At 69.2% G+C, this 56,440-nt stretch carries 53 protein-coding genes and 1 rRNA gene (1 of these 54 cut by a window edge); 29 read left to right on the plus strand and 25 right to left on the minus strand.

Annotation, left to right across the window (positions count from 1 at the left end; genetic code table 11):
- Positions 1-103: ribosomal RNA gene (gene rrf, locus DNK52_RS14090) — 5S ribosomal RNA — on the plus strand; the annotation flags it as partial.
- A gap of 63 nt (positions 104-166) precedes the next feature.
- Here rrf and DNK52_RS14095 read toward each other — a convergent pair.
- The 3 genes from DNK52_RS14095 to DNK52_RS14105 form a co-directional block, all read right to left on the minus strand.
- On the minus strand, positions 167-1,837 hold the full coding sequence (locus DNK52_RS14095) for a phospho-sugar mutase (protein WP_110241680.1): 1,671 nt from the start codon (positions 1,835-1,837) through the stop codon (positions 167-169).
- A gap of 94 nt (positions 1,838-1,931) precedes the next feature.
- Positions 1,932-2,429 carry a thiol peroxidase gene (gene tpx, locus DNK52_RS14100; protein WP_110241681.1) on the minus strand — a complete coding sequence of 166 codons (498 nt, stop codon included), beginning with the start codon at positions 2,427-2,429 and terminating at the stop codon, positions 1,932-1,934.
- 82 nt (positions 2,430-2,511) lie between these two features.
- The gene (locus tag DNK52_RS14105; RefSeq protein WP_110241682.1) at positions 2,512-3,177 is read right to left on the minus strand and encodes a biliverdin-producing heme oxygenase; all 666 of its coding nucleotides are present in this window, start codon (positions 3,175-3,177) and stop codon (positions 2,512-2,514) included.
- A 121-nt stretch (positions 3,178-3,298) separates the two neighbouring features.
- Here DNK52_RS14105 and DNK52_RS14110 point away from each other — a divergent pair, with 121 nt between their 5' ends.
- Genes DNK52_RS14110 through DNK52_RS14135 form a run of 6 tightly spaced genes read left to right on the plus strand, consistent with a single transcriptional unit; the run spans position 3,299 to position 10,540 of the window.
- Positions 3,299-4,405, plus strand: coding sequence for a heme/hemin ABC transporter substrate-binding protein (locus DNK52_RS14110; RefSeq protein WP_110241683.1), 1,107 nt, complete (start codon positions 3,299-3,301; stop codon positions 4,403-4,405).
- Positions 4,402-5,463 (plus strand): FecCD family ABC transporter permease, encoded by a 1,062-nt coding sequence (locus tag DNK52_RS14115; protein ID WP_110241684.1) that lies wholly within the window; start codon positions 4,402-4,404, stop codon positions 5,461-5,463. The genes DNK52_RS14110 and DNK52_RS14115 overlap by 4 nt, the downstream gene beginning before the upstream one ends.
- Positions 5,463-6,311, plus strand: a complete 849-nt coding sequence (locus DNK52_RS14120; RefSeq protein WP_110241886.1) for a heme ABC transporter ATP-binding protein — start codon at positions 5,463-5,465, stop codon at positions 6,309-6,311. The genes DNK52_RS14115 and DNK52_RS14120 overlap by 1 nt, the downstream gene beginning before the upstream one ends.
- Positions 6,293-7,456 carry a hypothetical protein gene (locus tag DNK52_RS14125; RefSeq protein ID WP_110241685.1) on the plus strand — a complete coding sequence of 388 codons (1,164 nt, stop codon included), beginning with the start codon at positions 6,293-6,295 and terminating at the stop codon, positions 7,454-7,456. The genes DNK52_RS14120 and DNK52_RS14125 overlap by 19 nt, the downstream gene beginning before the upstream one ends.
- Positions 7,443-8,783 carry a hypothetical protein gene (locus tag DNK52_RS14130; RefSeq protein ID WP_110241686.1) on the plus strand — a complete coding sequence of 447 codons (1,341 nt, stop codon included), beginning with the start codon at positions 7,443-7,445 and terminating at the stop codon, positions 8,781-8,783. The genes DNK52_RS14125 and DNK52_RS14130 overlap by 14 nt, the downstream gene beginning before the upstream one ends.
- Before the next feature lie 20 nt (positions 8,784-8,803).
- Positions 8,804-10,540 carry an Ig-like domain repeat protein gene (locus tag DNK52_RS14135; RefSeq protein WP_110241687.1) on the plus strand — a complete coding sequence of 579 codons (1,737 nt, stop codon included), beginning with the start codon at positions 8,804-8,806 and terminating at the stop codon, positions 10,538-10,540.
- A gap of 99 nt (positions 10,541-10,639) precedes the next feature.
- On the opposite strand, the gene DNK52_RS14140 is transcribed toward DNK52_RS14135, so the two are convergent.
- Both DNK52_RS14140 and DNK52_RS14145 read right to left on the minus strand, forming a co-directional pair.
- Positions 10,640-11,437 carry an NAD-dependent epimerase/dehydratase family protein gene (locus DNK52_RS14140; RefSeq protein ID WP_110241688.1) on the minus strand — a complete coding sequence of 266 codons (798 nt, stop codon included), beginning with the start codon at positions 11,435-11,437 and terminating at the stop codon, positions 10,640-10,642.
- Between the two features lie 16 nt (positions 11,438-11,453).
- Positions 11,454-12,254, minus strand: a complete 801-nt coding sequence (locus DNK52_RS14145; protein ID WP_110241689.1) for a purine-nucleoside phosphorylase — start codon at positions 12,252-12,254, stop codon at positions 11,454-11,456.
- Positions 12,255-12,311: 57 nt separating this feature from the next.
- Here DNK52_RS14145 and DNK52_RS14150 point away from each other — a divergent pair, with 57 nt between their 5' ends.
- Positions 12,312-13,421, plus strand: coding sequence for an FUSC family protein (locus DNK52_RS14150; RefSeq protein WP_162598790.1), 1,110 nt, complete (start codon positions 12,312-12,314; stop codon positions 13,419-13,421).
- Between the two features lie 24 nt (positions 13,422-13,445).
- On the opposite strand, the gene DNK52_RS14155 is transcribed toward DNK52_RS14150, so the two are convergent.
- Positions 13,446-13,898, minus strand: a complete 453-nt coding sequence (locus DNK52_RS14155; RefSeq protein ID WP_110241691.1) for a gamma-glutamylcyclotransferase family protein — start codon at positions 13,896-13,898, stop codon at positions 13,446-13,448.
- A gap of 62 nt (positions 13,899-13,960) precedes the next feature.
- On the opposite strand from DNK52_RS14155, the gene lpdA reads away from it, so the two are divergent.
- The gene (lpdA, locus tag DNK52_RS14160) at positions 13,961-15,367 is read left to right on the plus strand and encodes a dihydrolipoyl dehydrogenase (protein ID WP_204163560.1); all 1,407 of its coding nucleotides are present in this window, start codon (positions 13,961-13,963) and stop codon (positions 15,365-15,367) included.
- A 32-nt stretch (positions 15,368-15,399) separates the two neighbouring features.
- On the plus strand, positions 15,400-16,809 hold the full coding sequence (locus tag DNK52_RS14165; RefSeq protein WP_110241693.1) for an NAD(P)H-quinone dehydrogenase: 1,410 nt from the start codon (positions 15,400-15,402) through the stop codon (positions 16,807-16,809).
- Here the strand turns inward: DNK52_RS14165 and DNK52_RS14170 are convergent.
- A complete protein-coding gene (locus DNK52_RS14170) occupies positions 16,806-17,078 on the minus strand; it encodes an acyl-CoA carboxylase biotin carboxyl carrier protein subunit (RefSeq protein ID WP_110241694.1) in 273 nt (90 codons plus the stop codon). The two genes, DNK52_RS14165 and DNK52_RS14170, sit on opposite strands and share 4 nt — an antisense overlap.
- Before the next feature lie 151 nt (positions 17,079-17,229).
- Between DNK52_RS14170 and DNK52_RS16485 the strand changes: the two genes are divergently transcribed.
- Positions 17,230-18,465, plus strand: a complete 1,236-nt coding sequence (locus DNK52_RS16485; protein ID WP_110241695.1) for a SpoIID/LytB domain-containing protein — start codon at positions 17,230-17,232, stop codon at positions 18,463-18,465.
- Positions 18,466-18,527: 62 nt separating this feature from the next.
- On the opposite strand, the gene DNK52_RS14180 is transcribed toward DNK52_RS16485, so the two are convergent.
- From DNK52_RS14180 to DNK52_RS14210, 7 genes are all read right to left on the minus strand, one after another.
- Positions 18,528-20,246: an FAD-binding dehydrogenase gene (locus tag DNK52_RS14180; RefSeq protein ID WP_110241696.1), complete on the minus strand. Its 1,719-nt coding sequence runs from the start codon at positions 20,244-20,246 to the stop codon at positions 18,528-18,530.
- Positions 20,246-20,875, minus strand: coding sequence for a TetR/AcrR family transcriptional regulator (locus DNK52_RS14185; protein ID WP_110241697.1), 630 nt, complete (start codon positions 20,873-20,875; stop codon positions 20,246-20,248). The genes DNK52_RS14180 and DNK52_RS14185 overlap by 1 nt, the downstream gene beginning before the upstream one ends.
- A 106-nt stretch (positions 20,876-20,981) precedes the next feature.
- Positions 20,982-22,766: an acetyl/propionyl/methylcrotonyl-CoA carboxylase subunit alpha gene (locus DNK52_RS14190; protein WP_110241698.1), complete on the minus strand. Its 1,785-nt coding sequence runs from the start codon at positions 22,764-22,766 to the stop codon at positions 20,982-20,984.
- Positions 22,767-22,779: 13 nt separating this feature from the next.
- The gene (locus tag DNK52_RS14195; RefSeq protein WP_110241699.1) at positions 22,780-25,602 is read right to left on the minus strand and encodes an AMP-binding protein; all 2,823 of its coding nucleotides are present in this window, start codon (positions 25,600-25,602) and stop codon (positions 22,780-22,782) included.
- 119 nt (positions 25,603-25,721) lie between these two features.
- Positions 25,722-26,780: an ABC transporter ATP-binding protein gene (locus tag DNK52_RS14200; RefSeq protein WP_110241700.1), complete on the minus strand. Its 1,059-nt coding sequence runs from the start codon at positions 26,778-26,780 to the stop codon at positions 25,722-25,724.
- The gene (locus tag DNK52_RS14205) at positions 26,777-28,279 is read right to left on the minus strand and encodes an ABC transporter permease (RefSeq protein ID WP_204163561.1); all 1,503 of its coding nucleotides are present in this window, start codon (positions 28,277-28,279) and stop codon (positions 26,777-26,779) included. The genes DNK52_RS14200 and DNK52_RS14205 overlap by 4 nt, the downstream gene beginning before the upstream one ends.
- Before the next feature lie 14 nt (positions 28,280-28,293).
- A complete protein-coding gene (locus DNK52_RS14210) occupies positions 28,294-29,295 on the minus strand; it encodes an iron ABC transporter substrate-binding protein (protein ID WP_110241702.1) in 1,002 nt (333 codons plus the stop codon).
- Positions 29,296-29,436: 141 nt separating this feature from the next.
- Between DNK52_RS14210 and DNK52_RS14215 the strand changes: the two genes are divergently transcribed.
- Positions 29,437-30,654, plus strand: coding sequence for an acyl-CoA dehydrogenase family protein (locus DNK52_RS14215; RefSeq protein WP_110241703.1), 1,218 nt, complete (start codon positions 29,437-29,439; stop codon positions 30,652-30,654).
- A gap of 27 nt (positions 30,655-30,681) precedes the next feature.
- Complete coding sequence (locus DNK52_RS14220; RefSeq protein WP_110241704.1) at positions 30,682-31,164, plus strand: GtrA family protein; 483 nt, start codon at positions 30,682-30,684, stop codon at positions 31,162-31,164.
- Between the two features lie 8 nt (positions 31,165-31,172).
- Here DNK52_RS14220 and DNK52_RS14225 read toward each other — a convergent pair whose 3' ends face one another.
- From DNK52_RS14225 to DNK52_RS14240, 4 genes are read right to left on the minus strand one after another with little or no spacing between them, the layout of a single operon-like run.
- Positions 31,173-31,796 carry a Maf family protein gene (locus DNK52_RS14225; RefSeq protein ID WP_110241705.1) on the minus strand — a complete coding sequence of 208 codons (624 nt, stop codon included), beginning with the start codon at positions 31,794-31,796 and terminating at the stop codon, positions 31,173-31,175.
- The gene (locus tag DNK52_RS14230) at positions 31,793-33,475 is read right to left on the minus strand and encodes a DUF885 domain-containing protein (RefSeq protein ID WP_110241706.1); all 1,683 of its coding nucleotides are present in this window, start codon (positions 33,473-33,475) and stop codon (positions 31,793-31,795) included. The genes DNK52_RS14225 and DNK52_RS14230 overlap by 4 nt, the downstream gene beginning before the upstream one ends.
- 37 nt (positions 33,476-33,512) lie before the next feature.
- Entirely contained in the window at positions 33,513-33,797 is a 285-nt protein-coding gene (locus tag DNK52_RS14235) for an acyl-CoA carboxylase subunit epsilon (RefSeq protein ID WP_204163562.1), read from the minus strand.
- Positions 33,794-35,401: an acyl-CoA carboxylase subunit beta gene (locus DNK52_RS14240; RefSeq protein WP_239455647.1), complete on the minus strand. Its 1,608-nt coding sequence runs from the start codon at positions 35,399-35,401 to the stop codon at positions 33,794-33,796. The genes DNK52_RS14235 and DNK52_RS14240 overlap by 4 nt, the downstream gene beginning before the upstream one ends.
- 113 nt (positions 35,402-35,514) lie before the next feature.
- Between DNK52_RS14240 and DNK52_RS14245 the strand changes: the two genes are divergently transcribed.
- The 6 genes from DNK52_RS14245 to purE all read left to right on the plus strand — a co-directional run bounded on the left by DNK52_RS14245 (position 35,515) and on the right by purE (position 39,875).
- Positions 35,515-36,303, plus strand: a complete 789-nt coding sequence (locus DNK52_RS14245) for a biotin--[acetyl-CoA-carboxylase] ligase (RefSeq protein WP_110241708.1) — start codon at positions 35,515-35,517, stop codon at positions 36,301-36,303.
- Between the two features lie 12 nt (positions 36,304-36,315).
- Positions 36,316-36,840 carry a PH domain-containing protein gene (locus DNK52_RS14250; protein ID WP_110241709.1) on the plus strand — a complete coding sequence of 175 codons (525 nt, stop codon included), beginning with the start codon at positions 36,316-36,318 and terminating at the stop codon, positions 36,838-36,840.
- On the plus strand, positions 36,830-37,801 hold the full coding sequence (locus tag DNK52_RS14255) for an adenylate/guanylate cyclase domain-containing protein (RefSeq protein ID WP_110241710.1): 972 nt from the start codon (positions 36,830-36,832) through the stop codon (positions 37,799-37,801). Before DNK52_RS14250 ends, DNK52_RS14255 begins: the two co-directional genes overlap by 11 nt.
- Positions 37,802-37,884: 83 nt before the next feature.
- Positions 37,885-38,187 carry a winged helix-turn-helix domain-containing protein gene (locus tag DNK52_RS14260; protein ID WP_110241711.1) on the plus strand — a complete coding sequence of 101 codons (303 nt, stop codon included), beginning with the start codon at positions 37,885-37,887 and terminating at the stop codon, positions 38,185-38,187.
- Positions 38,188-38,197: 10 nt separating this feature from the next.
- Positions 38,198-39,355: a 5-(carboxyamino)imidazole ribonucleotide synthase gene (locus tag DNK52_RS14265; RefSeq protein ID WP_110241712.1), complete on the plus strand. Its 1,158-nt coding sequence runs from the start codon at positions 38,198-38,200 to the stop codon at positions 39,353-39,355.
- Positions 39,348-39,875 carry a 5-(carboxyamino)imidazole ribonucleotide mutase gene (gene purE / locus DNK52_RS14270; protein ID WP_275426158.1) on the plus strand — a complete coding sequence of 176 codons (528 nt, stop codon included), beginning with the start codon at positions 39,348-39,350 and terminating at the stop codon, positions 39,873-39,875. The genes DNK52_RS14265 and purE overlap by 8 nt, the downstream gene beginning before the upstream one ends.
- An 85-nt stretch (positions 39,876-39,960) precedes the next feature.
- Here purE and DNK52_RS14275 read toward each other — a convergent pair whose 3' ends face one another.
- From DNK52_RS14275 to DNK52_RS14290, 4 genes are all read right to left on the minus strand, one after another.
- Positions 39,961-40,563 (minus strand): hypothetical protein, encoded by a 603-nt coding sequence (locus tag DNK52_RS14275; protein ID WP_162598791.1) that lies wholly within the window; start codon positions 40,561-40,563, stop codon positions 39,961-39,963.
- A 164-nt stretch (positions 40,564-40,727) separates the two neighbouring features.
- Positions 40,728-41,159 (minus strand): alternative ribosome rescue aminoacyl-tRNA hydrolase ArfB, encoded by a 432-nt coding sequence (gene arfB / locus DNK52_RS14280; protein WP_204163563.1) that lies wholly within the window; start codon positions 41,157-41,159, stop codon positions 40,728-40,730.
- A gap of 40 nt (positions 41,160-41,199) precedes the next feature.
- Positions 41,200-41,988 (minus strand): alpha/beta hydrolase, encoded by a 789-nt coding sequence (locus DNK52_RS14285; RefSeq protein ID WP_110241714.1) that lies wholly within the window; start codon positions 41,986-41,988, stop codon positions 41,200-41,202.
- A gap of 1 nt (position 41,989) precedes the next feature.
- Positions 41,990-42,403: a CoA-binding protein gene (locus tag DNK52_RS14290; protein ID WP_110241715.1), complete on the minus strand. Its 414-nt coding sequence runs from the start codon at positions 42,401-42,403 to the stop codon at positions 41,990-41,992.
- 110 nt (positions 42,404-42,513) lie between these two features.
- Here DNK52_RS14290 and DNK52_RS14295 point away from each other — a divergent pair, with 110 nt between their 5' ends.
- Positions 42,514-43,692 (plus strand): acyl-CoA dehydrogenase family protein, encoded by a 1,179-nt coding sequence (locus DNK52_RS14295; RefSeq protein ID WP_110241716.1) that lies wholly within the window; start codon positions 42,514-42,516, stop codon positions 43,690-43,692.
- A 93-nt stretch (positions 43,693-43,785) separates the two neighbouring features.
- Here DNK52_RS14295 and DNK52_RS14300 read toward each other — a convergent pair whose 3' ends face one another.
- Entirely contained in the window at positions 43,786-44,256 is a 471-nt protein-coding gene (locus DNK52_RS14300; RefSeq protein WP_110241717.1) for a pyridoxamine 5'-phosphate oxidase family protein, read from the minus strand.
- Between the two features lie 295 nt (positions 44,257-44,551).
- On the opposite strand from DNK52_RS14300, the gene DNK52_RS14305 reads away from it, so the two are divergent.
- From DNK52_RS14305 to DNK52_RS14325, 5 genes are all read left to right on the plus strand, one after another.
- Positions 44,552-45,964 (plus strand): hemolysin family protein, encoded by a 1,413-nt coding sequence (locus DNK52_RS14305; protein WP_110241718.1) that lies wholly within the window; start codon positions 44,552-44,554, stop codon positions 45,962-45,964.
- Positions 45,964-46,974: a CNNM domain-containing protein gene (locus tag DNK52_RS14310; RefSeq protein WP_110241719.1), complete on the plus strand. Its 1,011-nt coding sequence runs from the start codon at positions 45,964-45,966 to the stop codon at positions 46,972-46,974. The genes DNK52_RS14305 and DNK52_RS14310 overlap by 1 nt, the downstream gene beginning before the upstream one ends.
- 130 nt (positions 46,975-47,104) lie before the next feature.
- Positions 47,105-47,860 (plus strand): hypothetical protein, encoded by a 756-nt coding sequence (locus DNK52_RS14315; RefSeq protein WP_162598792.1) that lies wholly within the window; start codon positions 47,105-47,107, stop codon positions 47,858-47,860.
- 91 nt (positions 47,861-47,951) lie between these two features.
- Positions 47,952-48,536 carry a copper chaperone PCu(A)C gene (locus DNK52_RS14320; protein WP_239455648.1) on the plus strand — a complete coding sequence of 195 codons (585 nt, stop codon included), beginning with the start codon at positions 47,952-47,954 and terminating at the stop codon, positions 48,534-48,536.
- A complete protein-coding gene (locus tag DNK52_RS14325) occupies positions 48,536-49,792 on the plus strand; it encodes a Dyp-type peroxidase (RefSeq protein WP_110241721.1) in 1,257 nt (418 codons plus the stop codon). Before DNK52_RS14320 ends, DNK52_RS14325 begins: the two co-directional genes overlap by 1 nt.
- 29 nt (positions 49,793-49,821) lie before the next feature.
- On the opposite strand, the gene DNK52_RS14330 is transcribed toward DNK52_RS14325, so the two are convergent.
- Together DNK52_RS14330 and DNK52_RS14335 are read right to left on the minus strand one after the other, a co-directional pair.
- Positions 49,822-50,760, minus strand: a complete 939-nt coding sequence (locus DNK52_RS14330) for a crotonase/enoyl-CoA hydratase family protein (RefSeq protein WP_239455650.1) — start codon at positions 50,758-50,760, stop codon at positions 49,822-49,824.
- Positions 50,757-51,968 (minus strand): LCP family protein, encoded by a 1,212-nt coding sequence (locus DNK52_RS14335; RefSeq protein WP_110241722.1) that lies wholly within the window; start codon positions 51,966-51,968, stop codon positions 50,757-50,759. Before DNK52_RS14335 ends, DNK52_RS14330 begins: the two co-directional genes overlap by 4 nt.
- Before the next feature lie 240 nt (positions 51,969-52,208).
- On the opposite strand from DNK52_RS14335, the gene DNK52_RS14340 reads away from it, so the two are divergent.
- The 4 genes from DNK52_RS14340 to glf all read left to right on the plus strand — a co-directional run.
- Positions 52,209-53,576, plus strand: a complete 1,368-nt coding sequence (locus tag DNK52_RS14340) for an LCP family protein (protein ID WP_239455659.1) — start codon at positions 52,209-52,211, stop codon at positions 53,574-53,576.
- A 79-nt stretch (positions 53,577-53,655) separates the two neighbouring features.
- Positions 53,656-54,603 (plus strand): glycosyltransferase family 2 protein, encoded by a 948-nt coding sequence (locus tag DNK52_RS14345; RefSeq protein ID WP_239455660.1) that lies wholly within the window; start codon positions 53,656-53,658, stop codon positions 54,601-54,603.
- Positions 54,600-55,517, plus strand: a complete 918-nt coding sequence (locus DNK52_RS14350) for a glycosyltransferase family 2 protein (protein ID WP_110241725.1) — start codon at positions 54,600-54,602, stop codon at positions 55,515-55,517. Before DNK52_RS14345 ends, DNK52_RS14350 begins: the two co-directional genes overlap by 4 nt.
- Before the next feature lie 41 nt (positions 55,518-55,558).
- On the plus strand, positions 55,559-56,440 hold the 5' portion of the coding sequence (gene glf, locus DNK52_RS14355) for a UDP-galactopyranose mutase (protein WP_239455668.1). Its footprint extends 324 nt past the window's final position; only the first 882 of its 1,206 coding nucleotides appear in the window; it begins with the start codon at positions 55,559-55,561; the stop codon falls past the right edge of the window.

Below are 56,440 nucleotides of genomic sequence, written 5' to 3' on the forward strand. Positions count from 1 at the left end.
CGAAAGGGAAACACCCGGTCCCATCCCGAACCCGGAAGTTAAGCCTTTCAGCGCCGATGGTACTGCGATGGAGACGTCGTGGGAGAGTAGGACGCCGCCGGACCTACTTTGAAGAAGAGGCACCACACACAGTGTGGTGCCTCTTCTGCATTTCAGCCTGCAGTCATCAGCCTCCAGTCACTTGCCTGAGGTCCGCCTTGATGGCGTCGAGACGGCCCGCTGCGGCAATGCGGGCGGCGTCGACCCCGTCCTCGGGGTCCACCGGTGTGACGACCTCGAGATAGCACTTGAGCTTGGGTTCCGTGCCACTCGGTCGAACGATCACGTGCGCTCCCTCCGCCAAGGTGTAGCGCAGCCCATCAGTGGGGGGCAGGTCCCCGCGGGGCCGGGATAGGTCCTCGATCTCCTCGACCGAAAGACCGCCCAGGGCGGTGGGGGGAGACGTACGCAGGGCTGCCATCGCGGACCTGATCGCCGTGGGGGCCTCGAAGCGTACGGAGAGTTGGTCGGTCGCGTGGTGTCCGTGTGCCAGGGCCAGGTCGTCCAGCAGGTCGCGGAGCGTCCGGTCCCGAGCCTTGGCGTCGGCCGCGATGCTGCACAACAGCAGGAGTGCTGACACTCCGTCCTTGTCCCGCACGTGGGCGGGGTCGACGCAGTACCCGAGTGCCTCTTCGTAGCCATAGACCAGGTCATCCACGCGACTGATCCACTTGAATCCCGTGAGCGTCCTGGCACTCGGTTGACCGGCAGCTGCCGCCATCTTGGACAGGAGTGACGAGGAGACGATGGAGGTGGCGTACGTTCCTTGCACCCCGTTCGCGAGCAGGTGCTGGGCCAGGAGCGCCCCGACCTCGTCGCCGCGCAGCATCTGCCAACCATGGGGGCCGGCGACGGCAGCGGCGCAGCGGTCCGCGTCGGGGTCGTTGGCGACCACGAGATCGGCCCCGCACTCCATCGCCAACTGCATCGCGAGGTCGAGTGCTCCCGGCTCCTCCGGGTTGGGGAACCGTACGGTGGGAAAGTCGGGGTCGGGCGCGAACTGGGCCTGGACGACGTGGGGTGGGGTGAAGCCAGCGTCCTCGAGCACGCGCAGGACGGTCTCGCCGCCGACGCCGTGGAGCGGTGTGTAGACAACGGAGAGTTCCCGGGAACCCGCTGCAGCGACGGCGACCACCGCGCTCAGGTAGCGCTCGATCACCGCTTCTGGCACGAACTCCGCGGTTGTCGCCCGTGGGATCGCCGTGAGCGCTCCGACGTCAGCGATCCTCGCGGCGATCTCGCGGTCGGTGGGGGCGGCGATCTGGCTCCCGTCGCGCAGGTACACCTTGTAGCCGTTGTCGCCCGCCGGGTTGTGGCTTGCCGTCACCATCACGCCAGCCACGGCCGCCAGGTCGCGGACCGCGTACGCCAGCAGGGGAGTGGGGAGCGGGCGTGGCATCAGCAGCGCCCGAAGCCCGGCGCCCGCGACGACCTCGGCGGTGTCCTGGGCAAAGGTGTGGGAGTGGTGCCGGGCGTCGTAACCGATGACGACGATGTCGTGTGCCCCTGCCCCGGCGCCCTGCAGGTGCGCGACCAACCCAGCAGCTGCACGCTGGACGACGGAGCGGTTCATCCGGTGGGGTCCGGCCCCCATGGCCCCGCGCAGTCCGGCGGTGCCGAACTCGAGCGGGCCACCGAAGCGGTCGGTCAGTTCAGCGGTGGCGTCCGGGTCGCCCGCCCTGGCCGCGACCAGGAGGGCGTCCAGTTCTGACCGCGTGCCTTCGTCGGGGTCCTCGTCGCGCCATCGTCCGGCGCGGTCGAGCAGGTCGTCGTGACAGGGCTCTGCGCCTTGGTCCATGCAGGCACCGTATCGCCGGAAGCTCTCCAGAGGCGGAAATGCACTCGAGGCCGGCCCCGGTGGGGCCGACCTCGAGGCGAGTGGTGGTGGGGGATCAGCCGAGCGCAGCCAGGGCGGCGTCATAGTCGGGCTCGGTGGTGATCTCGTCGACGAGCTGGACGTACGTCACCGTGCCGTCGGTGTCGACGACGATGACCGAGCGAGCGAGCAGTCCCGCCATCGGGCCGTCCGTCATGGTGACGCCGTACGTCTGACCGAAGTCGGAACGGAAGGCCGAGCCGACCACGACGTTGTCGATGCCTTCGGCTCCACAGAAGCGGGCCTGGGCGAACGGCAGGTCGGCCGAGACGTTGAGCACGACGGTGTTGTCGAGGTCGCCCGCGACCTCGTTGAACCTGCGCACGCTCTCGGCGCAGATGCCTGTGTCGACGCTCGGGAAGATGTTGAGCACGACGCGCTTGCCGGTCTGGTCGGCGTCGGTCAGGTCCGAGAGACCGGCACCGACGAGCTGGTAGGCCGGGGCCTGTGAGCCGACGGCCGGCAGGTCGCCGACGGTGTGGACGGGGTTGCCCTTGAATGCAGTGATAGCCATGGCCACATCCTTGCAGCCCCGTGGTCGGGTGTCAGGGTCACTCTCCCGACACCAGCTTCGCCAAGGTCAGCGCCGGTAAGGGTCAGCGTCGGTAGGCGGCCAAGTCCTGTCCCAGCTCCTGGAAGACGGCCTGATTGTGGCGGAAAGCTGTGAGGACCTCGTCGACGGCGCCAGCACGCTGGCCCTCGTCGAGCGGCAGCCCGTCGAGGCGAGCGCGGTAGTCGTCCTTGTAGAGCTTCGCCTTGATGTCCGCGAAGTGGTACATCGCCAGACCTGCACCGTCGAGGGCGAAGGTGCGTTCGAGAATGCGACCGATGGCCAACCCGCCGGAGAGATCACCCAGGTACCGGGTGTAGTGGTGAGCCACCAGTCGCTCCGGGGCCTCGGCGGCAGCTGCGTGGATGCGCGCGGCGTACGCGGTGGCGGCCTCGTGCTTGCAGAGGTTCTCCTCCGGCGCACCGGTACTGAGCGCCTCGATGTCGGCCTCGATGCAGCCGAGACGCTCCAGAGCCGGGTCGTGCATGGCCGCGACCAGCGGTTCGGCGGCGTACCGGCGTGCCACTTCCTCCAGCGCCGCGTACACCAGACGCAGCGACTTGAGGTAGCTGACGTAGCCCGCCAGATTGACCTTCCCCTTCATCAGGTCATCGATGAAGGTGCTGGCCTCGGTCTCGCGGTGCAACTCCAGAGAGCCCTGCTTGAAGGCGGTCGACAGAGGAACTTCGGTGGCGGTTTCAGTGATGCTCATTGGCTGCTCTCGGGGAAAGGACGGGATTGTTTAGGTAACCCTAACTCATGTTAGCCTTACCTAACTAGGTACTCAGTGTACATCCTATATCTCTCTCGCCGCGCGCAGGTTTGGAGCTTCAATGTCAGGGTCACGCCCCGTCCGGGTCGGTGCTGTGGTGCTCCTTGGTGCGCTGGCGATCGCGGGATGTGGGGCCGCCGGCCCGGGAATCGAACGTGGTGACCCAGTTGAAGGTGTCGCTGCCCCCGCCATCTCCGCGGTGACCCCCGCCAAGGATCCGCGCGCCTGGCAGGGCGTTGTCAGCCCGACGATCGACGACGACACGATCGACGCGGTGGCCACCGAGCCGACCCCGCAACTGCCTGCCACGTTGAAGGACGCGCAGGGGACTGTGGTCACGGTCAGTGATGTCTCGCGCGTGCTCGCGCTCGACCTGCACGGCACTCTCTCGCGCACGGTCCACGAGCTGGGCATGGGGAAGAGTCTGGTCGGCCGCGACCTCTCCACCCAGTTCGAACCGGCGGTCGACCTGCCCCTCGTCACGGGGCAGGGGCACAGTCTCACCGCCGAGGCGATCCTCGAGCTGGATCCGACCCTGATCATCACCGACAGCTCGCTCGGCCCGTGGGACGTGGTCCTGCAGATGCGCGAAGCCGGGATCCCCGTCGTGGTCGTCAACTCCGACCGCAACCTCGACAACGTCTCTGAACTCACCGAGATGACTGCAGCTGCCATGGGTGTGCCCGAGGCAGGTGTTCTCCTTGCCGAGCGGACCCAGAGGGAGATCGACGCCGTCCGCGCCGACATCGCCGAGGTGGCGCCCGCCGACGAGAACGCCCGGTTGCGCACGATCTTCCTCTACGTACGCGGCAGTGCGGGCGTCTACTACATGTTCGGCAAGGGCTCCGGTGCGGACGACCTGATCGACTCCGTAGGGGCCTACGACGTCGCCGACGAGATCGGCTGGGCAGGGATGCGTCCGGTGACCGCGGAGGGTCTGATCGCGGCCTCTCCCGAACTCGTCGTGATGATGACCGGCGGCCTCGAGTCCACCGGGGGTGTCGAGGGCCTCCTGGAGAAGCTGCCGGCCCTGGCCAACACCCCCGCCGGTCGCAACGAACGCTTCGTCGCTGTCGACGACTCCTTGGTCCTGGGCTACGGCCCGAACACGGCCGAGGTGCTGAACGCCCTGGCGGTGGCGGTGCACGCACCACAGGAGTTGCAGTGAGTGTGACCCTGCCGCTGCCGGCCACCAGTTCCAATCGACGGATCGTCCTCGGCGTCCTCGGCGTCCTGTTGCTGGGCTCCGCCCTCCTTGCCGCAGGCACCGGTCAGTTGCACATCCCGGCCAGCGAGGTCATCGGCTCGGTGATGCACAAGGTCGGGATCGGCTGGGGCACGTTGCCCAGTCACCCCCAGGGCGACGCGACCCTGTGGCAGGTGCGTTTTCCCAGGCTCGTGATGGCTGCCCTGGTCGGTGCTGCCCTCGGCACGGCGGGCGCCGTCATGCAGGGCGTCTTCGGCAACCCGCTCGCCGAGCCTGGCGTGGTCGGGGTCTCCTCGGGTGCTGCGGTGGCCGCGGCCGCCGTGATCGTCTTCGACTGGGCGTTCGTGGGTCAGTGGACGATCGCGCTGGCCGCCTTCGTCGGGGGACTGGTCACCACGTTCGCCGTCTACCTGCTCTCCCGCGACGCGGGGCGTACGGAGGTGGTCACGCTGGTCCTCACCGGCGTTGCCGTCAACGCGATGGCTGGGGCTGCGCTCGCCTTTCTGATGTTCGCCGGCGACACCCAGGCACGCGAGGAGATCGTCTTCTGGCAGATGGGCAGCCTCAACGGCGCCCGCACCGAGCAGGTGTGGGTCACCCTGCCGATCGCCGCGGTGGGGATCGTGGGCGCGACCCTGATCGCCCGCAAGCTCGACCTCTTGGCCCTGGGTGACAAGGCTGCGCGCCATGTGGGTGTCGACGTCGAGAGGTTGCGGGTCGTGGCGATCGTGGTGGTCGCTGTGCTCACTGCCGCGGCGGTCGCCTTCGCCGGGGTCATTGCCTTCGTGGGCCTGATCATCCCGCACCTGATGCGGATCATCGTGGGCCCGGGACACCGCGCCCTGGTGCCTGCGAGCGCCCTCGGCGGTGCCCTGCTGCTCGTGCTCGCAGACCTGTGGGCGCGTACGGCCATCGCCTACGCGGACCTGCCGATCGGGATGCTGACCTCCCTGGTCGGTGGCCCCATCTTCTTCTGGCTGCTGCGCCAGGCCCGGCGCAACGCAGGTGGGTGGGCGTGATGACCTCGAAGGACAGCGCCCCCGCACCCGCCCTGCGCGCGCAAGGGGTCTCGTACGCGATCGGCGACGCCCAGATCCTGCGCGAGGTCGATCTGGACGTCCGTCACGGTGAAGTGGTGGCGCTGGTCGGACCCAACGGTGCCGGCAAGTCCACGCTGCTCTCCGTCCTGGCCGGCGACGTGGAGCCGGACGCCGGGGTCGTGGAGCTGGACGGTGTGCAGTTGCACGGACAGCGCCCGGAGGCGCTGGCTCGCCAGCGAGCGGTCCTGCTGCAGCGCCAGGGGCTGGCCTTCGGTTTCAGGGTGCGTGAAGTCGTGGAGATGGGACGGTCAGTGTGGCGTCGGGACGAGCGCGCCGTGCTGGACGAGAAGGTGATCGAGGAGTCGATGGAGATCGCCGACGTGTCGCACCTGGCCGCCCGAGTGGTCCCGACGCTGTCCGGTGGTGAGCAGGCCCGTGTCTCGTTCGCGCGACTGCTGGCCCAGGACGTCGAGATCCACCTCCTCGACGAGCCCACCGCCGCGCTCGACATCAAGCACCAGGAGGCGGTGCTGAGTCAGGCGCGCGACAGCGCCCGGCGCGGTGCGGCGGTCGTGGTCGTGCTCCACGACCTGAGCCTCGCCGCTGCCTACTCCGACCGCGTCTGCGTGCTCGCCGGGGGGCAGGTGCGGGCGACCGGTACGCCCGACGAGGTGTTGACCGGCGAGCTGCTGAGCGAGGTCTACGAGCACCCGGTCGAGGTCCTCAACCACGCCGGCACCCTGCTCGTGGTCCCAGTGCGTCGTGGAGTGCGCAGCGGAGTGCTCAGTCGAGAGACGAAGGAGTCGTCATGTCCGGTCCTGCACTGAGCGCCCGGGTGGCGGCGCTGGTCGTGCTCGCATCCGCAGCCCTCACCGGAATGGCCGCAGGGCCGGCCCAGGCTGCGGGGGGCGTCACGGTCGACGCCGCCGGGCAGGGTGCGGTCATCGACTCGACCTACTCGACCGAGCTTCGCGTACGTGGCTCCGGTTTCCAGTCGATCAAGGGAGGTCACGGCGGTGTCTACGTCTGGTTCGGCACCGTCAACGGCAAGTGGCAACCCAGCAAGGGCGGTCAGTCGGGGGTGAACTACGTCTACGTGCCGGACAAGGAATCGAAGGACAACGCTGGCTTCCAGCGGTACGTGGCCTTCCCCGGGTCCTCGACGGCGTCGGCCGCGAACGGCGGTGTGATGAGCGGCAAGGGCGCGTGGGAGGTACGACTGATGGTGCCCGGTCCTGAGTTCGAGGCCGTGGGGCGCAACGGTGAGATCACTCGGGTCGACTGCCGCAAGGTGACGTGCGGGGTCATCACCATCGGCGCGCACGGCGTGAAGAACGCCAACAACGAGACCTTCACCCCGGTTGAGCTCGGCGACCTCTCGGAGACCGGCGCCGTGGAGAAGCCCGACACCTCTGGGACCAGGGGTTCCGGGGCAGGTGGGGCGGGGGCAGCCGTGCCCCGAACAGATGCAGCTCCGGCAGGCTCCGGGGTCACCGAGTCCGGTTCCGGTGACCGGACTGGGGTCGAGCGGGGTGCGACGGGTCCCAGGGCGGCGAAGAAGGGTCCGGCGGAGCTGAGCGTCGACCATGCAGCCGCGTTCGTCGGCCGCGCGATGTCCTTCGCGGTCACCGGCCTCACGCCCGGGGAACAGTTCACCGCCGTGCTCGACGACGGACTCGCTGCTGCCGGTCCCTTCGTCGCCGGCGATGACGGGGGCGCCAGCGGCCTGATCGGCCTCCCTGCCTCGACCGAGCCGGGGACCCACGAGCTGCGCCTCTACGGTGCGAGCAAGGAGGTCTCGATGAAGTTCGGGGTCGCGGCAGATCCCGGGCTCGAGACGGTCAGCGTGCGGGAGTCCGACGAGCAGCAGGTCGCGGCCTTGGTCTTTGCCGTCGTCGCGGCCGTGATCTTCTTGAGCGCGCTCTTCGTGACGATTCGACGGACCAGGAGGGGGCGTCGTGCGCGGGCGTGAGTGGAGAGCCGTCCTGGCTTCCCTCGTCCTGGCCTCCCTCGTCCTGGCCTCCGCCGGGGTGTGCACCGTGGCGCTGGGAGCCGCGGCTGTCCCCGCAGTGGTCGCCCAGACAGGAACCCCAGCTCCGTCGCCCAGCGAAGCGCCGCAGGAGTCCGGAGTCCGGAGGGTTGATGACGCCGTCTTCGCCTGGTCGATCAGTCAGCAGAGCAACGCGCAGTCGCACAACCCGCTGACGAACAACTTCCTCTCCGCAGGCGCAGCCGACCCCGGTCGTGGCGGCATGGTCCTGTCCAGTCGCAGGTGGTCCGCACAGACGGACCACGTGGAGATCCAGAAGGTCGACGCTGCGGGGACCTGGCGGCAGGCGACCTGGGAAGGGCTCGGGACCGACGCCAACGGCACCCCCATCGGCCTCTACGGCCCGTTCAGCGGTCACCGCGTACGGATCACGCACGGCAGCGGGACCCTGGACCCTGGGAACGACGACGCCACCGTGCAGTGGCGAGGGACCTTCACGGTCGTCTACTACGGAGGCAACACCGTCTTCACCCTCACGGACCCGAAGCTCACCGTCACAGGTGGGGTCGGTCGCCTCACCGCCACCGGTGGCGGCTGGGCCTCGGACAGGTTCGACCCCACGGTCTGGGAAGCGGTCGAGCCTCGAGAAGTGCCGGTCGTCGAACTGCGTGACGTCGACGTCACCGAGACCGGGCTCGAGGTCACCCCCGGTTACCGGGGTGTGCCGGTGACGGGTCCAGAGAGCCAGGTGCGTTCTGGAGCTGACTGGGGCTCCTTCCCGCAGGAGTTCGTGAGCTTTCTCGAACCGATGGGGGCTTCACAGTTCTGGTACTCCACGGGTCTCCAGTCCGACTGGACCAAGCTGCCGCAGCCGATTGCCGTGGGATGGCAGGGCGCTGAGCCCGAGAGCCCGCGGTCCACGACCCCCGCGCCCACCCAGACCCCGCAGAACCCGGTCAAGACGGCGCCACCCGTTTCGACGGCTCGGCCGACGCCGGCGCCGAGCAGCACGTCCGCTCCTCCTCCTTCGAAGCAACCGGACGTGCCGGTCCTCGCCCGCGCGGACTCTGCGCAGCCCCCACCCGCGCCCTCGTCGGGGAACCTGCCGCCCGGCGGCGGCTCGGACGAGCTCCTGGGTCAGGCTGCCTCCCCCCTCCAGGTCTCGTCCGTGGCGTCCGAAGCGGCCCCGCCGGCCACACCCCAGACCCTCTCCACCGCGTGGGCCGTGGGTGGTGCGCTGCTCCTCGCGGCCGCGCTTCTCCTGCTGGTGCCCACTGCTCCTCGTCGCCCCCGCCCTGACCGTCTCTGATCCATCTTGAAAGGAAACACATGAAGTCGCTCCTGCGCACCACCACCCGGGGCATCGCCGCCGGTGTGGCGGGTGTCCTCGTTGCTGGCACGGCGGCACTCGTCGCCGCTCCGGCCCAAGCCGCACCCGTCACCGGGGACCTCCAGTGGAATGTCTCCCAGCAGTTCGTCGAGCACTTGTTCTTCAGCAAGATGGGCCCCATGCCCGCCGCACCGACCGGCACCGTCTCCGGTGGGGCGACCCACACGGCGGGCGACCTGAGCACGGGCGCGGATGACTTCTTCACCTTCTCGGCCAGCGACGCCGTGGTGGCCGCCGACGGCACGGTCACGACCTCCTTCACCGGTTCGGTGCGGGGAGCCTTCGTGGCGGCGGGAGCCGAGCAGTACTCGGTGACCGTGGCGAACCCGGTGGTCGTGCTCGAGGCCGACGGTGACGGCGCCATCCGGGCAACCGTCTCCGGCTCCGTGGGCACGGACACCCCCACACCTGCCGCTGAGGTGACGGTTGCTCGCTTCACGGCAGCCACGACTGCTGATGGCGTCACCTCCGCCGTCCCGAACTGGGAGGGAGTGCTGGCAGCAGGCTCGGCCGAGGCAACTCGCCTGGGCATCACCAACCCGGCCCACCTCACCGGCGGAAAGTCCTTCCACCCTGACTTCCTCGGTGCGCTGGCCCCCGGCACCCTCGCCCACTTCCACAATTCGTCGGCGACTGCCGCGCAGGACCACAAGCGACCCGGCTCGTTCTCGTTCGCGGCTGACGAGGTGCTCGTCCCGACGATCGCCGCGACGGTCCTGCTCGAGGACCACGAGAAGGGCCTCAGCATCAAGGCCGAGGGCAGCGGCTTCACCGCCGTCACCAACCCGGGCGACGCCGGCGTCTACGTGGCGCTCGTCAAGGCGGGCACCACGATCGACTTCTCCGACCGCGCCTCCATGGGTGCCATCCCCGCGGTCGACTACGTCGTCCCCGGTCGTTTCCAGGGCGACCGCTTCGTGTCGGTGCTCAACGCACCCACCGAGAAGCTCGAGACGGGTGCCGACTACGTCATCGTCACCTGGCAGGCGCACACCCACTCGAACAGCACCCAGGACACCACCACCCCGGTGACCATTGACTGGTCGAAGTTCGTGGCGGGCACCCCCGCGAAGGTCGCTGCCAAGGCCGCGCTCCAGGTCACCAGGAAGGCGACGCTGAAGAAGACCGGCACGGCGACCGTGATCCTCACGGGTACCACCGCCAAGCCAACCGGCGACGTCACCGTCACCACCAAGGCTCCGGGCCTCTCCGGGACCGCGAAGAAGACGGTCAAGATCTCCAACGGCCGTGCGGTCGTCACCCTTCCCAGGGCGAAGAAGGGTGGCCGCTACACCGTCACCGCCACCTATGCCGGCGACACCCTCCACCAGGGCGCCGCTGAGCAGACCAAGAGCTTCGTCGTGAAGGCTGCCGCGAAGAGCACCGTGAAGGTCACCAGGAAGGCGACCACGAAGCGTGCGGGCAAGGCCCGCATCACCGTCACGGGCAAGACCACCGCCGGTGTCGCCAAGGCCCGCGGCAAGGTCAAGGTCACGATCCAGGCCCCGGGCAAGAAGGTCGTCAAGCGGACCGTCAAGCTCGCGAAGAGCGGCAAGGTCGTCGTCAAGCTGCCGAAGGCGGGCAAGAAGGGGACGTACCGGATCACCGTGAAGTACGTGGGCGACAAGAACTACACCGCCGCCAAGAAGAAGTCGGTTCGCCACAAGGTCCGCTGACCTCGAAGTGGATCGGCTGACCTGACTCGGTCGGCCCACGCAGCAGGGTCGGTGTCGTGAGGGCACCGGCCCTGCTGCCATGTCCGGGCGTATCCCCTGTCAGGGGGTGTCGAGAGCAGGTCGGTGGAACTGTTCCGTCGCGAACGGGCCACCGACGTACGCCCCCTCGATCTCGTCCTCGACGCGGCGGGGCAGCTGGTCCTCGTACGCCGCGGCGTCGTCCTGGGGTTCGTACCCCAGGGTCCGGCCCGGCTCCAGGTCCCACCAGGCGTCGCGGTTGGCGGAGATGCCGTACAGCACGGCGAAGCCCGGCGCCGGGGTCTCGAGGGCGGCAACGACCATGCGTACGCAGTCGGCGGGGGAGAGCCAGGTGGCCAGGTGGCGGCGGGTGAGTGGCTCGGGAAGGAACGAGCCGATCCGGCACGCGACCGCGTCGAGGCCGTGACGGTCGGCGTACAGACTCATCACTGCCTCCGCTGCGACCTTCCCGACCCCGTAGAAGGTGTCGGGTCGCGGGCGAGTGTCGACCCCGACGAGGTCGGCCCGTGGCGTACGCCCCACTGCGTGGTTGCTGGAGGCGTACACGAAGCGGGTCACCCGGTGCGTGACCATCGCGTCCAGCAAGGCAGCGGTGGTGACGACGTGGGAGGTCAGCGAACCGGGCAGGTCCAACTCGTCGGGGTGCCCGGCCAGGTGGACGACCGCGTCCAGGGGCTGCGCGGCGAAGACCGCCTCCACGGCATCGGGATCGGTGCAGTCGCCGAGGTGCCAGGGCACGTCCACCCCGTCGGGAGGTGAGGCCAGGTCGAAGCCCACCACCTCGTGACCAGCAGCGCTGAGCGACTCCACCACGACGCGCCCGATCGTGCCTGCAGCACCGCTGATGAGGATCTTCATGATCCAGATCCTAGGGTCAGATCCGGGGGAGGACCGCGCCGAGCAGCGCACCCATCCTGGTCGCCGCCGCATCGCCGGCCGCCAGGACTTCGTCGTGACCCAGCGGGGAGCCGCTGATGCCGGCCGCCAGGTTGGTGACCAGACTGATGCCGAGCACCTCCATGCCTGCCTGGCGGGCTGCGATCGCCTCCAGGGCCGTGGACATGCCGACCAGATGACCGCCGAGGGCGCGCACCATCGCGATCTCGGCGGGAGTCTCGTAGTGGGGACCGGGGAACTGCGCGTAGACGCCCTCGTCGAGCGTCGCGTCGACGTCGCGGCACATCGCGCGCAGTCGGGCGCTGTAGAGGTCCGTCAGGTCGATGAAGTCGGCTCCCTCGACGGGTGAGGTCGCGGTCAGGTTGAGGTGGTCACTGATCAGGACCGGGGTGCCGGGGGCCCACGACTCGCGGATGCCGCCGGCCCCGTTGGTCAGCACGACCGCGCGGCACCCGGCGGCGGCCGCGGTGCGGATCGGGTGGACGACGGAACGCACGCCCCGGCCCTCGTACAGGTGAGTGCGGAAGCAGAAGGCCAGCACTTGGGCCCCACCCACCTCGAGCGACAGGATGCTGCCCGCGTGGCCGGCGACCCCGGCCGCGGAGAAGCCGGGGAGTTCGGTGGCATTGACCTCGGCAACCCGCACACCCAACGATTCGATGGCCGGCAACCAGCCGGAGCCCAGCACCAGCGCGATGTCGTGGGACTCCACCCCGGTCCGGCGCCTGAGCTCGCTGGCGGCCCGCTCGGCCAGGTCGAACGGATTGCTCTCGGTCATGGGTGAACCCTAGGGCCGGTCGTTGCACCGAGTTGCCCCCTGGCGAAGGATGGGCGCGTGAGCGCCGACCGATTCAGAGCCAAGTTGCCGAACGTGAGCGATCGAATCACCGTCGTCGATCGCCTCCGGGTGGTGCGCAAGCGCTGGCGACTGCTCCTGCGGCTGGCCGGCGCGACCTCGGCCTCCTTCGCGATCGCCACCTACATCTTCGGCCACGAGCAGGCGTTCTTCGCACCCATCGCGGCGGTGATCGTGCTCCTGGCCGGGGTGGGGTTGCGCCAACGCATGCTCTTCGAACTGATCCTGGGGGTCGCGGTCGGCGTCCTGGTCGGCGAGTTGTTGATCCTCGGCATCGGTCGGGGCGTGTGGCAGCTGGCGTTGATCGTCGTGATCACCACGATCACGGCCAGCTTCGCCGGGCTCAAGGGCGTCGCGCTCACCCAGGCAGCGAACTCCGGGGTTCTGCTCGCCACCGTCATCCCGGTGGCGGGCGCAGCGAACCCAGCGGTCACCCGGTTCATCGACGCGTTGGTGGGGGGACTGTGCGCCGTGGCGATGATCCTGCTGCTGCCCCGCAACCCGACCCGGGACATCGCCCTGGAGGTGCGTCCGCTCCTGGTCGATCTGCAGGCGGTGCTGCGGGACGTGGCGCGAGCGATGCGTACGTCCGACCCGGCGCTCGCCCATGCGAGCCTGACCCGGGCCCGCGGGTTGCAGAATCAGATCAACTCCGCGATGAACACCGCCGCCAATGTCCGGGAGGTGGCGGTGATGTCACCGGTCCGCTGGCGACAACGCCCCGAGGTGGAGCGCTACGCCGGGGTCCTCACCGACGTGGACAACGCGATCCGCGACGCCCGTGTCCTGGCCCGGCGGGTCTCGACCATGATGCGTCTGGGGGAGCAACCCGGGGAGCAACTGACCTCTGCGGTCGAGCAGCTCGCTCACGGCATCGGCGTGTTCCAGGACGGGTTGGCCCAGCCGTCCGAGCGAGCCCACGGCGAGGAGGCGCTCATCGAGTCGGTGCGCATGGCGATGGAGGCACTGACCGGGGAGATGACGCTGAACCGGGCCGCGGTCGCCGCCCAGATCCGGTCGCTGGCGGCCGACATGCTCTTCGCCAGCGGGATGACGCGCGACGAGTTGGACGTACGCCTGCGTTTCTGACCCTCTGGCGCCCGCGGGGTCGGCTCAGTGGCCGATCGACCTGCAGGGTCGCCCGCGCAGCTGGGTCAGGTAGTCGCTGGGCGCACCGGCGGCCTCGGCGGAGTCCGCCAGGACACCCAGATTCAGGGCGCTCGGCAGACCCCCCTCGTACGCGTCGAGCACGTAGGTCCAGGCCAGGACCTCGCCGGAGAGCGCAGCGACCCGCACCCGGGTCTTGAGGTAGAGACCGGTGTCGGCGCCCTCCCAGGCATCGAGGGCGCTCACGTCCTCGTCGGTGAGGTCGTACAACGCCACGAAGACCTGGTCGATGGGGTCCTGCACGATCGTGACCAGGGCTCCGTCCCAGCCGTGCTCCTCGCCGCCGAAGGTGAGGCGCCAGCCGGTGAGCCATCCGGTGCTGTGCAAGGGGGAGTGGGGGCAGCGCTCGCCCATGCGTCGAGGGTCCAGGTTCGTCCCGTAGGCGGCGTAGAGCGTCACAGAACCAGAGGGTAACGACTCCGGATGGGAAGTTGGTGGGCGCAGGGCCTAAACTCGGTCTCGTGACTGACTCCGCGACTCACTTTGACGTTGTTGTCCTCGGCGCCGGCCCCGGCGGGTACGTCGCCGCGATCCGCGCCTCCCAGCTCGGCAAGAAGGTCGCCGTGGTGGAGAAGCAGTACTGGGGCGGTGTGTGCCTCAACGTCGGCTGCATCCCCTCGAAGGCGCTGCTCAAGAACGCCGAGCTCTCGCACGTCCTCACCCACGACAAGGCCAAGTTCGGCATCGAGGGTGACGCGACGATGAGCTACGGCCCGACCCACAAGCGGTCGCGCCAGGTGAGCGCCGGCATCGTCAAGGGCGTCCACTTCCTCATGAAGAAGAACAAGATCACCGAGGTCGACGGCTGGGGCACGATCACCGCGCCGAACTCGGTCGACGTCGCCATGAACGACGGCTCCACCAAGACCCTGACCTGCGACGACCTGATCATCGCCACCGGCGCCACCGTGCGGCTGCTGCCCGGCATCGAGGTCTCCGAGAACGTCGTCACCTACGAGGAGCAGATCCTCGACGCCGAGCTCCCCTCGTCGATCGTCATCGGTGGCTCCGGCGCGATCGGCGTCGAGTTCGCGTACGTCATGAAGAACTTCGGTGTCGACGTCACCATCGTCGAGTTCGCCGACCGGATGGTCCCGGCCGAGGACGCGGACGTCTCCAAGGAGCTCCTCAAGCACTACAAGAAGCTCGGTGTGAAGGTGCTCCTCTCGACGAAGGTCGAGAAGGTCGAGGACACCGGCTCCGGCGTCAAGGTCACCGTGAGCCCCGCCGCGGGCGGCGACTCGGAGGTCATCGAGGCCGACAAGATGCTGGCGGCCTTCGGTTTCGCCCCGCGCATCGAGGGCTACGGCCTGGAGAGCATCGGTGTCGCCACCGAGCGCGGCGCCATCACCGTCGACGCCCGCGGTCGCACCAACGTCGACCGGGTCTGGGCGATCGGTGACGTCACCGGCAAGATGATGCTGGCCCACGTCGCCGAGGCCATGGGCATCGTCACCGCCGAGACCATCGCGGACGTCGAGACCATGGAGATCGACTTCGACATGATCCCGCGGGCCACCTACTGCCACCCGCAGATCGGCTCCTTCGGCTACTCCGAGCAGCAGGCCAAGGACAAGGGGTACGACGTCAAGACCTCGACCTTCCCGTTCGCGGCCAACGGCAAGGCCGCCGGGCTCGGTGACACCACCGGATTCGTCAAGGTGGTGGCCGACGCTAAGTACAACGAGATCCTCGGCGCCCACATGATCGGCCCGGACGTGACCGAGCTGCTGCCGGTGCTGACCATGGCCCAGCGCTTCGACCTCACCGCCGACGAGGTGAGCCGCAACGTCTTCGCCCACCCCACGCTGACCGAGGCCGTGAAGGAAGCGGTCGAGGGCATCGCCGGCCACATGATCAACTTCTGATCGAGACGGGCGAGCGTGAGGGGACACCGGACATGAATCGCGTCGTCATCATCGGTGGTGGCCCCGGAGGTTACGAGGCGGCCCACGTCGCCGCCCAGCAGGGCGCCGACGTGGTGGTCGTCGACAGTGACGGCATCGGCGGTTCGGCCGTCCTCACGGACTGCGTGCCGAGCAAGACCCTGATCGCGGCCGCCGAGGTGATGAGCGACGTCGCCCGCGCGATCGACCTCGGCATCACTTACCACGACGACGACACCGCGTCCCTGTCCCACATGCAGGTCGACCTGGCGCGGATCAACGCCCGGGTCAAGACCCTCGCCGGCGAGCAGTCGAGCTACATCACCGACAACCTCGAGCGGGACGGCGTACGCGTCGTCCGGGGCAGGGGCCGACTCGACGGCGCCGGCCGCGTCGTGGTCACCCTCAACGAGGGCGGCACCGAGACGCTGGAGGCCCCCACGGTCCTCGTCGCAACCGGTGCGGCACCGCGGACGCTTCCCACCGCCCAGCCCGACGGTGAGCGGATCCTGACCTGGGAGCAGGTCTACGACCTCGACGAGGCGCCGGAGTCCTTGGTCGTCGTCGGTTCCGGTGTCACCGGGGCCGAGTTCGCCTCGGCCTACCTGGCCCTCGGCATCCCGGTCACCCTCGTGTCGTCACGCGACCGGGTGCTCCCCGGTGAGGATGCCGACGCCTCGGCCGTCCTCGAGGAGGTGGCCCGACGCCGCGGCATGACCGTGCTCTCCAAGTCACGGATGCAGTCGGTGGTCCGCGACGGTGAGCGGGTCACGGTGACATTGACCGACGGTCGTACGGTCTCCGCGTCGCACTGCATCCTGGCGCTGGGATCGATCCCGAAGACCTCCGACCTCGGGCTGGAGGAGGCCGGCGTCGTGCTCGACGACGGCGGCTTCATCAAGGTCGACCGGGTCTCACGCACCAGCGCGCGTGGCATCTACGCGGCCGGGGACTGCACCGGTGTGCTGATGCTCGCCTCGGTGGCTGCCATGCAGGGACGGATCGCCATGTGGCACCACTTCGGTGACGCGGTGACGCCGCTCGACCTCAAGAAGGTCTCCTCCAACGTCTTCACCTCGCCCGAGATCGCCACGGTCGGCGTGACCCAGCAGGCGGTCGACGCGGGCAAGGTCGAGGCCGAGGTCGTGATGCTGCCGCTGGCCGGCAACGCCCGAGCCAAGATGCAGGGTGTCCAGGACGGCTTCGTGAAGCTCTTCTGCCGCCCGGGCACCGGCGTGGTGATCGGCGGCGTCGTGGTCGGTCCCAAGGCCAGCGAGCTGATCCACCCGCTGGCGGTCGCCGTGTCCGAGTCGTTGACCGCGGACTCGATGGCGAAGGTCTTCACGGTCTACCCGTCGATGAGTGGCTCCCTGGCCGAGGCAGCCCGTCGGCTGCACCACGTCGACGACGACAAGTTCTTCTAGTCCGTCCAGTTCTCTGGTGGTGAGCCGTCCCGGGCGAGGACCACGAGAAGATCGCCGCCCGCGACCGTCCGGGGGTCCTCGAAGGAGATCTCGGCGACCCTCCCCGCACGCGGCGCCGTGATCGGCGCCTCCATCTTCATCGCCTCCAGCAGCGCCACCACCTCACCGGCGCCGACCGTGTCACCGGGCCGGACGAGGATCGTCACGAGGCCGTGGAACGGTGCCCGGACCGAGGTCTGCGACGGGAGGTCGGCGGGGTGCGGGAGCATGGAGACAGGCTAGTCGGGCCGGGGCCGGTGCCCTCACGAACTACCGCGTTGTAGTTCAACTGATGACGTTGTCCGCCGCCGCGGACTGTGTTGGACTCGTAGATGACCTCACTGGTCACACCAGACACACCCCTTCCCCACGGAGTTTCGTATGCTGCACCGCGCCCACCGATCTAAGTGGCTCTCCGCAGCCGTGCTCTCTGCCGTGGGGGCCTCCTTGCTCTCCCCGTCCCCGGCCTCGGCCGCGGACGTGGTGCCCGTGCCCAAGGACGCCCAGATCACGATCGACGGCCACGGATTCGGCCATGGCAAAGGGCTCTCGCAGCACGGCGCCCGAGGTGCCGCGCGCGAGGGGCTGGGTTACCGCGAGATCGTCAAGTTCTACTACCCCGGCACGTCGTGGGGCACCGTGCGTGGCCACGTGAGCGTCCACATCACCGCTGACACGACCGACAGCGTCGTCGTACGGCCGCGTTCCCGGCTCAAGGTGCGCGACATCGTGGGCAAGAAGGTGTACTCGCTGCCCGACAACGGGGCCGGCAAGTGGCGGATGACGGCGAGGTCGCAGAACCGCACGAGCGTGGCCTTCAAGGTGAAGGGCAAGCCGTGGAAGCGCTGGAAGCTCTTCAAGGGCGACGCCCAGTTCGGCGCCACCAACCGGCCGATCACCCTGATGATGCCCAAGGGGCGTGAGGTCGCCTACCGCGGCATCCTCCGTTCGGCGTCCTCGGGCGTCGGCAGGGCCCGTGACACCGTGAACGTCGTGACCATGGAGCACTACCTGCGCGGTGTCGTGCCGCTCGAGATGCCCGCGTCCTGGAACGCCGAGGCGGTGCGCTCCCAGGCCATCGCGGCACGGACGTACGCCACCTTCGAGCGCTCGAACCCGCTCGCCAGGCACTACCAGATCTGCGACACCACCCAGTGCCAGGTCTACGGCGGGGCAAGCGCCGAGAACCCGCTCTCCGACGCGGCCATCAAGGCCACGTCCCGCGAGATCCTCACCTACCAGGGCAAGCCCGCCTTCACCCAGTTCTCCTCCAGCAGCGGCGGCTGGACGGCGCCGGGGAGCATGCCCTACCTGGTCGCCAAGGAGGACCCGTACGACGACTGGCCGGGCAACACCGTCCACTCGTGGAAGTACGAGACCACCGCGGCCAAGCTGGAGAAGGTCTGGCCCCAGCTGGGCGACCTCGAGCGGATCACGGTGACCAAGCGCAACGGCCACGGCGACTGGGGCGGTCGGGTCCTCAACCTGACCCTGGTGGGCAGCAAGACCAAGGTGCGCATCACAGGTGATGAGATGCGCTTCGCGCTGGGGCTGCGGTCCAACTGGTTCAGGTTCACCGTCAAGGAGTCGAAGAGCTCCGGGGCGACTCGGCGCTGACCAGCCCCTCGCCGCCCGACCGGCCACGTGAGTGACCGGTCGGGCGGATGGGCGTGGCTCCTTCAGGCGCCGCGGGCGATCGCCTGCCCGGCGGCACGCCCGGAGAAGATGCACCCGCCCAGGAACGTGCCCTCCAGCGCGTTGTAGCCGTGCACCCCGCCGCCACCGAAGCCCGCGACCTCGCCAGCGGCGTACAGACCCGGGATCGGCGTCCCGTCGGCGGCCACGCACTGGCTGTCGAGGTTGGTCTCCAGCCCGCCCAGGCTCTTGCGCGACAGGATGTTGAGGCGGACGCCGATCAGCGGGCCGTGGGCCGGGTCGAGGATCGCGTGGGGCTTCGCGACGCGGATGAGCTTGTCGGTGCGTGACTTGCGCGCATTGGCCATCACCATCAGCTGGACGTCCTTGCCGAACGCGTTGCCGAGCTCGCGGTCGCGCGCCTCGATCTGACGCTGGACCGTGTCGAGGTCGAGCTCCGGGCCGCGGGAGATCTTGTTCATCCCGGCGACCAGGTCGGGCAGGTTGTCGGCGACGATGAAGTCCTCGCCGAACTGCTTGAAGTTCTCCACGGGGCCCGGCGCTCCCTTCGCCAGACGCGACTGGAGCATGAACTTGATGTCCTTGCTGGTGATGTCGGGGTTCTGCTCGGAGCCCGACAGCGCGAACTCCTTCTCGATGATCGACTGGGTCAGGATGAACCACGAGTAGTCGTGACCGGTGCTGAGGATCTGCTTCATGGAGCCGACGGAGTCGGCACCGGGCACCCCGGACATCCCCTGGAGTCGCCGGCCGTGGGCGTCGAACCACATCGACGAGGGCCCGGGCAGGATCCGGATGGCGTGGTCGGGCCAGACCGGGTCCCAGTTGTGGATGCCCTCGACGTAGGCCCACATCCGGTCGCGGTTGACGATGGTGGCCCCTGACGACTCGGTGATCGCGAGCATGCGACCGTCGACGTGGGCAGGCACTCCGCTGATCATGTGCTCCGGGGCAGACCCCACCCGGTCAGTGGGCCACTGGGCCCGCATCAGGGCATGGTTGTGGCCGATTCCACCCGAGGTGACCACGACCGCCGGGGCCCGAAGTTCGAAGTCGCCGACCGCGTCGCGATTCGACTTCACTCCCCGCTCGCTGCTGTCGGGAGCCAGTGACGTCCCGCGTACGCCGACGACGGCGCCATCCTCGACGACCAGCTCGTCGACCTGGTGCCGGAAGCCGAAGCGTACGAGCCCTTGGGCCTCCGCGGCCTCGACCGGCTCGCGGAAGATGCGTACGACCTCCGGGCCCGTGCCCCAGGTCAGGTGAAATCGGGGCACGGAGTTGCCGTGACCGTCGGCCCGTCCGTCACCACGCTCGGCCCATCCCACGAACGGTAGGGACTTCAGGCCGAGGTCGTGCAGGTAGTCCCGCTTGGTCCGGTGGGCAAACTCCAGGTAGGCCTTCGCCCAGCGCTGGGGCCAGAAGTCCTCGCCGCGTCCGGGACCGTCGGTGCCGTCTCCGAGCCGGTCGAACTGGGCGGAGCCCTGCCAGTCCTGCCAGGCGAGCTCGGGGGAGTCGGTGATCCCCATGCGCCGCTGCTCGGGGGAGTCGACGAAGAACAATCCACCCAGGGACCACCACGCCTGGGCGCCGAGGTTGTTGCGGTTCTCCTGGTCGAGGACCAGGACCTTCTTCCCCGCCTGGGTCAGCTCATGGGTGGCGACGAGCCCGGCGAGCCCGGCCCCCACCACGATCGCGTCGGGGACGAAACCGTCGTTCGCCTTCACGGGTGACTCGGTCATCAGGGCTCCTCAGGAGGTGTGTAGCGGTGGACGATCATGTCGGCGAGCAGCCACAGCGCCCTCTCGACGGTGCGACCGGGGGTGGCTTCGGAGGTCGGGTCGAGGGAGGAGAAGGCGAGACCGTCGAGGAAGTTCACGACGATGCTCAGCAGCGGAGCCCGCTCGGCCTCGGGCAGGCGATCCCCCCAGAGCTCTGCCGCAGTGGCGAGCATCTGGTGCTGCAACGTGAGTCGGGCCGGCACCATCGCCTCGCGCAGTTGTGCGTCGGAGCGCGCAGCGACGAGCAACTCGCGCCAGGTCTGGTGGGTGGGGGAGAACACGATGCTGCGCAGGTGGCCGAGCATCTGGGTGACCTCGTCGGCACCCGTGACGGGCTCGTCGACGAGGTCACGGAAGCGGGCCACCTCCGCCTCGGCCACGTGCTCGGCCGTCGCGACCAGCAACGCCTGACGGGTGGGGAAGTGTCGGAAGAGTGCGCCCTGGCTGACCCCGGCCTCGGCGCAGACGGCCGCCGTGGAGGTGGCGGCGTATCCGCGCTCCACCAGGCAGGTGACCGTCGCTGCCAGCAGTCGGGAGATGGTGGCGTCGCGCCGCTCGGCCTGCGTACGGCGGGGCAGGGGCGCGGTCACGCAGGCGAACGTAACATAGAAAGCGAGTGCTTGCTATGTGCGTACGTCGGGCAAATGCGAGAAGGGCCGGCCCCGTGGGGGAGCGGCCCTTCGCGGGTGACGTACGTCAGTCCTTGAGCTCGCAGATGACCTCGCCGTTGCCGACGGTGGCACCGACCTCGGCGCTCAGACCGGTCACGGTGCCGGCCTTGTGCGCCTTGAGGGGCTGCTCCATCTTCATCGCCTCCATGACGACGATGACGTCGCCCTCGGCGACCTCCTGGCCCTCGGTGACGGCGACCTTGACGATGGTGCCCTGCATCGGGGATGCAACAGAGTCGCCCGAGGCAGCCGAACCGGCCTTCTTGGCAGCCCGCTTCGGCTTCTTGGCTCCAGAGGCGGCGCCGCTGCCGAGACCACCGAGACCGGCGGGCAGGACGACCTCGAGGCGACGACCATCGACCTCGACGGTCACCTTCTGGCGCTCGCCGGCTTCTTCGGCCTCACCCGTCTCGCCGCCGTAGGGCGCGATGTCGTTGACGAAGTCGGTCTCGATCCACGTGGTGTAGACGCCGAACGAGCCCTCGCCGGACTTGTTCGAGGAGCCGACGTAGGCCGGCTCGTCGAGCACCTTCTCGAAGAAGGGGATGATCGTCGGCATGCCGTCGACCCGGAACTCGGCGAGCGCGCGCTTGGAACGGGCAATCGCCTGGGTGCGGTCCTTGCCGCTGACGATCAGCTTGGCGACCAGTGAGTCGAACGCGCCCGGGATGGTCTCGCCCTTCTCGTAGCCGGAGTCCAGACGGATGCCGGGGCCGCTCGGCGGGGCCCACTCGGTCAGGGTGCCGGGGGCCGGCATGAAGTTGCGGCCAGCGTCCTCGGCGTTGATCCGGAACTCGATCGAGTGACCCTTGATCTCGGGGTCGTCGTAGCCGAGCTCCTCGCCCGCGGCGATGCGGAACATCTCCTGGACCAGGTCGATGCCGGTGACCTCCTCGGAGACGCAGTGCTCCACCTGGAGGCGAGTGTTGACCTCGAGGAAGGAGATGGTCCCGTCGGCAGCGACCAGGAACTCGCAGGTGCCGGCGCCGACGTAGCCGGCCTCCTTGAGGATCGCCTTGGAGGACTCGTAGAGGCGGGTCACCTGGTCGTCGGTCAGGAAGGGCGCGGGGGCCTCCTCGACGACCTTCTGGTGGCGACGCTGCAGCGAGCAGTCGCGGGTCGAGATGACCACGACGTTGCCGTGCTGGTCGGCCAGGCACTGGGTCTCGACGTGGCGCGGACGGTCGAGGAACTTCTCGACCAGGCACTCGCCACGGCCGAAGGCGCCGACGGCCTCGCGCACGGCGGACTCGAACAGCTCGGGGATCTCCTCGAGGGTGCGGGCGACCTTGAGGCCACGGCCGCCACCGCCGAAGACTGCCTTGATGGCGATCGGCAGACCGAACTCCTTGGCCAGGGCGACGACCTCGTCGGCGTCCTGGACCGGGTCCTTGGTGCCGGGAGCCAGGGGCGCGTTCGCCTTCTGGGCGATGTGCTTGGCCTTGGCCTTGTCGCCGAGCGCCTCGATGGCGTCGGGGGAGGGACCGATCCAGATCAGTCCGGCGTCGATGACGGCCTGGGCGAACTGCGCGTTCTCGGCGAGGAAGCCGTAGCCGGGGTGGACCGAGTCGGCTCCGGACTTCTTGGCGACCGCGATGATCTTCTCGATGTCGAGGTAGGACTCGGCGGGGGTCGAACCACCCAGCGAGTGGGCCTCGTCGGCGAACCGCACGAAGAGCGCGTCACGATCGGGCTCGGCGTAGACGGCGACGGAGGCGATGCCAGCGTCCTTGGCCGCGCGGATGACGCGTACTGCGATCTCACCGCGGTTGGCGATGAGGACCTTCTGCAGGGGCTTGATCTCGGGCACGAACTCTCCTCGACTACCTTTCTGGGGGCATGCGTCGCGCACGCCAGTTGTCGATTGTATGGCGCTTGGCGGGGGCGTGATGACGAGGGTTCGGGGACTGGGCGCCCGCCGCCCCTGACAGCTCGGACACGGGTCCGGTCAGGTGCCTCCGTGGCGGCTCGTTCTCCCGGCGAGGGGTCAGGCGAGCGACGAGCCACCGCTGGACGGGGCGCATCACGAGGCCGTACGCGATCCCGACACCGAAGGAGGCGAGGAGCGCCAGCCACGGGTGGCCGGCGTCCTCGAGCGGCGGGTAGACCTGCCAGTGGGTGAGGTAGACGAACAGCGAGTACGTCGCCAGCGTCCCGCTGATGCGTACGAGGACCGGGGCGGCCCGTCGTGGGACCGGGATCCGCGGTGCCCACACCACCAGGGCGACGCCCACCACGATCACCCCCTCGCGGGCCGGGTCGCCGAAGAAGCCGACGGTCAGGACCGCGGTCAGTGCGGTCACCAACAGGCGCTGCCCGAGCGTCGTCGCGCGCGCGGCCACCCACCCCAGGACGAAGAAGAAGGCCACGACGCCGGTCGTGTACTTCTCCACGTTGCCGGCCTCGACGCCGACGACCGCGAAGCGTACGAGTGCGGCGACGGTCAGCACTGCCAGCGCGAAGCCGAAGGGAGACCGGCGTTCCCACCGGTGCGCCGCCGGCAGGGCGAGCAGGGCGGTCACGGTGAGCATGATCCAGGCCAGCGCCTCCAGGAACCACAGCTGCCAGCGCACGTCCCACGTCTCGGCGCCGAGCAGACCGTTGAGCAGCAGGGCCGTGGTGGCGTCGTAGCCCCCGGGCCAGAGGGCGACAACGCCCACCCAGACGACGGCCGGGACGAGGAGCTGAGCCACGGTCGTCAAGGCATGGCGGACCCGGGTGAGGCGAGCGGGCGTCGCGAGTTGGAAGCGCGCGAAGTTGTAGCCCGCCAGGGCCAGCAGCAGGTGCGCCCCTCCTTCCCAGCTGACTCGGTCGACGTGGCTGGCGACGATGGCGACGATGGCCAGGGCACGCAGCACGATCGTGGTGTCCAGGTGTGCGAGCCGCTGGGTGGGCCGCAGCTCCCCGCCCGTCGAGGGGCCTGAGGGTCGCACCTCGTCGTGAGGAGCGTCGGGGGTTGTGGCGGCGGCCGCGAGGTCGGCGAAGGTGAGGGTGTGCCAGTGCGCGGGCAACTGGCCCAGTCGGTCCTCGAGTTGCACCGTCAGCTCGACGTAGGACAGCGAGTCGCCGCCCAGCGCCACGAAGGAGTCGGAGCTGCGCGCATCGTCGCGACCCAGGACCCAGCCCGCGGTCGCGACGACCCACTCCTGCAGCGTCATCTCGGAACGGGCTCCGTCGCCGGGGGCGGCCGGCGCGGCGGGCGAATGACCCAGCGGGGACGACGCCTGCGACTCGTCGAGGGCGGCGAGCCGGTCGAGTGCCTGGCGATCGACCTTGCCGTTGAGGGTGCGGGGAAGTGCCGCCAGGACGTGCACCCGGACCTTGCGCGCGGGCAGCTGACAGGTCTGCGACACGGTGGCGGTCACGCTCCGGGCCACTTCGCGTGACGCAGCGGCCACGTCGCTGTGGGCCGCGGATCCAACGGTGAGGAACGCGTGCAGGTGGTCCTCGGTCCAGGTGAGCTCGGCGGGTGTGCCGCGGGCGGCCAGCTCTGCCTCGATCACCCCCAGGTCCAGGCGCAGGCCGAAGATCTTGGCGAAGCCACTGCGGCGGCCGACGACCTCGAACAGGCCGTCGCGCTCCCGGCCCAGGTCACCGGTGCGGAGGTCGGTGACCTCCGCCCCCCGGCCCAGGTCCTCGGGCCGCTCGGCGTACCCCATCATGACGTTGGGTCCGGTGTAGACGAGCTCACCCACCCCCGGTTGGTCGCTCTCCGGGACGGGCTCCACGCGCAGGTGCCCACCCGGGACCGCCTGCCCGATCGCGTGCGGGTGGCTGCCGGCCAGGTGCGGGGGCAGGTAGGCCATCCGTGCGGTGGCCTCGGTCTGCCCGTACATCACCACCAGGTCCCAGCCCTGCTCGGCGCCTCGTCCGGCCCATTCCCGGACCCGCTCGGGTGCCATCCGCCCGCCTGCCTGGGTGATCTGGCGCAGGGAATCGGGACGGCGCTCGTCGAAGCAGGCGGCGGCCAGCAGGTCGAAGGTGTAGGGGACGCCGGCGAACGAGGTCGCGCTGTGGGTGCGGGCCGCCTGCCAGAACTCGTCGTCGACGACGCTCGCCTCGGTGAGCACGAGCGAGCCCCCCGCGAGCAGGTGGCTGTGGACGACCGAGAGGCCGTAGCAGTAGTGCAGAGGGAGGCTGGTGAGGGCACGGCTGCCCGCCCCCAGCGCGAGGTAGTCGGCGATGGACTCGGCGTTGGCCGTCACGTTGCGGGCGCTGAGGCGCACGAGCTTGGGCGATCCGGTGGATCCGGACGTGCTGGACAGCAGCGCCAGGTCGGGATGGAGTGTGTGCGCCGAGGTGGCCCGGTGCACGACGTCGCCGTCGGCGGTGCACTCGATGTCCGGTCGGTACGCGGCCGCGATCGGATGGGGGGACCGATCTCTCCCGGTGTCGCCGTCACGTGGCGGGACGAGCAACGAGACGTGACCGTGCTCGAGGGCAGCCAGGTGGGCCACCAGGGCGTCCAGTCGATTGCCTCCCTCGACCAGCACCAGTCGGCGTTCGGGACCCCAGGAGTCGGCGCGAGCCGTCGTCAGGGCGGCGAGCTCGGCATGGGTGAGTCGCTGCCCGTCCGGGCCGAGGAGCGCGACCGCGTCGCCGTGCTGGCCCAGACGCAGCACTCGTCCCGGGGGGTGCACGTCCATGGGAACAGGGTAATTGAGGCCAGCCTTACCTCACTAACGTGTCCGTTGCTCACACCGGGAGCGTCAGGACTGGAGCGTCAGCACTGGAGCGTCAGGACTGGAGTGTCAGGACTGGAGTGTCAGGACTGGAGTGTCAGAACTGGGCCGCGCAGACGCACCCCGACCTGGTCGCCGGCCCGCGGGACGTCGGTCCCGTTGACCCTGACCACCAGTTCACCCGAAGTGACCGGGTCGGCTCCGCGTGACGCGTAGGACAGGCGTACGGAGGCGTCGTGGCCGTAGTAGCTGACCTCCAGCACGCTGGCCCGGACGGAGTCGGGGCCGGTGGCCGCGTCGAGGGGGAGGAGTTCGATCTGCTCAGGCCGGATCACCACCTGGACCGGGCCGGTTGCGGGCCCATCGGTCGGGAGTGTGCCCAGGGAGCACTCGACGACGCCCTGGCCGGCAGTGCCCAGCAGGATGTTGGCGCCACCCACGAACTGCGCCACCTCGGCATCGACGGGGTGCGTGTAGGTCTCGTGCGGAGTGGCCGCCTGGACCAGCCGTCCGGCCCGCATGGTGGCGACCTGGTCGGCCAGGCTCATCGCTTCGTTCTGGTCATGGGTGATCAGCAGTGCGGTTGCTCCGGCGGCGCGCAGGGCTCTGACCACGGCGCGACCCGTGCTCTCGCGCAGTGCGGTGTCGAGGGCCGAGAAGGGCTCGTCGAGCAGGATGAGATGGGGTTGGGGCGCCATCGCCCGGGCCAGCGAGACGCGCTGCTGCTGGCCCCCCGAGAGTTCGTGCGGCTGGCGTGAGGCCATTGCGTGGGGGAGTTCGACCAGGTCGAGGAGCTCGGCGATCCGGGCCGGGGTCCGCTCCTCGCGGGAGAGGCCGAAGCCGACGTTCGCGGCCACGTCCAGGTGCGGGAAGAGAGCCCCCTCCTGGGGCAGGTAACCCACCTTGCGGTGCTGGGGAGTGACCCACTGCCCCTGGCCTGCGACGACACGTTCCTCGAAGGCGATCTCGCCGGCGTCCGGACGCAGGAACCCCGCGATCAGGCGCAGCAGGGTCGTCTTGCCGCATCCCGAGGGGCCCAGCACGGCGGTCAGCGATCCGCCGGGGACGGTCAGGGTGACGTCCTTGACTGCCTCCACCGTGCCGAAGGACTTCGACAGTCCGCGCAGGTGCAACGTGCTCATGGTTCGAGCCTCCTCTCACGGATCAACAACCACGTGGCCGGGATCGAGATCAACACCAGCAGCAGGGCGTACGGCGCCGCGGCTCCGTAGCGTACGTCGGAGGAGGCCGACCAGAACTCGGTGGCCAGCGTGCTGGTGCCGATCGGCGACAGCATCAGCGTGGCGGTGAGCTCGGTGGCCACCGCCAGGAAGACCAGGGCGGCACCGGCCCCCAGGCTCGGGGCGATGAGGGGGAGCGTCACCCGTCGCAGCACGGCCGTGCGGCTCTGCCCCAAGGTGGCTGCCACGTCGTCAAGGACCACCGGAGCCTGCTCGAGCCCCGCGCGGACCGAGACGGTGGCGCGGGGCAGGAAGAGGATGACGTACGCCGCGACCAGCAGGCCGGCGGTCTGGTAGGTCGCAGGCACGACCCGCAGCGAGACCGTGACCAGGGCCAGACCGACGACGATCCCGGGGAGCGCGTTGGCCAGGTAGGTGCTGCGTTCGACGACGGTTGCCCAGGGGCCGCGGATCCGCACCGCCAACCAGGCGACGGGGAGTGCGCAGAGGGTCGCCGCGACGGCTCCCGCTGCGGCCAGTGCCACCGTCGAGCCGGCGGCGGCTCCGATCTCGTCGAGCGGGAACTCGGTCGAGGAGCCGACCCGGAGCCAGTGCAGCAGCGAGTAGGTCGGCACGCCGACCGCGAGCGCGATCAACCCGACCACGGCCAGGGTCGTGGGCCAGCGCAGCGCCCCCAGGCGTACCGGCTCGAACTGACGCGCCACCCCCGCGCCGAGGCGCGCGAAACGACGCCGCCCACGCAGTCGCAACTCGCCGAGCAGCAGCGCGAGGCACAGCAGGACCAGTACGCCTGCCATCATCGGCGCGGCCGAGCCGTTGTACGTCGAGCCGTACTGGTCGTAGATCGCGGTCGTGAAGGTGGGGAAGCGCAGTAGTTGCAGGGCCCCGAACTCGGCGAGGAGGTGCAGGCCCACCAGCAGGGTGCCGCCGAGAAGGGCCGGACGCAGCTGGGGCAGCACGGTGCTGAAGAAGGAGCGGGTGCGCGAGTGGCCCAGCGCCCATGCCGTCTCCTCCAGGGCGGGGTCGAGCCCGCGCAGGCTCGCCACGACCGGGAGGTAGACCAAGGGGTAGTAGGAGAGGCTGATGACCAGCCAGCTGCCCCAGAACCCGACCACCGAGGAGTTGAGTGAGATCCACGCGTAGCTGTTGACGAAGGCCGGCACCGCCAGGGGCGCCACCAGCAGGGCGTGCACCCACCGCGACCCCACCACGTCGGTGCGTACGACGAGAAAGCCCAGGGCGACGCCCAGTACGGCGGTCGTGGCCATGGTGGCCACGGCGAGGCTCACGGTGTTCCACAGGAGCTCCCCGATCCGCGGGCGCACCAACAAGTGGTACGCCTCGACGGGGCCCGTGGAGATCGCCGAGGCCACGACGTACCCGAGAGGGACCAGGGTGAGGGCCGCGACGACGAGCCCGGCGACCCGGGCGACCGACAACCAGCGTGGTGTGCTCAGAGGAGTCCGGCCTCCGTCATCAGCTCGACGACCTTCGGACCGTTGAGGGAGGCGACGTCGACGGTGGGGGGCTCCAGCTCGTCGAAGGGCTTCACCGCGTCGGGCAGCGACGCCTCGGGGTTGAGCGGGTACTCCAGGGCGTAGGACTCGGCCATGGCCTGCTGCCCCTCGACCCCGGTGAGGAACTCGATGAAGCGCTGGGCGTCGTCCTGCTTGTCGCTGGAGGCGAGCACGCCGGCGCCCGAGACGCTGAGGAAGGCGCCCGGGTCCTGGTCGCCGAAGAAGTGGAGGGCGGAGGTGTCGGAGTTCTCGCCGGCCTCGGCCTGGTCCCGGTACCAGTAGTAGTGGTAGGCGATGCCGGCCTCGACCTCACCGGAGTTGACCGACTTGAGCACGACGAGGTTGTTCTGCAGCTCGATGCCGTTCTCACTCAGACCAGCGAGCCAGTCGCGGGTCGCCTCCTCGCCCTCGAGCTCGAGCACTGCGCTGACGATGGCCTGGAAGTCGGCGCCGGTGGGGGAGAAGGAGATCCGGTCCTTCCACTCGGGCTTCGCGAAGTCGAGGATCGACTCGGGCATGTCCGTCTCGTCCAGCTGATCGGTGTTGTACATCGCCACCGTGGAGCGGGCGATGAAGCCGGTCCAGTTGCCTGAGCTCGGGACGTAGCCGTCAGGGATCGGGGCCCGGGCCTCCTCGGAGACCTGCGTGAAGAGGTCTGCGTTGTCGACGATGCTCATGGCGGGTGAGTTCTCGGTGAGGAAGACGTCGGCGGGCGACTGGTCCCCCTCGGCGACCAACTGGTTGGCGAGTTCGAGGTCCTTGCCGTGGCGGAGCTCGACGTCGAGACCGGTCTCCTCCTCGAAGAGCGGGACGATCTCCTCCATCAGCTCCTCGTGCTGGGCGTTGTAGATCACCAGGTCGGGTTCGCTGCTGCAGGCGGTGAGGGTGCTGGCCGCCAGCGCGAGGGCTGCGAGAGAGATGGGAAGTCTGGTGCGCATCGAAGATCCTCAGGTGGTAGGTAAGGCTCGCCTAAAGATAACGCCATTGCGGGCGCTGTCCTCGCGGGTGGCCGAGAGTGGACGGTGCGGGTTCCGGTCAACGGGTTAACAAACGCTAACCATGAGGAGTACGCTCCCCACATGACGTACGAGTTGTCCCGTGAGCACGAAGAGTTCCGCCGCACCGTCCGCGACTTCGCCGAGGCCGAGATCGCGCCGCACGCCGCGCAGTGGGACCGCGACCACCACTTCCCGACCGACGTCGTGCAGAAGATGGGCAGCCTGGGCCTGATGGGTCTGACCGCTCCCGAGGAGTTCGGCGGGTCCGGTCTCGCCGGCGAGGACGGTGGCTTCACCAGCCTCTGCCTGGCCATCGAGGAGATCGGCCGCGTCGACCAGGCGATGGGCATCACGCTGGAGGCTGCCGTGGGTCTGGGGATCAACCCGATCCTCACCTTCGGGACCGAGGAGCAGAAGCAGACCTGGCTCCCCGACCTGGTGGAAGGACAGAAGCTCGCTGGCTTCGGGCTGACCGAGCCGGGCGCAGGCTCGGACGCGGGAGCCACGCGTACGAGGGCCGTGCTCGACGGCGGTGAGTGGGTCGTCAACGGGTCCAAGCAGTTCATCACCAACTCCGGCTCGGCGATCACCAGCGTCGTCACCGTCACCGCTCGCACAGGGGATCGTGGCGACGGTCGTCCGGAGCTCTCCACCATCATGCTGCCGTCGGGCACTCCCGGTTTCGTCGCCGAGAAGGGCTACGACAAGCTCGGCTGGCACTCCTCCGACACCCACCCGCTGACCTTCGTGGACGCCCGCGTCCCGGAGGCCAACCTGCTCGGCGTACGGGGGCGGGGGTACGCGCAGTTCCTGGCCACCCTGGACGACGGTCGGGTGGCGATCTCCGCCCTCGCGGTCGGCTGCATCCAGGCCTGCCTCGACATGAGCGTGACCTACGCCGGGGAGCGCCAGACCTTCGGCGGACCGATCGGTCGCAAGCAGGGCGTCGCCTTCCAGATCGCTGACCTGCAGGTCATGCTCGACGCCTCACGCCTGCTGACCTACCGCGCAGCCGCGCTCAAGGACCGGATGGATGCGGTCGTGGGCGCCGGTGGGACGTTGTCGGCCGGGCAGGTCGCGGAGTTCAAGCAGGCAGCCTCGGTCGCCAAGTTGTACACCTCGGAGTCCGCGGTCACCGCGACCCGGATCGCCACCCAGGTCTTCGGCGGCTATGGCTTCATGGAGGAGTACCCCGTGGCTCGCTTCTACCGTGACGCCAAGATCCTCGAGATCGGTGAGGGCACCTCGGAGGTCCAGCGGATGCTGATCGCGCGGGGCCTCGGCCTGCCGGTTGAGTGAGCAACGACCGCAGTTAGGCTTGACCCCATGCGCAAAGTGGGGCGTCGGTTCGCCGGTGAGGTGAGCCGGTTCCTGACAGTGGGAGCCGTGGCGACGGTGGTGGCCTTCGTCGTCTTCAACGGGCTCGTGCACGGCTTCGGTGTCGACTCCGAGCCGCTGATGAACGACGATCCTCAGCTGGCGTACGTCACCGCCAACCTGATCGGCATGCTGATCAGTTTCCGGGGGACCCGCGACTGGGCGTTTCGCAGCCGCGGCGTCCGGCACGCTGACGGAGGCCGGATCGCCTTCCTCGCGATCAACCTGGTCACCATGCTGATCCCGATGGGCTTCCTCTGGGTGAGCCGCAACGTGTTGGGCCTGAACGACCCGTACTCGGACAACATCGCTGCCAACGTGCTCGGCCTCGGAGTCGGCACCGCCGTGCGGTTCGCGCTCTTCCGCCAGTACCTCTTCCCGCGGGCCAGGGTGGTCCACGACCTCGGGACCGAGCCTGCCGGGACCCACTGACCGAGTGATCAGGCGTCGGTGGGCCTGTTCCACAGGTCGGTCCAGCCGACCCCCAGGTCGGCAGCCATCAGGCGTACGAGCGGGAGACTGACGCCGATCACGTTGTGCGGGTCGCCCTCGATGCCCGAGATGAACGCGCCGGCGAAGCCGTCGAGGGTGAACGCGCCGGCGACCCAGAGGGGCTCCCCGGTGGCGACGTACGCGTCGATCTCCTCGTCGCTGACGTCGGCGAAGTGCACCGTCGTGCTCCCGGTGGCTCGCACCAACTCCCCGCTCGTCGAGTGGGCCAGCGCATGACCGGTGTGGAGCACTGCGGAGCGGCCGCGCAGTTGACGCCAACGCTCGGTGGCCACCCGGGCCGTCCCCGGCTTGCCGAGCGCCGCGCCGTCGAGCTCCAGGACCGAGTCGCACCCCAGCACCAGGGCGCCCTCCGGCACCTCGGGGAGGTTGCGTACCGCCTCACACTTCAGCACCGCGAGGGCCTCGGCGAGGGGAGCCGGAGCGAGGTCGTCGAGCTGGTCCTCGTCCACGCCCGAGACGATCACCACGGGTTCGACGCCCGCGGCGCGCAGGGTGGCGAGGCGGGCAGGAGAGGCCGACGCCAGCACGAGAGGGACAGGCCGAGTGCTCACAGCGCCCTCAGTGCCGCGCGCAGCGGGTCGAGCCCGAGCGAACCGAGGTCGAGGGCCCGGCGGTGGAACTCCTTGAGGTCGAAGCCATCACCGGCGCGCACGCGGGCCTCGTCGCGGGCCTCGAGCCAGATCCGCTCGCCCACCTTGTACGACGGAGCCTGACCCGGCCACCCCAGATAGCGGTTGACCTCGAAGACCAGGGTCGGGTCGTCCATCTGGGAGTGCTGGCGCATGAACTCCAGCCCCAGCGCGGGAGTCCACCGCTCGCCGGGGTGGAAGCCGAACGGGTTGTCGGCGGGGATCTCGAGCTCCAGGTGCATGCCGATGTCCACGACCACCCGGGCCGCGCGCAGCGCCTGGGCGTCGAGCATCCCGAGTCGGTCGGCCGGGTCGGACAGGTACCCGAGGTCGTCCATCAGCCGCTCGGCGTACAGGGCCCAGCCCTCGCCGTGGCCGGAGACCCAGCACATGGTCCGCTGCCAGCGGTTGAGCTGGTCGGCGCGGTAGGCGCTCTGGCCGATCTGCAGGTGGTGGCCCGGCACCCCCTCGTGGAAGACCGTGGTCACCTCGCGCCACGGGGAGAACTCGTCGATCCCGTCCGGCACCGACCACCACATCCGGCCCGGTCGGGTGAAGTCCTCGGAGGGGCCGGTGTAGTAGATGCCTCCGTCGTTGGTGGGAGCCAGACGGCACTCGATGCGACGGACCGGCTCCGGGATGTCGAAGTGCACGTCGACGAGCTCGGCGACCGTGCGGTCGGCCAGCTCCTGCATCCAGTCGCGGAAGGCTTCCCGACCCTGGATCCGGCGTGCCGGGTCGGCATCGAGGGCAGCCACGGCCTCGGCCAGGGAGGCACCGGGCACGATTCGACCGGCGGTCACGGCCATGTCGTCGCTGATCCGCTTCAGCTCGGCCCACCCCCACGCGTACGTCTCGTCGAGGTCGATCTCTGCGCCCAGGAAGACCTGCGAGGCGAGTGCGTAGTGCTCGCGACCCACCGCCTCGTTGTGGCGTCCGCGGGGAGCCATCTCGTCGTCCAGGAAGAGCCCGAAGTTGCCGAACGCGCGACTCGCGCCCCGGGCCCCGGCTTCGAGGCGGGCTCGCAGAGGACCTTCGATCTCGCTGCGGGCGACCAGCCCGGCGAAGAAGTCGCCCCCACCTCCGACCTGACCTGTCCATCGTTCGATCTGGGCCGCGACCTCGGTGTACTGACGCGCAGCCACGACGTGACCCTTGGACGCCTCGTCGGCCAGGGTCACCCGGTAGCCGTCCAACGCGGCCGGCACGGCGTCGAGACGCGCAGCGATCTTCTCCCAGGCATCCTCACCCTCGGTCTCCATGAGGTCGAAGACCTGACGGACCTCGTGGAGGGCGCTGACGATGACCGACAACTCGTTGCGGGAGTGACCCGCCTCGACCAACTTCTGCTGCAGGCCCAGACGTTCCAGGAACGCCTCGCGGGCCACCGCCTCGCGGGCATCGACCGGGGTCGCTGCGCGGACGTCCGCGAGTGCGCTGGTCGCCAGCTCCTCCCGGGCCGCGAAGCCGTCGGGAGAGAGGTCGGGCAGTTCGTGGTCGTGGCCCTCGATGCCGAAGTAGGTGGCAGCGATCGGGTCCAACGCCGCGTGGTCAGCGACGTACTGGTCGGAGCGGGCGTCGACGATGCGGTCCTGGGTCACCCGAGGAGCCTAGTCGTCGTGCCGGGGGTGGCCGGACTCAGCGGGGGAGGCCGCTGGAGCGCCACCCACCCAGACCGTGCACCGGGGACGCGTTGGCGGTGCGACGGGCCGAACGCTCCGGAGAGGACCACTCGGGACGCGGCTGACGGGGCGCTTGCCCCTCCCCGCCGCCGAGCGCGGAGAAGATCGCCACGAGGGCAGCGATCTCCTCCGGCGTGGCGTCGGGGTTGACGACCCGCAGGACCGGCGCCGCAGGGGCGTCGGCCGCTGAAGAGGTGTCCACGACTCCGTCCCCGGCTGCGTCCTTGACCGGCTCGCTCACAGCGGGATGTTCCCGTGCTTCTTGGCCGGCAGCGTCTCGCGCTTGGAGCGCAGCAGACGCAGCGCACGCACGATCTCCGAGCGGGTCTCGTGCGGCGGGATCACGGCGTCGACGTAGCCACGCTCGGCAGCGATGTACGGGTTGGCCAGCGTGGTCTCGTACTCGTCGATCAACTCGGCGCGCTTGGCCTCGACGTCGCCACCGGCGGCCTCGACCTCCGCGAGCGTGCGACGGTGGACGATGTTGGCCGCACCCTGGGCGCCCATCACGGCGATCTGTGCGGTGGGCCACGCGATGTTCATGTCGGCCCCGAGGTGCTTGGAGCCCATCACGTCGTACGCGCCGCCGTACGCCTTGCGGGTGATGGTGGTGATCAGCGGCACGGTGGCCTCGGCGTAGGCGTAGATCAGCTTGGCGCCGCGGCGGATGATGCCGTTCCACTCCTGGTCGGTGCCGGGCAGGAAGCCGGGGACGTCGACGAAGGTGAGGACCGGGATGTTGAAGGCGTCGCAGAAGCGGACGAAGCGAGCTGCCTTCTCGGAGGCGTCGATGTCCAGGGTGCCGGCGAACTGCATCGGCTGGTTGGCGACGACCCCGACGGGGCTGCCCTCGACGCGACCGAAGCCCACGATGATGTTGGGGGCGAAGAGCTCCTGGACCTCGAGGAAGTCTTCGTCGTCGACGACGGACTTGATGACGTCGTGCATGTCGTACGGCTGGTTCGGGGAGTCCGGGATGATCGTGTCGAGAGCGCGGTCGCTGTCGGAGATCTCCAGGTCGGCGACCTCGTCGTAGCGCGGCAGCTCGTCGAGGTTGTTCTGCGGGAGGTAGCTCAGCAGGGCCTTCACGTACTCGATGGCGTCCTCCTCGTCGGAGGCCATGTAGTGCGCGTTGCCGGACTTGGTGTTGTGCGTGCGCGCACCACCCAACTCCTCCATCGAGACGTCCTCGCCGGTGACGGTCTTGATCACGTCGGGGCCGGTGATGAACATCGCCGAGGTCTTGTCGACCATCACGGTGAAGTCGGTGACGGCGGGGGAGTAGACGTGGCCACCGGCGCAGTTGCCCATGATCATCGAGATCTGCGGGATGACTCCCGAGGCGTGCACGTTGCGCTTGAAGATCTCGCCGTACAGACCCAGGGAGACGACACCCTCCTGGATGCGGGCGCCAGCGCCCTCGTTGATGCCGACCAGCGGAGCTCCGGTCTTGATCGCGAGATCCATGATCTTGGTGATCTTCTCGCCGTAGACCTCGCCGAGCGAGCCGCCGAAGACGGTGAAGTCCTGGGAGAAGGCACAGACCTGACGGCCGTTGACCGTGCCGTAGCCGGTCACGACGCCGTCACCGTAGGGGCGGTTCTTCTCCAGGCCGAACGCGGTGGAGCGGTGGCGGGCCAGCTCGTCGATCTCCACGAAGGAGCCCTCGTCGAAGAGGAGCTCGACACGCTCACGTGCCGTCAGCCGGCCCTTGGCGTGCTGCTTCTCGACAGCCTTCGCAGAGCCCGCGTGGACGGCCTCGTCGATGCGGCGGTCGAGGTCCGCAAGCTTGCCCGCGGTGGTGTGGATGTCGTACTCGGGCGTTTCAGTGGTCTCGGCGCTCACCGGTTGGTCTCCTCGGCTGTGCTGTCTGGGCGTGCCGGCCTCGATGAAGTTCTCCGAAGCCATGCTGTGGGTCGGGCGTGCCTTCTTGCTCGACGTGGGCCAATCTAGTCCCCATGTCCGACGACGCCGTACCTCGCCCAGCCCTCGATCCAGAGCACTTCGTCTCGCTGCCTCGTCCGCTCCGCGTCGAGGTGGTGGACGAGACCACTTCGACGAATGCTCTCGTGGTGGCCCGCGCCAAGGCCGGAGAGCCCGAAGGACTGGTGATCGTCACCGAGCACCAGACTGCCGGCCGGGGGCGTCTCGACCGTGTCTGGGAAGCGCCGCGAGGTGCCTCCCTCACCTTCTCGATCCTGCTGCGCCCCGACGTGGCGCCCGCGTCGTGGACGTGGATCCCGCTGCTGACCGGTTACGCCCTCCAGGCGGCGTTGGCGGACCGGGTCCCCGAGGTCACCCTGAAGTGGCCCAACGACGTGATGGTCGGTGAGCACAAGCTCGCGGGCATTCTGGTCGAGCGCGTGGAGACCGACCTGGGGCCGGCCGCGGTGATCGGCATCGGACTCAACGTCAACCAGACCCGGGACGAACTCCCCACCGAGATCGCGACCTCACTGCGGATCGAACTCGAGGAGACCTTCGACCGCAACCCCCTGCTCGCCCAGGTGCTGGGGTCCTTCAGGGCGCTGCTGCCTCTGCTCGACCAGCCCGAGGTGTTGCGCGCGGCATACACGGACGTCTGCGCGACGGTCGGACGTACGGTCGACGTGCATCTCCCGGGGGGCGAGACCGTGCGCGGAGAGGTCCTCGACCTCGACCAGTACGGCGCGCTGGTGCTCAGCACCGGCGACGGCACCTTCACCGCTCACGCGGGAGATGTCGTGCACGTGCGTGCCGCCGAGTGACATGATCGGGCCATGTCGTTTCCTGCCAAGCTGCTGAACGAGGGCGAGCGCGTGGTCGTCTCCACGCGTACGCACCCGAAGGCGCTCGCCGTGCCCCTGCTGGTCCTGGTGATCGGTGGCCTTCTGCTCACCTTCATCGGGATGTGGGCCACCGGGCTCAGCAACGACGGGCTCGCCACCGGCATCGGCGTGGTCTGCGGCGTGGTCTCGGTCCTGGTGCTGGTCAGGTACGTCCTGATCCCCTTCGTGGCCTGGCTGACCACGACCTACACCTTCACCAACCGGCGCTTCATCAAGCGGTCGGGGTTCATCTCGAAGGAAGGGCGCACGATCCCGCTGAACCGGATCAGCGGCGTGGACTTCGAGATGGGCGTGGTCGACCGGATCTTCCGGTGCGGCACCCTGGTCGTCTCGGACGCCAGCGCCGAGGGCAGGGTCGAGTTGAACGACATCCCGCGCGTCGAGCACGTGCAACTCCTGGTCGCCGAGGAGTTGCACCAGCTCTCGCAGCACGGTCGGAACGACGATGGCACCTGAGCCCAGCCTCGGGCGGGAGGAGTTGGCCAGCGCGATCCTGGGTGTCCCCGAGCTGACGGCGCTCGACGTGGCCTCTGAGGCCGGGGTCACGATCGAACAGATCCGTCGACTCTGGCGAGCCCTCGGCTTCCCCGAGGTCGACGTGGACGCCGTCTACACCCGCGCTGACGTCGACGCAGTGCTCCAGATCTTCTCGACGGTGGACTCCGGGACCCTCGACTTCGACATGTCGGTGGCGATGACCCGGGCCCTGGGCCAGACGATGTCCAAGCTCGCCGACTGGGAGGTCGCGATCCTGGTCAACCGGGTCGAGGAGCTCGCCGCCGACGAGGGTGGCTCGCGGACGGCGACGGCCAACCGCATGCTGGGGGAGATCAATCCGACCTTCGAGCACCTGCTCACCTATGCCTGGCGCCGACACCTCGCGGCCTCCGTCTCCCGGATGGAGGCTCTCGGCGCCAAGGAGGAGGACCTCCACACGACGCACGTGAGCGTGGGCTTCGCCGACATCGTGGAGTTCACGGCGCTCAGCAACACCCTCGACGACACGGGAATCGGTGACCTGGTGGAGGTCTTCGAGGCGCGCTGCCACGACGTGGTCTCGACGATCGGCGGCCGCGTGATCAAGTCGATCGGGGACTCCGTGCTCTTCGTGGCACCGACTGCGTTGGCTGCGATCGAGATCGGTGAGGGGATCATCCGGGTCATCGGCCGGGACCCGCGGATGCCCGACGTGCGCGTGGGGATCGCCTCGGGGTCCGTGGTCACCCGCATGGGCGACGTCTTCGGCCCGCCGGTCAACATGGCTGCCCGCCTGACTGCAGTCGCGCGGCGCAACCGGATCATCGTCGACGCCGCCACGTCGGCTCTGTTGCCCGACAACTTCATCACCCGACGGCTGCCCGGCCGGCCGGTGCGGGGCTTCGGGATCGTGGAGCCACTGGCCGTCAGCCGCCGCTGACGCCCCGGACTGCGGTCTGGACCAGAAGCTCCGGTTGCGGCGTTCCGCCGCGCCGAGGGCCTTCTGTTGCTTACCGTCAGCGCGTGATAACGGTCCAGGATGTCTCGCTCGACCCGGTGGCCCGCAGGGTCTGGCGGGACGACGTCGAGGTGCAACTCTCCCGCATGGAGTTCGACCTGTTGCACGCCCTCATCAGCTGCCCCGGTGAGATCGTCAGCCGCGACGACCTCATGCGCCGGGTGTGGGGGGCCACCTTCTACACGTCGTCGAAGACCATCGACGTGCACCTGGGTTGGGTGCGCCGCAAGCTCGGCGACGACTCTCGCAACCCGTCGCTGATCACCACCATCCGTGGCCGCGGACTGCGCTTCGAGGTGGGCGGCTAGGGTTCTCCCCGTGCCTGCGCTCGCTCCCACCCTGGCCGTCATCGGCGGCGGACAGTTGGCCCGGATGATGGCGCAGCCTGCCATCGCCCTGGGCCTGCCGCTGCGCCTGCTCGCCGAGGCCGAGGGGGTCTCCGCCGCCCAGGTCATCGTCGACCACCAGGTCGGAGACCATCGCGACCTCGATGACCTGCGCCGGGTCACCGCGGGATGCAGCGTGGTCACCTTCGACCACGAGCACGTGCCCACCGCCCACCTGCACGCGCTGGCTGCTGACGGGATCGCCGTACGCCCCGGGCCGGACGCCCTCGTGCACGCGCAGGACAAGGGCGTGATGCGGGCCAGACTGGCCGAGATCGGCGTGCCCTGCCCGCGCAACGCGATCGTCACCGACCTCGCCCAGGTCGAGGCGTTCGGCTTCCCGTGCGTGCTCAAGACCACCCGCGGCGGGTACGACGGCAAGGGCGTCTGGGTGGTGCGTACGTCCGCCGAGGCCGAAGCGGCCTTCGAGGCGGCGCGGCTGGCCGGCGTGGAGGTGCTCGCCGAGGAGCTCGTCGACTTCAAGCGTGAGCTCTCCGCCCTCGTCGCGCGTTCGCCCAGCGGGCAGGCAGCCGCCTACCCCGTCGTCGCCTCCACGCAGGTGGACGGCGTCTGTGCCGAGGTCATCGCCCCGGCCCCCGACCTCGACCCCGAGCTCGCCGGCAGCGCCCAGCAGATCGCGCTGCGCATCGCCGGAGAGTTGGACGTGACCGGCATCCTCGCCGTCGAGCTCTTCGAGACCAGCGACGGCCGGGTGCTCGTCAACGAGCTCGCGATGCGCCCGCACAACACCGGTCACTGGACCCAGGACGGCGCGGTGACCTCACAGTTCGAGAACCATCTGCGTGCCGTCATGGACCTGCCACTGGGGTCGCCGTCGCCGCGAGCGAAGTGGACCGTGATGGTCAACATCCTCGGCGGTCCCCATGACGCCGGACGGCTCTACGACGGCTTCCCGCACGTGATGGCCCGCGACCCGCACCTCAAGGTGCACCTGTACGGCAAGGACTGGAGGCCCGGTCGCAAGGTCGGGCACGTCAACGCCTTCGGCGACGACCTCGACGACACCCTGGAGCGGGCCCGCCACGCGGCGGCCTGGTTCCGCGGAGACCTGGGAGACCACAGTGAGTGACCACAGCAGCCCGCGCGTCGGCATCGTGATGGGGTCGGACTCCGACTGGCCCGTCATGCAGGCGGCCGCCGAGGCCCTGGCGGAGTTCGACATCGCCTACGAGGCAGACGTGGTCTCCGCCCACCGGATGCCCGAGGAGATGTTGGCCTACGGTCGCGACGCCCACGGGCGCGGGCTCGAGGTCATCATCGCCGGCGCCGGCGGCGCAGCGCACCTGCCCGGCATGCTTGCCGCGCTCACCCCGCTGCCCGTGATCGGTGTGCCGGTCCCGCTCAAGCACCTCGACGGGATGGACTCGCTGCTCTCGATCGTCCAGATGCCTGCCGGTGTCCCGGTGGCCACAGTCTCGATCGGCAACGCTCGCAACGCGGGCCTGCTGGCCGTACGCATCCTGGCTGCCGGCGACGCCGAACTCACCGCGAAGATGGTCGACTTCCAGTCCTCCCTGCGCGATGCGGCGCACGCCAAGGGCAAGGTCGTACGCGACTCCGCGCACGGGAAGCCGAAGGTCGGCTTCTGAGTCTGCGTGACTCGTTGCCGCGCTCGGTGCGTGGCGACGCTGACCGAGGGTCACTTGACGCCGTCGGGGCCCTTCGTGCCTGAAGTCAGCAGTGGACGTCGATCTCCTCGTCGCGTGGGTGCCGTAGTGGCCCGCTGACCGACGCCTCTTCGCCGTACCAGGTCAGGTCCGCCGTGCCGTCCGTGAAGGGGACCTCGCCGTCGTCGGTCACGAATTCGGCCACCCGGCGTGCGATCCCCGTCTCCCCGCGGAGAACGTGGAACTCGCCACCGCTCGTCCAGAAGAAGTGGTGTTCTTCGACGACGACCCTGCAGTCCTGCGGAGAGGCTGAGGGGTGAAGCTCGTACGTGGTGATGCCGACGACTGCCCCGGCGACGCTGGGCGCTGCCGCAACAAGGGTCAGCACACCGACGGCCGCAATGACGCGCCGTTCAGTCTTGCGGGGAATGGGCCGGCACCGGGCGAGCGTCAGCGCGGCGGCGATGAGGAACATCGCCAGAAGGGGGAGGGGGACGACGAGGCCGCGAACCACCAGGAGAAGTCCGAACCAGGACGACAGTAGGCAAGCGGCACCGGCGCAGGAGAGGACAAGCTGGGGCGAACGCCGCCGACCGCGTGTAGGCCTGGGATCCTCAAGGGCTGTATTCGCGCCAGGGATCCCGGTTTCGGGACGCGGTTGATCGGACATGGCTGGAGCATTCCATGGTTTCGTGCGGGAGCAGCCGCCGTAGCAATGGCTTCACACAACGAGCGCACGTCAGCCCTGGGTTCCCCACATCTTGCTCACCGTGTTGATGGTGGTTGCCCAATCTGCCCGGAAACGCCCCGCCGCTGGTGACGTGGCGGGCTGGGTCATTCGTCGCCGCGTACGCGTCCGCGCAGGGACTTCGTCTGCCCACGCTGCTTCTTGCCTTCCAGGCGGCGACGTTGTGAGCCACGGGTCGGCTTGGTTGCACGCCGTGGTGGAGGCGGGGGAGCCAGTGCATCGCGGAGCAGGTCGGCGAGACGCTCCCGGGCAGCGACCCGGTTGCGGTGCTGGCCGCGGTGCTCGGATGCGGTCACCACGACGGCGCCATCGGTCAGCCGATCACCCAGGTGCGCGACGACGCGGCTGCGCTGCGCCTCGGTCAACGTGGGGGAGGAGACGACGTCGAAGACCAGCTCGACCCGGGTGTCGGTGGTGTTCACCGACTGGCCACCCGGGCCGGGGGAGCGGGAGAAACGCTCGGTCAGCTCGGCGGCGGGGACCACCAGTCCAGCTGGAATGCCGGGGCCGGCAGGCACGGTGAGGTCACCTCCCGGTGCGTTCGAGGATCTCCCGGGCTCAGGCACAGGAACCGACGCCCTCGGCGACGAAGGAGCGCACCTCGTCGTGGTTCTTCACCAGGGCCAGACTGTGGTCGTCGGTCTCCACCGGCAGGGACCGGGAGCGTACGCCCTGGTGCTCGGCGTCGGCGAGCAGTTGCTCGGCGGTCCCGGCGATGCCGGTGTTGCGTGATTCCCAGGTGACCCAGGTGGTTGCCGGCAGGGGAGCGGGCGATCGTGCGTCGAGTGGCCCGGAGGCGAGCACCGGCGAGATCGAGATGACCGCGCAGACCGGTTGGCCCTCCGCCTCGAGGGCAGGCAGGGCGGAGAACGCCACGGAGTTGCCCATCGAGGAAGCGACCAGCACGATCTCCTCGGCACCCTCTTGCCGCGCAAGCGTGACTGCGGCGACCAGGTCGTCGGGCTCGGAGGCCAGCCCGGGATCGCCGGGCGAGGATCCCTCACCGCGACGGTCGAAGAGAAGCACCCGCACGCCCTGCTCGTCTGCGACCTCCTCGGCCCAGTCGAGCCAGTTGCACAGGGTCTGCGACGCGCCGTGCCGCACGACGACAGTCGTCGTCGCGTCGGCGTCACCCACCGACGCGGCCCCCAAGCGGCGTCCGTCCGCGGCCGTCAGGGTGACCCGGCTGGCGCTGGTCGGCACCTCGCGGCACTGGTCGCTCAGATGGGCATCGGCGGAGGACGTGGCGTCCCCACGCCACCGATCGAGCACGAGCGGGGCTGCGACCGCAGTCACCACCGCCAGCAGCCCGACCAGGATCGCTGCTACCCACAGACGACGGCCCACGTCAGCGCTGCTTGCGCCACTCGATGGCGGGGCAGGTGTCCATCACCGTACGGACGCCGGCCTCGGTGGCGCGCTGCCACGCGTCCTGGTCCAGGACGCCCAGCTGGAGCCAGACCCCCTTCGCGCCGATCGCCACCGCCTCGTCGACCACCGGGCCCGCGAGCTCGGAGCGTACGAAGACGTCCACCACGTCGACCTCGAACGGGATGTCGGCCAGGGAGGCGTACCCCGGCTCGCCGAGCACCGTCTCCGCCTTGGGGTGCACCGGCACGATCCGCTTGCCGCGACTCTGCAGGAGCGAGGCAATCTCGTACGCGACCCGCTCGCGGTTGTCGGAGAGACCCACGACCGCCCAGGTCTTGGCCTCGTCGAGCATGAAGTCGATGTCTGACTGGTCGTGCCACGGGACGGTCATGGCCTGAATCTAGCGCGTGAGAAGGCGGACGACCGATGTCAGAGAGGCGAATGGTACTCAGTACCGTAAGATTGGTATTCAGTCCCATTCTGACCCGATGAGAGATGCGAATGAGCAACCCTGACTTCGACCTGTACCAGCTCTCCGAGGAGCACCGCGCGATCCGCGAGGCCATCCGTGCGTTGACGGACGCCAAGATCGCCCCGTACGCCGCTGACGTCGACGAGCAGGCGCGCTACCCGCAGGAGGCGGCCGACGCGCTGCTGGCCGCGGACTTCCACGCACCCCACGTCCCGGAGGCCTACGGCGGTGCCGGCGCCGACGCGCTGGCCACCGTCATCGTGATCGAGGAGATCGCTCGTGCGTGCGTCTCCTCCTCGCTGATCCCGGCCGTGAACAAGCTTGGCTCCCTGCCGGTCCAGATCGCCGGCTCCGAGGAGTTGAAGGCCAAGTACCTCGGCAAGCTGGCAGCCGGCGAGGGTGGTTTCTCCTACTGCCTCTCCGAGCCCGACGCCGGTTCTGACGCCGGGGGCATGAAGACTCGCGCAGTGCGCGACGGTGACCACTGGGTGCTCAACGGTGTGAAGCGCTGGATCACCAACGCCGGTGAGTCCGAGTACTACACCGTCCTGGCCGTCACCGACGTGGAGAAGAAGACGCGCGGCGGCATCTCTGCGTTCGTCGTGGAGAAGTCCGACGAGGGTGTCTCGTTCGGCGCCCCCGAGAAGAAGCTCGGCATCAAGGGCTCGCCGACCCGCGAGGTCTACCTCGACAACGTACGCATCCCCGCCGACCGCATGATCGGCGCCGAGGGCACTGGCTTCGCGACCGCGATGAAGACCCTCGACCACACCCGCGTCACGATCGCCGCCCAGGCCGTCGGTGTCGCGCAGGGCGCACTCGACTACGCGCTCGAGTACGCCAAGGAGCGCAAGCAGTTCAACAAGTCGATCGCTGAATTCCAGGGGTTGCAGTTCATGCTCGCCGACATGGGCATGAAGGTGGAGGCCGCGCGTCAGATGACGTACGCCGCCGCCGGCCGTTCCGAGCGCGGCGACTCCGACCTCACCTTCTTCGGTGCTGCGGCCAAGTGCTTCGCCTCCGACGTGGCCATGGAGGTCACCACCAACGCCGTGCAGGTGCTCGGTGGCTACGGCTTCACCCGTGACTACCCGGTCGAGCGGATGATGCGCGACGCCAAGATCACCCAGATCTACGAAGGCACCAACCAGGTGCAGCGCATCGTGATGGCCCGTCAGCTCCTCGCCGGAGTCCAGTCGGAGCTCTGAGCCAGCCCCGCGTCCTCCCGGACGCCAGCGACGGGCGGACAGTCAGCTGACTGTCCGCCCGTCGGCGTCTGTACGAGCGGGGCGCGCGGTGCCTCAGATGTCGACGGAGTCGTGCTTGCCCGACGGACGCTCACCCGTGATCGCCGCCTTGGCCAGTCCGACGACCCGGGCGATGGGGTTGCCGCCGTCCCAGTACTCGCCTTCGTCGACATGCACGTCGAGAATGACGTTGTCGGGGTCCTCGGGCTCTCCGGCGTACGCCTCGTTGAGCCGATCCCAGAGCTCGCGCTTCTGCTGGACGTCGCGCGAGACACGACCGGTGCCGGAGAGCGACACGTAGTTGCCGCCGTCCATCATGGCGAGGTTCACCTGCTTGCCCTCGCTCTCCGCGGTGACGGCGTTGCTGTCCTGGGTGATGAAGCGCAGGGTCCAACCGTCGAACTCCTGCACCGTCATCGGGCGGCTGGTCAATGTCCCGTCAGCCGTCGCGGTGGTCATCATCACGAAGCGCTGTCCGTCGACCCGCTCGCGCAGGGCGGCCTTGGCCTCGGTGTCGTCAGTCATGGTCCCTCGTTCGTGTCGTGGAGTGCGGTCCAACACCCCCTACCCAATGCGACCCGACCTCACGCCCGGGTCACCGCACAGGCGGGGCACCCGTCCCTGTCGAGGTGGGGCCACCATTTCACCGACCCGTGGGAACTCCCCGTATTCTTGACTCGTTGCGTCACCAGACGCCCCCTCACCAGAGAAGAGAAATGGAACCTCCTGATAGTCGCGGGCCGTTGCCCGTGCTCCTGTCCGGCTCGTCGCCGACGCACTTCCGCCCCACCTCGACCGAACTCTTCGGCAGGTGCGGCGCATGATCTTCCTGCAACTTCTCCTCGGACTCGTGGTGATCCTCGCGATCACCGCACTGACGGCCTACTTCGTCGCCCAGGAGTTCGCCTACATGGCGGTCGACCGCTCCCGTCTGGGAGCCGCCGCCGCGGCCGGTGACCCGGTCGCCGAGCGTGCACTGTCGGTCACCCGACGCACCTCCTTCATGCTCTCGGGAGCCCAACTGGGCATCACCGTCACCGGGCTTCTCGTCGGTTACGTGGCAGAGCCGCTCGTCGGCCAGTCGCTGGGCGTCATGCTCGGCGGGATCGGCGTGCCGACCGCCGTCGGCGTCGCGGTCGGAACCATTCTCGCGCTCGCCCTGTCCACGGGCGTCCAGATGGTCTTCGGTGAGCTCTTCCCGAAGAACCTCGCGATCAGCCGGCCCGAGCCCGTGGCCCGATGGATGGCCCGCTCGACGATCATCTACCTCAAGCTCTTCGGCTGGCTGATCTGGATCTTCGACCAGTCCTCCAACGTGCTCCTCAAACTCCTCGGGATCGAACCCGTGCACGACGTCGAGCACTCGGCCACCCCGCGCGACCTGGAGTCCATCGTGGCCCGCTCCCGCGACTCCGGTGACCTGCCTGCTGGTCTGTCGTTGCTGCTGGACCGCATCCTCGACTTCCCCGACGAGACCGTGGACCACGCGATGATCCCGCGCTTCCACGTCGACACCCTGGGCCCTGAGGTGACTCTGGACGAGTTGCGTCGCGAAATGGCCGGGGGACACTCCCGCTACCCGTTGTTGGACGACGAGGACCACATCGTCGGGGTGGTCGACCTGATCGACCTGCTCAAGGCCACCGACGAGAGCCTCACCACCGGTGACCTCGCGCGTCCTGCCCTGTTCATGCCGACCCAGATGAAGCTGCCGGAGGCCGTCCAGGAGTTCGCCCGGACGAAGCAGCAGATGGCCTGCGTGCTGGACGAGTACGGAGGCTTCGCCGGCGTGCTCACCATCGAGGACCTGGCCGAGGAACTCGTCGGCGAGATCACCGACGAACACGACTCGGACGCCGCCGAACTGCAGGCGGTCGCCGCAGCCGACGGGACCTGGACGGTCTCCGGCGCCACCCCCGTCGACGAGGTCGCGCGGGCCATGGACCGGGACCTGCCCGAAGGAGACTTCGAGACGCTGGCCGGACTGGTCATTGCCCTGCACGGGCGCCTGCCAGTGGTGGGGACCGTGGTCCACATCGATCTCGGGGAGGATCTCGGGCTGCTGCCCGGGGAGGACCCCGGGGTGACTGCCGTCGAGATGGAGGTCGTCGACCTCGACGGCCACGTTCCGGGACACATCCGCCTCACCCTCATCCACGGCGACGATCCTCGCCCGCCCGGTGCAGGCACTGCCGCTGTCAGTCCTGACCATGACGAAGAAGGAGGTGCGTGATGGGAAGCCCCTGGGTCATCGCTGTCCTCACCGTGCTCATCATTGCCCTGTCCGCCTTCTTCGTGGCGGTGGAGTTCGCGCTGATCTCCGCCCGCCGCAACCGGTTGGAGGAGAAGGCGGCGTCGAGCCGCTCGGCGCGAGCTGCCCTGCGCAGTTCGGGCGAGCTCACGCTTCTGCTCGCCGGGTCCCAACTCGGCATCACCGTCTGCACCCTGGCTCTGGGCGCCATCACCAAGCCTGCCGTGCACCACTGGCTCACCCCGCTCTTCGAGACCTGGGGAGTCGCCCTGTGGCTCGCCGACGCGTCTGGATTCGTGCTCGCGCTGCTCATCGTCACCTTCCTGCACCTCGTGGTCGGTGAGATGGCTCCGAAGTCCTGGGCCATCGCCCACCCGGAGACGGCTGCCACGGTGCTGGCGTTGCCGATGCGGGCCTTCATGTGGCTCACCCGGCCCCTGTTGCGCGGTCTCAACAGCACCGCCAACTGGTGCCTGCGCAAGGTGGGGGTCGAAGCCACCGACGACATCGAGGCGGGGCAGAACCCTGACGGCCTGCGGGTCCTGGTCGAGCACTCGGCCGAGGTCGGGTCCCTCGACCAGCGGTACTACTCCCAGCTCAGCGGGGCCCTCGCACTGGAGAAGCTCACCTTGGGGGACATCGTCCGTCAGGGTCGTCTGACCGCAGTGTCGTCGGAGGCCAGCGTGGCGGAGGTCCAGGCCACGTCGCTGGCCTCGGGCCACCTGCGGATCCTGGTGGGTGGCGCGCAGGGCATCCGCGGCATGGTGCACGTACGCGACACCCTGACCAGCGCTCCGGACGAGGGCCTGGCCCACGTGCTGAGGCCGGTGGAGCACCTGGCCGCCGACCTCAAGGTGTATGACGCGCTCGCGCACATGCGCCGTACGAGCTCCCACCTGGTCCTGGTGGCCGACGGTGACAGGGCGGTGGGTGTGGTCACGATGGCGGACCTGCTCAAGGGACTCTTCCCGATCACCGAACAGGCAAGTTGAGATGCGGCTCCTCGGCAACCTGATCTGGTTCGGGCTGGCGCTCCTGCCATTCGGTGACCGCATCGTCGCGCTGGACGCCGGGGCCGCAGGTCCGTACGCCCTGCGAACGTAGGAGACCTAGGATGGGACCGTGGCCAACCACGCTCCTCGTGAGTTGAGTGTGACCCCCACGCCCTCGTTGGTGTGGGGGCGTGCCTTGTTGCTCGGCAGCGTCGGTCTCGCCACCGGGGTCCTCTCCCACGCCCTGGGTGACGGTCGTCTTCCGGGCGCCGGTTCGCTGACCGCCCTGTGGGTGGTCTGTGTGCTGGGCTCCGCTGCCTTCCTCCTCGGTCGCGCGAGCTCGCTCCGACTGATCCTGCTGGTCCTGGGGGCCCAGACGGGGGTGCACACTGCCCTCTCGGCCCTGGCCGGGCACCGCGGAGACGGCGCGCTGGACGCCGCACCAGCGCCCGTCGTCACCGGCTCTACCACCGGCTGGACCACTGGCTCTACCACCGGGCGTCCCGAGCGCTTCCACGACCAGTACGAGGCCCTCGTCGCGACCCTGCCCGCTGGGCGGGGCGACGACTGGCTGGCCCACCAGATCGACCACTTCACCGCCCAGGGGCCGGGGATGGTCCTCGCCCACCTGGGCGGTGCGATCGCGCTGGGGCTCTTCCTGGCGGTGGGTGAGCGCGCGCTGTGGCGTCTGCTGCTGCTGGTCGCGGCACGGACCCGGGTCCGTCTCTGCGCCTGGCAACTGCTGCTGGCATCGGCCTGTGCACGTCGCGGAGTCGCTCTGCGTGCGGGCCTGCTGCGCGCGCCGGGTACGCCGGTCCTCACCCCTGCGTTGCTCGACCGCCGGGTCCTGAGTCACCGCGGTCCGCCGATGGCACTCGCAGCCTGACCCGACCCGTACAGGAGCCGGGAGGGCTGTCCCGCGGCCGGACCGATGGTCCGGCTGCCCGTCATGCCACCACGACTTGCGAGGAAAACACATGAAGCACCTCATTGCAGTACCCACTCCTGTCCCACACGCTCGCAGCCGCGCCCGGCTGGGCCTGGCCGCGCTCAGCCTGGTGCTCGCCGCTGCGTTGAGCGCCTGCGGCAGCGAGGAGGAGGCTCCCCGGACGGACCTCCAGAGTGATGTGACGCCCAGCGCGTCCATCGTCGTCGAGGACCCGTGGGTGCGGGCGACCGAAGGCGCGGAGGACACCTCGATGTCTGCGGCCTTCATGGTCCTGGACAACCAGGGCGCCAGCGATGTCACGGTCACCGGGGCCAGCAGCGAAGTCGCCGGGACCGTCGAGCTGCACGACATGGTCATGACCGACGGCAAGTCCGTGATGACGCGGATGGAGGGTGGCATCGAGGTCGCCGCCGGCAAGGGACAACTGCTCCAGCCCGGTGGGATGCACGTGATGTTGATGGACCTGCGCGAGGAGTTGGCTGCCGGTGACGAGGTCACCCTCATCTTGACCCTCTCCGACGGTTCCGAGGTCGAGGTCACGGCACCGGTCAAGGAGTTCACCGAGGAGGAGGGGCACTACCACGCCCCGGGCACTGAGGAGCACGGGCACTGATGCCTGCCTCGACCAGTCGGCCCACCATCGGTCGGCCCTCGATCGGTCGGCGCTCCCTGTTGGGCTACGTCGGCACGGCTGCCGTCGGGACGGCGGTCGGGGTCGGCGCCGGGGTCACGGGTGCTCGCGCGCTCGACGACACCGCGTCGCCCGGCGCTGACTCGACCACGGCGCCGACCGGTCTGGGTCGCACCATCTCGCCGTGGGGGAGGCACCAGCCGGGAGTGGCGGCGCACCCCGGTGCCGTCACCGAGTTGGTCTCCCTCGACCTCCATGCCCGTCATCACCGAGCCGGCGACCGGGACCTGCTCGGACGGCTGCTGCGGGTGTGGACCTCCGACATCGAGGCCCTCACCCAGGGCAAGGGCACCCCCGGCGACACCGCTCCGTGGTTGGCGAGCGCGGACGCCGACCTGAGCGTCACCGTGGGGTTCGGGCCGCGCCTCTTCGCCGGGGCATGGGATCTGCCTGCACCCGCAGGCTTCGCCGAGGTGCCCGCCATGACCCACGACCGGCTGGAGAAGAGCTGGAGCGGGGGAGACCTGGTGCTGGTGGTCTCGGGTCGCGAGGGCAGTACGGTGGGCCACGCCGTACGCCGGTTGGTCGCCGACGCCCGCCCTTTCGCGCAGTTGCGGTGGCGCCAGAGTGGGAGCTGGAACCCGTACGACCCCCAGGGCCGCCCGATCACGGGTCGCAACCTCTTCGGTCAGGTCGACGGGTCGGGCAACCCACAGCCCGGCACCGACCTCTTCGACCAGACCGTCTGGATCAGCGACGGGGTGTGGCAGGGCGGGACCACGCTCGTGGTGCGACGCATCAGGATGGACCTGCCGACCTGGGACGAGCTCACCCGCAGCGAGCAGGAGGGGTCCATGGGGCGCGACCTCGCCACCGGCGCCCCGCTCACGGGCGGTCGCGAGCTGGACGACGTGGTGCTCTCGGCCCGCGACGGTGGTCGCTTCGTGGTGGCCCCGCTGTCCCACGTACGCCGGTCGCACCCGTCGACCAACGGTGGGCGGCGGATCTTCCGGAAGGCCGCCAACTACGAGGTCTCCACCGGCTCCGAGATGGAGGCCGGGCTCCTCTTCCAGAGCTACCAGCGCGACCTCAGCGACCAGTTCGTGCCGATCCAACGCATGCTCGACGAGGGCGATGAGTTGAATGAGTGGACGACCGCGGTGGGGTCGGCGGAGTTCGCAGTGCTCCCCGGATTTGCTCGCGGGGAGTGGCTCGGGCAGGGCGTGCTGGACGGCTGAGGGCCCGCCTTCACCGGAGCGGGGTCTCTTCAGTCTGAGTCGGGGAAGATCCTCGGCGCCTGGGAAGCGCGTCCGGTGAAGCGGGGTGCGCGCTTCTCCAGGAAGGCGGCCACGCCCTCCTTCCCGTCGCCGGTGCTGGTGTGGAACATCGCGATGCTGTCGGCAAGGTGCGCCTGCAGCGGGTGTTCCGCACCGACGCCGGCCCACACGAGCTGCTTGGCCAGGGCCACGGCCACCGCCGAGCGCCCCTCGACGAACGTACGGGCCAGCTCCAGCGCGTCCGCGACGAGTGTGTCAGGGGCGTGCAGCGACCGCAGGAACCCGCCCTCCAGCGCCTGCTCGGCGCTCAGGACCTCGGCCGACCAGACCCACTCCAAGGTCTGCTGGACACCCACGATGCGTGGCAGGAACCACGACGAGCAGGCTTCGGGGACGATGCCGAGGCGGCCGAAGACGAACCCGATCCGGGCGCCCCGGGCGGCCATCCGGATGTCCATGGCGGCGGTCATGGTAGCGCCGATCCCCACGGCGGCGCCGTTGATCGCGGCGATCACGGGCTTGGGACAGGCATGGATCGCGAGACTGACCTTGCCGCCGGTGTCGCGTACGCCTTCGTCCCAGGCCGGGTCGTCGAAGTGTTCGGCCAGCGCCTCGGGGGTGGGGTCGAACGACTCGTCGAGACCGAAGACGTTGTCGCCCTCGGTGCTGCTGCCCGTGAGATCCATGCCGGCACAGAAGGCACGTCCCGAACCGGTCACGACGACCGCGCGGACGGCGTCGTCCAGAGCGGCTGCGGTGAAGAAGTGCTCCAACTCCCGGGCCATGGTCACGGTGAAGGAGTTGAGCGCGGCGGGCCGGTTCAGGTGCAGCAGTGCCACGCCGTGCTCGTTGACCTCGACGCTGAGGGTCTCGTACGTCATGGGGTCGGTCCCGTCGGTGTGCTCGGTGTGGTTCACGTCGGTGCTCATTCCTCGAGGCCGGACTGGGTGCAGAGACTCTTCGGGATGCTCGCGGTGTCGTTGGCGCGGAGGTGGGCGAACAACTTCTTCGACCGCTCCTCGTCCCAGTTGACCTGGAGGTCGCGGATCGGGACGCCGCAGTTGAGGGAGTCCTTGCCGCCGATCGGGGTCATCGCCAGGGCGAACCGGCCGATGGCCAAGGGGCCGCTGCCCTCGCTGATCGTGAACGACTCAGCCGCTGCGGTGGCCAGGGACCAGTAGCGCCACGGATTGATGACGGTCCAGGGGGAGATGGCCTCCGACCCCACCGCCGCCACCACCTCGCGCTGCGCGCGGGCTCGGTCGACGTCGCCGAGCTGCTTGTAGGTCTTGCGGGAGCGGGCGTAACCCAGTGCGGTCTTGCCGTCCGCCTCCTGGCAGCCGGCCTCGATGTCGAGGTTGGCGTCCTTGTCCTTCATCGCCTTCTTGGGACAGATCTCGATGCCGCCCACGGCGTCGACCAGCTTGACCATGCCCCCGAGACCGATCTCGACGTAGTGGTCGACCTTCAGGCCGGTGTTCTTCTCCACCGTGTCGACCACCAGGGAAGGGCCACCCCGGCCGTAGGCGCTGTTGATCTTGCTCCGACCGTGACCCGGGATGTCGACCAGTGAGTCGCGCGGGATGGACATCAGGACGGTGGGTCCGGAGCCGACGTGCATGAGCATGATGGTGTCGGTCAACTTGCTCGTGGCGTTGCCGGTGCCCAGTTCGCGGCGCTCCTTGCGGGTGAGGTCGGCGCGGGAGTCACTGCCGACCAACAGGTACGTCGTGCCCGGCTGCCAGACCGGCCGGCCGCCGTCGAACGCCTCGACCTTGTTGATCTTCGACCAGGCGATGACGGGCACGGCGAGCAGGAAGACGAGCCAGAGCAGGAGGAGCAGACGTACGACCTTGAAACCCCGGCGTCGCGACCTTCGCGGCGACTTCGGACGTCGCTGGCTGCGTTGGGGGAGCGGTGCCGGATCGTCGGACCAGGGCTCGGAGGCCGGCTCGTCCCAGCGTCCGCGCGCTGCCGGGTCCGTCGACCTGGCCGGGTGGGCTGCCCCGGCCGGGCTGGTCGGGACGATCCTGGTCGCCTCGGGCCCTTCTCGTCCCTGGCCGCCGTCGCCGTACAGCCACTGGTACTCGGGGGTGCCCTCCTCGGGTCCGCCGGAGCCGGGTCGCTTGTGTGACATGAGGGCAAACTACCCGCTGGGCGGTCGGCACCCGTGCGATGTCGTCGCTGCTGCGGGGCGGACACGCCGTACGTGCTGCCGGGTTGGGGCCCCTGTGACTGGTGATACTGGTCCTCAGTTCACTTCCCCCCACTGAGAGTTCCGATGTTGTCGCACCCGACACCCCCACCGCCCGCTCCGATGGGTGTGCCCGACCGGGCCGCCCGCGTGCGGTTCCGGCGTGCGGTCACGCTGGTGCTGATGACACTCGGCCTTCCGGGATCAGCGCAGCTGGTGGTGGGCAACAAGCGCGTCGGTCGCATCGCGATGCGGATCTGGATCCTGACGTTGGCCGTGGCCCTCCTCGCTGCCGCCCTGGTGTGGATGTGGCCCGTGCTGGGTCTGAAGGTGGCGACCAACACCTTCCTGCTCGGCGCGCTGCGCACGGTCCTGATCGCGATGGCGATCGGCTGGGCCTACCTCTTCTTCGACGTCTGGCGACTCGGCCAACCGTTGTCGCTGCTCAAGAACCACCGACTGGCTGCGGTGGGGGTCAACGCAGGGGTGCTGCTCACGGTGACGGCCGTCCTCCTCTTCGGAGCGCACGTCGTCGGAGTGCAGCGCGGTTTCCTGATCTCCGTGGCCGGCAGCGGTGAGGTGCAGGGGGCCAAGGACGGTCGGTTCAACGTGCTGCTCGCCGGCGGCGACTCGGGAGCAGGACGCAACGGCCTGCGCCCCGATTCGCTCACCGTGGCCAGCATCGATGCCCGCACGGGCAGGACCGTGCTGATCGGGCTGCCGCGCAACATGGCCAACTTCCCGTTCCGTGACGGCTCGGTGATGGACGAGCAGTTCCCCGGTGGCTTCGACTGCGAGGGCTGCATGCTGAACGGCGTCAGCACGTGGGCGATGGATCACACCGACCTCTTCGGTGACGACGAGACGCCCGGCATGAGCGCCACGGTCCAGGCGGTCGAAGGCATCACAGGTCTGGAGATCGGTTACTGGGCGTTGGTGAACATGAAGGGCTTCCGCAAGCTGGTCGACGCCTTCGGTGGGGTGGAGCTGAACGTACGCGACCGGATCCCTGTCGGCCTTCCGCACGACTCCTTCTTCACCTACATCGAGCCCGGCGTCCGCAAGCTCGACGGCCACGACACGTTGTGGTTCGCTCGGGCGAGACACGGCTCCGACGACTACTCGCGGATGGCACGGCAGAAGTGTGTGATGAGCGCGATGCTGACCCAACTCAGCCCTCAACGGGCGGTGCTCAACTTCCAGAAGATCATGGGAGCGGGCGCCGACATGCTCTCCACCAACATGCCCTCGAGCGAGTTCGACACCTTCATCTCCCTGGCGATGCAGGCGAAGAGCCAGAAGATGGCGAGCGTCTCCCTGGTTCCGCCCCTGGTCTCCACCGGCAACCCCGACATCGCGGTGGCCCGGGGGGCCGTCGAGAAGGCGATCGACCGCTCGGAGAAGCCGCCGGCCAAGAAGACGGGCAAGAAGGCAGGCACCGAGACCGGCAGCGAGGCAGGACAGGGCAGCGCCGTCACGGGAGGTTCCGTGGGTTCGCTGAAGTCCGGCTACGCGGCCAATGACGCCGAGGACGTCGGCCAGGTCTGTTGACAGCGACGGATCGGGACGTGAGCGCCGCGACATCACTCCCGTGCCGTCGGGCGGTCGACCAGCACCTAGGGTGTACGCCGTGACCCCAGGTGAGAACGACGCTGCCCCCACACCGGGCCGCATCATCGCCGGCGTGGTCACCTTCAACCGGCTTCCGCTGCTCCAGGCCCTCGTTTCTCGGCTGCGTGAGATCGACCAGGTCTCCGAGATCCTCGTGATCGACAACGCGTCGAGTGACGGCACCGGCGAGTGGCTCGCCCAGCAAGTGGGACTCCCGGGCACTGCGGTCCACGGCCGTACGTTGGGTGAGAACCGCGGCGGCGCCGGTGGCTTCAACGAGGTCCTCACCGAGGCGGTCGACCGCGGAGCCGACCTGGTCTGGCTGATGGACGACGACGGTATGCCCGACCTCGACTGCCTGGACCGCCTGCTGGCCCACCGCGGGGAGCTCGACTTCTGGGGTCCTGCCGTCGTGGACGAGGCAGACCCCGAGCGGTTGGTCTTCCCCATCCGCCTTCCCGGCACCGCCAGCGTCGTGCACGACATGGCGGCCGTGCGTGCCGCCGCCCGTGACGGACTGATCCGTGACGTGGTGATCCCCTTCAACGGCGTCCTGGTCACCCGGGAGCTGGTGGAGAAGATCGGCTCGGTGCGCGCCGAGCTCTTCATCTGGGGCGACGACCACGAGTACCGCCTGCGTGCCGAGCGGGCCGGGGCCCGGATCGCCACGGTGACCGACGCCGTCGTGCGACACCCGTCGGTCGGCGACCTCGGCACCCCCATGATCCGTGGCCGGATGACCTACAACCACAGCCCCAGCGACCTCAAGCACTACTGCATGGCGCGCAACAACCTGCTCAACCTGCGCGAGTACCGCTCGAGCCTCCACGCGGCCGCGTTCGTGGTGAAGACCGTGTGGTTCTACACGCTCACCCGCCCCAGCGCGTCCCGGCTGCGGTTGAGCTTCTCCGCCTTCGCAGCTGCCCTGCGCGGCGACTTCACCGGACACCGGAGGTTCCTGGCATGAGCGCTCAGCACGCGGAGAGCGTCGCCGTGGTCATCGTGACCTACAACCGGGCCGACCTCCTCACCAGGATGCTCGACGGACTCGCGGCCCAGACCCGACGACCCGACCAGGTCGTCGTCGTCGACAACGCGAGCAGTGACCACACCGGTGAGGTCCTGGCCGCGCGCGCGGATCTCCCGTTGCACGTCATCACCTCGCCGGACAACCTCGGCGGTGCGGGGGGTTTCCACCTCGGGATGAAGACCGCCCACGAGCAGGGCTTCGACCGGATCTGGCTGGTCGACGACGACGTGGTTCCGGCCCCCGACTGCCTCGCCGTGCTGATGGCCAGCGACGAGGACTGCCTCATGGTGGTCCGCGAGGACCTGGCCGGTCAGCTGGTCGAGAAGTCGGCGATCCGCTTCGACCTCGACCGCCCGTGGGCGATCCGGCCCAAGACCGCCAGCGTCGACTCGACGTACGCGACCCGGGCCGAGATGCCGGCGCGGGTGGCGGTCGAGAACGTCGCCTTCGAGGGATTCATGGCGAGACGTTCCGTGATCGACGAGATCGGTCTGCCGGACCCGACCTTCTTCATCTTCTACGACGACGTCGACTACGCCGTACGGGCTCGCAAGGCGGGCCGTACGATTTGGGCGCTGCGCGACGCGGTCCTCGTACGGCAGCTCGACTTCAACCAGCAGCACGACCTGTCTGGCTGGAAGGGGTACTACATGTACCGCAACCTCTTCGTGGTCCACCTGCGCCACGGCAACAACATCGCCGTACGCCTCAAGCCCCTGCTGATCACGGCGGCCGTCATCGTCCTGAGCCCCCTGCGCGGGGGGAGGGCGGAGGCCAGCAACGTGATCAGGGCCATGAAGGACGCGTGGGGGATGCGAGCGGTGCCGAGCGTTGACGTCCCACGCCGCTAGAATCGGGAAATCTGTGTTGAACCCCTGTGAGGAGCTCTACCTTGTCTGAGTCCGTCCCGCCGTCCGCGACCCGCGACCTGCCTGATCTGGTCGTCGTCGGCTCCGGCTTCTTCGGTCTCACCATCGCCGAACGGTGCGCTGCCGACCTGGGCCTGAAGGTGCTCATCCTGGAGCGTCGCAGCCACATCGGCGGCAACGCGTACTCCGAGTTCGACGAGGAGACCGGGATCGAGGTGCACAAGTACGGCACGCACCTCTTCCACACCTCGAACAAGCGGGTGTGGGAGTACGTGAACCGCTTCACCGACTTCACCGACTACCAGCACCGGGTCTTCGCCAAGTTCAAGGGGCAGGTCTACACGTTCCCGATGAACCTCGGGCTGATCAACCAGTTCTTCGGGAAGTCCCACACCCCCGACGAGGCGCGTGCACTGATCGCCGAGCAGGCCAGTGAGATCGCCACCGAGGACGCGACCAACCTCGAGGAGAAGGCGATCAGCCTGATCGGGCGCCCGCTCTACGAGGCCTTCGTCAAGGGCTACACCGCCAAGCAGTGGCAGACCGACCCCAAGGAGCTGAGCGCGGACATCATCACGCGCCTGCCGGTCCGCTACACGTTCAACAACCGCTACTTCAACGACACCTACGAGGGCCTGCCGGTCGACGGCTACACCGCGTGGCTGGAGCGGATGGCTGACCACCCCAACATCACCGTGCAGCTGGACACCGACTTCTTCTCCGTCGCCGACGAGTACAAGGGCAAGGTCCCGATCGTCTACACCGGCCCGGTCGACGAGTACTTCAACAACTCCGAGGGCCGCCTCTCCTGGCGCACCATCGACCTGGAGCAGGAGACGCTCGACGTCGATGACCACCAGGGCACCGGCGTCGTCAACGCCAACGACCAGGACGTCCCCTTCACC

Source organism: Nocardioides gilvus (assembly GCF_003194605.1).
Lineage (GTDB): Bacteria > Actinomycetota > Actinomycetes > Propionibacteriales > Nocardioidaceae > Nocardioides > Nocardioides gilvus.

Bases quoted from the DNA above. Each gene is read 5' to 3' on its own strand.
- DNK52_RS14215 (WP_110241703.1), top strand. From the start codon at position 29,437: ATGACGTACGAGTTGTCCCGTGAGCACGAAGAGTTCCGCCGCACCGTC.
- DNK52_RS14220 (WP_110241704.1), top strand. From the start codon at position 30,682: ATGCGCAAAGTGGGGCGTCGGTTCGCCGGTGAGGTGAGCCGGTTCCTG.
- DNK52_RS14200 (WP_110241700.1), bottom strand. From the start codon at position 26,780: ATGAGCACGTTGCACCTGCGCGGACTGTCGAAGTCCTTCGGCACGGTG.
- DNK52_RS14135 (WP_110241687.1), top strand. From the start codon at position 8,804: ATGAAGTCGCTCCTGCGCACCACCACCCGGGGCATCGCCGCCGGTGTG.
- DNK52_RS14105 (WP_110241682.1), bottom strand. From the start codon at position 3,177: ATGAGCATCACTGAAACCGCCACCGAAGTTCCTCTGTCGACCGCCTTC.
- DNK52_RS14350 (WP_110241725.1), top strand. From the start codon at position 54,600: ATGAGCGCTCAGCACGCGGAGAGCGTCGCCGTGGTCATCGTGACCTAC.
- DNK52_RS14180 (WP_110241696.1), bottom strand. From the start codon at position 20,246: ATGACCGAGTCACCCGTGAAGGCGAACGACGGTTTCGTCCCCGACGCG.
- DNK52_RS14275 (WP_162598791.1), bottom strand. From the start codon at position 40,563: ATGTCCGATCAACCGCGTCCCGAAACCGGGATCCCTGGCGCGAATACA.
- DNK52_RS14340 (WP_239455659.1), top strand. From the start codon at position 52,209: ATGACACTCGGCCTTCCGGGATCAGCGCAGCTGGTGGTGGGCAACAAG.
- DNK52_RS14095 (WP_110241680.1), bottom strand. From the start codon at position 1,837: ATGGACCAAGGCGCAGAGCCCTGTCACGACGACCTGCTCGACCGCGCC.
- DNK52_RS14170 (WP_110241694.1), bottom strand. From the start codon at position 17,078: ATGCTCCCGCACCCCGCCGACCTCCCGTCGCAGACCTCGGTCCGGGCA.
- DNK52_RS14325 (WP_110241721.1), top strand. From the start codon at position 48,536: ATGCCTGCCTCGACCAGTCGGCCCACCATCGGTCGGCCCTCGATCGGT.
- DNK52_RS14320 (WP_239455648.1), top strand. From the start codon at position 47,952: ATGAAGCACCTCATTGCAGTACCCACTCCTGTCCCACACGCTCGCAGC.
- DNK52_RS14290 (WP_110241715.1), bottom strand. From the start codon at position 42,403: ATGACCGTCCCGTGGCACGACCAGTCAGACATCGACTTCATGCTCGAC.
- DNK52_RS14245 (WP_110241708.1), top strand. From the start codon at position 35,515: ATGTCCGACGACGCCGTACCTCGCCCAGCCCTCGATCCAGAGCACTTC.
- DNK52_RS14145 (WP_110241689.1), bottom strand. From the start codon at position 12,254: ATGACCGAGAGCAATCCGTTCGACCTGGCCGAGCGGGCCGCCAGCGAG.
- DNK52_RS14120 (WP_110241886.1), top strand. From the start codon at position 5,463: ATGACCTCGAAGGACAGCGCCCCCGCACCCGCCCTGCGCGCGCAAGGG.
- DNK52_RS16485 (WP_110241695.1), top strand. From the start codon at position 17,230: ATGCTGCACCGCGCCCACCGATCTAAGTGGCTCTCCGCAGCCGTGCTC.
- DNK52_RS14305 (WP_110241718.1), top strand. From the start codon at position 44,552: ATGATCTTCCTGCAACTTCTCCTCGGACTCGTGGTGATCCTCGCGATC.
- DNK52_RS14295 (WP_110241716.1), top strand. From the start codon at position 42,514: ATGAGCAACCCTGACTTCGACCTGTACCAGCTCTCCGAGGAGCACCGC.
- tpx (WP_110241681.1), bottom strand. From the start codon at position 2,429: ATGGCTATCACTGCATTCAAGGGCAACCCCGTCCACACCGTCGGCGAC.
- DNK52_RS14210 (WP_110241702.1), bottom strand. From the start codon at position 29,295: ATGCGCACCAGACTTCCCATCTCTCTCGCAGCCCTCGCGCTGGCGGCC.
- DNK52_RS14300 (WP_110241717.1), bottom strand. From the start codon at position 44,256: ATGACTGACGACACCGAGGCCAAGGCCGCCCTGCGCGAGCGGGTCGAC.
- DNK52_RS14195 (WP_110241699.1), bottom strand. From the start codon at position 25,602: ATGGACGTGCACCCCCCGGGACGAGTGCTGCGTCTGGGCCAGCACGGC.
- DNK52_RS14310 (WP_110241719.1), top strand. From the start codon at position 45,964: ATGGGAAGCCCCTGGGTCATCGCTGTCCTCACCGTGCTCATCATTGCC.
- DNK52_RS14255 (WP_110241710.1), top strand. From the start codon at position 36,830: ATGGCACCTGAGCCCAGCCTCGGGCGGGAGGAGTTGGCCAGCGCGATC.
- DNK52_RS14110 (WP_110241683.1), top strand. From the start codon at position 3,299: ATGTCAGGGTCACGCCCCGTCCGGGTCGGTGCTGTGGTGCTCCTTGGT.
- DNK52_RS14125 (WP_110241685.1), top strand. From the start codon at position 6,293: ATGTCCGGTCCTGCACTGAGCGCCCGGGTGGCGGCGCTGGTCGTGCTC.
- DNK52_RS14140 (WP_110241688.1), bottom strand. From the start codon at position 11,437: ATGAAGATCCTCATCAGCGGTGCTGCAGGCACGATCGGGCGCGTCGTG.
- DNK52_RS14165 (WP_110241693.1), top strand. From the start codon at position 15,400: ATGAATCGCGTCGTCATCATCGGTGGTGGCCCCGGAGGTTACGAGGCG.
- DNK52_RS14335 (WP_110241722.1), bottom strand. From the start codon at position 51,968: ATGTCACACAAGCGACCCGGCTCCGGCGGACCCGAGGAGGGCACCCCC.
- DNK52_RS14330 (WP_239455650.1), bottom strand. From the start codon at position 50,760: ATGAGCACCGACGTGAACCACACCGAGCACACCGACGGGACCGACCCC.
- DNK52_RS14250 (WP_110241709.1), top strand. From the start codon at position 36,316: ATGTCGTTTCCTGCCAAGCTGCTGAACGAGGGCGAGCGCGTGGTCGTC.